Annotated in this window: 45 protein-coding genes (1 of these 45 running past the window's edge); 35 read left to right on the plus strand and 10 right to left on the minus strand. The window is 50.6% G+C overall.

What is annotated here, in order from left to right:
• Nucleotides 1-752: 752 nt before the first annotated feature.
• Together PGL02S_RS03780 and PGL02S_RS03785 are read right to left on the minus strand one after the other, a co-directional pair.
• Nucleotides 753-2,114 carry a dipeptidase gene (locus PGL02S_RS03780; protein WP_036641502.1) on the minus strand — a complete coding sequence of 454 codons (1,362 nt, stop codon included), beginning with the start codon at nucleotides 2,112-2,114 and terminating at the stop codon, nucleotides 753-755.
• A 99-nt stretch (nucleotides 2,115-2,213) separates the two neighbouring features.
• A complete protein-coding gene (locus PGL02S_RS03785; RefSeq protein WP_036641442.1) occupies nucleotides 2,214-3,137 on the minus strand; it encodes a LysR family transcriptional regulator in 924 nt (307 codons plus the stop codon).
• Between the two features lie 165 nt (nucleotides 3,138-3,302).
• On the opposite strand from PGL02S_RS03785, the gene PGL02S_RS03790 reads away from it, so the two are divergent.
• The 4 genes from PGL02S_RS03790 to PGL02S_RS03805 are packed head-to-tail and all read left to right on the plus strand — an operon-like array spanning nucleotide 3,303 to nucleotide 7,975.
• Nucleotides 3,303-4,424, plus strand: a complete 1,122-nt coding sequence (locus PGL02S_RS03790; protein WP_036641443.1) for an extracellular solute-binding protein — start codon at nucleotides 3,303-3,305, stop codon at nucleotides 4,422-4,424.
• Nucleotides 4,425-4,433: 9 nt separating this feature from the next.
• Nucleotides 4,434-6,146, plus strand: coding sequence for an ABC transporter permease (locus PGL02S_RS03795; RefSeq protein WP_036641444.1), 1,713 nt, complete (start codon nucleotides 4,434-4,436; stop codon nucleotides 6,144-6,146).
• A 54-nt stretch (nucleotides 6,147-6,200) separates the two neighbouring features.
• Complete coding sequence (locus PGL02S_RS03800; RefSeq protein WP_036641503.1) at nucleotides 6,201-7,280, plus strand: ABC transporter ATP-binding protein; 1,080 nt, start codon at nucleotides 6,201-6,203, stop codon at nucleotides 7,278-7,280.
• Entirely contained in the window at nucleotides 7,277-7,975 is a 699-nt protein-coding gene (locus tag PGL02S_RS03805) for a metallophosphoesterase (RefSeq protein WP_006211893.1), read from the plus strand. Before PGL02S_RS03800 ends, PGL02S_RS03805 begins: the two co-directional genes overlap by 4 nt.
• 46 nt (nucleotides 7,976-8,021) lie before the next feature.
• On the opposite strand, the gene PGL02S_RS03810 is transcribed toward PGL02S_RS03805, so the two are convergent.
• Nucleotides 8,022-8,915, minus strand: coding sequence for a cupin domain-containing protein (locus PGL02S_RS03810; RefSeq protein ID WP_036641445.1), 894 nt, complete (start codon nucleotides 8,913-8,915; stop codon nucleotides 8,022-8,024).
• A 161-nt stretch (nucleotides 8,916-9,076) separates the two neighbouring features.
• On the minus strand, nucleotides 9,077-10,246 hold the full coding sequence (locus PGL02S_RS03815) for an MFS transporter (RefSeq protein ID WP_036641447.1): 1,170 nt from the start codon (nucleotides 10,244-10,246) through the stop codon (nucleotides 9,077-9,079).
• A 199-nt stretch (nucleotides 10,247-10,445) separates the two neighbouring features.
• Here PGL02S_RS03815 and PGL02S_RS03820 point away from each other — a divergent pair, with 199 nt between their 5' ends.
• From PGL02S_RS03820 to PGL02S_RS03885, 14 genes are all read left to right on the plus strand, one after another.
• Nucleotides 10,446-10,790 carry a winged helix-turn-helix transcriptional regulator gene (locus PGL02S_RS03820; protein WP_006211889.1) on the plus strand — a complete coding sequence of 115 codons (345 nt, stop codon included), beginning with the start codon at nucleotides 10,446-10,448 and terminating at the stop codon, nucleotides 10,788-10,790.
• 145 nt (nucleotides 10,791-10,935) lie between these two features.
• A complete protein-coding gene (locus PGL02S_RS03825) occupies nucleotides 10,936-13,209 on the plus strand; it encodes a helix-turn-helix domain-containing protein (RefSeq protein ID WP_036641448.1) in 2,274 nt (757 codons plus the stop codon).
• 338 nt (nucleotides 13,210-13,547) lie between these two features.
• Nucleotides 13,548-15,164, plus strand: a complete 1,617-nt coding sequence (locus tag PGL02S_RS03830; RefSeq protein ID WP_036641449.1) for an ABC transporter substrate-binding protein — start codon at nucleotides 13,548-13,550, stop codon at nucleotides 15,162-15,164.
• A 10-nt stretch (nucleotides 15,165-15,174) separates the two neighbouring features.
• Nucleotides 15,175-16,086 carry an ABC transporter permease gene (locus PGL02S_RS03835; protein WP_006211888.1) on the plus strand — a complete coding sequence of 304 codons (912 nt, stop codon included), beginning with the start codon at nucleotides 15,175-15,177 and terminating at the stop codon, nucleotides 16,084-16,086.
• Complete coding sequence (locus tag PGL02S_RS03840) at nucleotides 16,086-17,015, plus strand: carbohydrate ABC transporter permease (RefSeq protein ID WP_036641450.1); 930 nt, start codon at nucleotides 16,086-16,088, stop codon at nucleotides 17,013-17,015. The genes PGL02S_RS03835 and PGL02S_RS03840 overlap by 1 nt, the downstream gene beginning before the upstream one ends.
• 194 nt (nucleotides 17,016-17,209) lie before the next feature.
• Entirely contained in the window at nucleotides 17,210-18,271 is a 1,062-nt protein-coding gene (locus tag PGL02S_RS03845; protein WP_235187413.1) for an autoinducer 2 ABC transporter substrate-binding protein, read from the plus strand.
• A complete protein-coding gene (locus tag PGL02S_RS03850) occupies nucleotides 18,261-20,081 on the plus strand; it encodes a cache domain-containing sensor histidine kinase (protein ID WP_036641451.1) in 1,821 nt (606 codons plus the stop codon). Before PGL02S_RS03845 ends, PGL02S_RS03850 begins: the two co-directional genes overlap by 11 nt.
• Nucleotides 20,082-20,099: 18 nt before the next feature.
• Complete coding sequence (locus PGL02S_RS03855; protein WP_036641453.1) at nucleotides 20,100-21,728, plus strand: response regulator transcription factor; 1,629 nt, start codon at nucleotides 20,100-20,102, stop codon at nucleotides 21,726-21,728.
• A 230-nt stretch (nucleotides 21,729-21,958) separates the two neighbouring features.
• Nucleotides 21,959-22,717, plus strand: coding sequence for a DUF899 domain-containing protein (locus tag PGL02S_RS03860; protein WP_036641455.1), 759 nt, complete (start codon nucleotides 21,959-21,961; stop codon nucleotides 22,715-22,717).
• Nucleotides 22,718-23,037: 320 nt separating this feature from the next.
• Complete coding sequence (locus PGL02S_RS03865) at nucleotides 23,038-24,552, plus strand: sugar ABC transporter ATP-binding protein (RefSeq protein WP_036641457.1); 1,515 nt, start codon at nucleotides 23,038-23,040, stop codon at nucleotides 24,550-24,552.
• A gap of 17 nt (nucleotides 24,553-24,569) precedes the next feature.
• On the plus strand, nucleotides 24,570-25,622 hold the full coding sequence (locus tag PGL02S_RS03870; RefSeq protein WP_036641458.1) for an ABC transporter permease: 1,053 nt from the start codon (nucleotides 24,570-24,572) through the stop codon (nucleotides 25,620-25,622).
• Nucleotides 25,623-25,626: 4 nt separating this feature from the next.
• Nucleotides 25,627-26,616 (plus strand): ABC transporter permease, encoded by a 990-nt coding sequence (locus PGL02S_RS03875; RefSeq protein WP_006211879.1) that lies wholly within the window; start codon nucleotides 25,627-25,629, stop codon nucleotides 26,614-26,616.
• An 85-nt stretch (nucleotides 26,617-26,701) separates the two neighbouring features.
• Nucleotides 26,702-27,751 carry a rhamnose ABC transporter substrate-binding protein gene (gene rhaS / locus PGL02S_RS03880; protein WP_036641460.1) on the plus strand — a complete coding sequence of 350 codons (1,050 nt, stop codon included), beginning with the start codon at nucleotides 26,702-26,704 and terminating at the stop codon, nucleotides 27,749-27,751.
• A gap of 759 nt (nucleotides 27,752-28,510) precedes the next feature.
• A complete protein-coding gene (locus PGL02S_RS03885) occupies nucleotides 28,511-29,764 on the plus strand; it encodes a right-handed parallel beta-helix repeat-containing protein (protein ID WP_036641462.1) in 1,254 nt (417 codons plus the stop codon).
• Between the two features lie 318 nt (nucleotides 29,765-30,082).
• Here the strand turns inward: PGL02S_RS03885 and PGL02S_RS03890 are convergent, their stop codons facing one another.
• Complete coding sequence (locus tag PGL02S_RS03890; protein WP_036641464.1) at nucleotides 30,083-30,970, minus strand: LysR family transcriptional regulator; 888 nt, start codon at nucleotides 30,968-30,970, stop codon at nucleotides 30,083-30,085.
• A 132-nt stretch (nucleotides 30,971-31,102) separates the two neighbouring features.
• Between PGL02S_RS03890 and PGL02S_RS03895 the strand changes: the two genes are divergently transcribed.
• A complete protein-coding gene (locus PGL02S_RS03895; protein WP_086936502.1) occupies nucleotides 31,103-31,777 on the plus strand; it encodes an O-methyltransferase in 675 nt (224 codons plus the stop codon).
• A gap of 272 nt (nucleotides 31,778-32,049) precedes the next feature.
• Here PGL02S_RS03895 and PGL02S_RS03900 read toward each other — a convergent pair whose 3' ends face one another.
• From PGL02S_RS03900 to PGL02S_RS03910, 3 genes are all read right to left on the minus strand, one after another.
• The gene (locus tag PGL02S_RS03900; protein ID WP_036641465.1) at nucleotides 32,050-35,217 is read right to left on the minus strand and encodes an MMPL family transporter; all 3,168 of its coding nucleotides are present in this window, start codon (nucleotides 35,215-35,217) and stop codon (nucleotides 32,050-32,052) included.
• Nucleotides 35,214-35,666 carry a MarR family winged helix-turn-helix transcriptional regulator gene (locus PGL02S_RS03905; RefSeq protein WP_036641467.1) on the minus strand — a complete coding sequence of 151 codons (453 nt, stop codon included), beginning with the start codon at nucleotides 35,664-35,666 and terminating at the stop codon, nucleotides 35,214-35,216. Before PGL02S_RS03905 ends, PGL02S_RS03900 begins: the two co-directional genes overlap by 4 nt.
• A gap of 183 nt (nucleotides 35,667-35,849) precedes the next feature.
• The gene (locus PGL02S_RS03910) at nucleotides 35,850-37,043 is read right to left on the minus strand and encodes an oxalate decarboxylase family bicupin (RefSeq protein WP_036641468.1); all 1,194 of its coding nucleotides are present in this window, start codon (nucleotides 37,041-37,043) and stop codon (nucleotides 35,850-35,852) included.
• A 243-nt stretch (nucleotides 37,044-37,286) separates the two neighbouring features.
• On the opposite strand from PGL02S_RS03910, the gene PGL02S_RS03915 reads away from it, so the two are divergent.
• The 7 genes from PGL02S_RS03915 to PGL02S_RS03945 all read left to right on the plus strand — a co-directional run bounded on the left by PGL02S_RS03915 (nucleotide 37,287) and on the right by PGL02S_RS03945 (nucleotide 44,067).
• Entirely contained in the window at nucleotides 37,287-38,678 is a 1,392-nt protein-coding gene (locus PGL02S_RS03915; RefSeq protein ID WP_036641470.1) for a four-carbon acid sugar kinase family protein, read from the plus strand.
• Nucleotides 38,679-38,699: 21 nt separating this feature from the next.
• On the plus strand, nucleotides 38,700-39,353 hold the full coding sequence (locus PGL02S_RS03920; protein ID WP_036641472.1) for a GntR family transcriptional regulator: 654 nt from the start codon (nucleotides 38,700-38,702) through the stop codon (nucleotides 39,351-39,353).
• A 51-nt stretch (nucleotides 39,354-39,404) separates the two neighbouring features.
• Nucleotides 39,405-40,430 (plus strand): zinc-dependent alcohol dehydrogenase, encoded by a 1,026-nt coding sequence (locus PGL02S_RS03925; RefSeq protein ID WP_036641475.1) that lies wholly within the window; start codon nucleotides 39,405-39,407, stop codon nucleotides 40,428-40,430.
• Between the two features lie 76 nt (nucleotides 40,431-40,506).
• Nucleotides 40,507-41,493: a TRAP transporter substrate-binding protein gene (locus PGL02S_RS03930; protein WP_036641478.1), complete on the plus strand. Its 987-nt coding sequence runs from the start codon at nucleotides 40,507-40,509 to the stop codon at nucleotides 41,491-41,493.
• Nucleotides 41,494-41,522: 29 nt separating this feature from the next.
• Nucleotides 41,523-42,023, plus strand: a complete 501-nt coding sequence (locus PGL02S_RS03935) for a TRAP transporter small permease (RefSeq protein WP_006211866.1) — start codon at nucleotides 41,523-41,525, stop codon at nucleotides 42,021-42,023.
• Nucleotides 42,023-43,303: a TRAP transporter large permease gene (locus tag PGL02S_RS03940; protein WP_006211865.1), complete on the plus strand. Its 1,281-nt coding sequence runs from the start codon at nucleotides 42,023-42,025 to the stop codon at nucleotides 43,301-43,303. The genes PGL02S_RS03935 and PGL02S_RS03940 overlap by 1 nt, the downstream gene beginning before the upstream one ends.
• 104 nt (nucleotides 43,304-43,407) lie before the next feature.
• Nucleotides 43,408-44,067, plus strand: coding sequence for a class II aldolase/adducin family protein (locus PGL02S_RS03945; protein WP_036641482.1), 660 nt, complete (start codon nucleotides 43,408-43,410; stop codon nucleotides 44,065-44,067).
• Between the two features lie 108 nt (nucleotides 44,068-44,175).
• Here PGL02S_RS03945 and PGL02S_RS03950 read toward each other — a convergent pair whose 3' ends face one another.
• On the minus strand, nucleotides 44,176-44,484 hold the full coding sequence (locus PGL02S_RS03950) for an HXXEE domain-containing protein (protein WP_228029957.1): 309 nt from the start codon (nucleotides 44,482-44,484) through the stop codon (nucleotides 44,176-44,178).
• Nucleotides 44,485-44,797: 313 nt separating this feature from the next.
• Between PGL02S_RS03950 and PGL02S_RS03955 the strand changes: the two genes are divergently transcribed.
• From PGL02S_RS03955 to PGL02S_RS03970, 4 genes are all read left to right on the plus strand, one after another.
• On the plus strand, nucleotides 44,798-45,724 hold the full coding sequence (locus PGL02S_RS03955) for a carbohydrate ABC transporter permease (protein WP_036641486.1): 927 nt from the start codon (nucleotides 44,798-44,800) through the stop codon (nucleotides 45,722-45,724).
• Nucleotides 45,721-46,545, plus strand: a complete 825-nt coding sequence (locus PGL02S_RS03960) for a carbohydrate ABC transporter permease (protein ID WP_006211861.1) — start codon at nucleotides 45,721-45,723, stop codon at nucleotides 46,543-46,545. Before PGL02S_RS03955 ends, PGL02S_RS03960 begins: the two co-directional genes overlap by 4 nt.
• A 94-nt stretch (nucleotides 46,546-46,639) precedes the next feature.
• Nucleotides 46,640-47,983, plus strand: a complete 1,344-nt coding sequence (locus tag PGL02S_RS03965; RefSeq protein ID WP_036641488.1) for an ABC transporter substrate-binding protein — start codon at nucleotides 46,640-46,642, stop codon at nucleotides 47,981-47,983.
• A 125-nt stretch (nucleotides 47,984-48,108) separates the two neighbouring features.
• The gene (locus tag PGL02S_RS03970; protein ID WP_036641489.1) at nucleotides 48,109-49,002 is read left to right on the plus strand and encodes a DUF4097 family beta strand repeat-containing protein; all 894 of its coding nucleotides are present in this window, start codon (nucleotides 48,109-48,111) and stop codon (nucleotides 49,000-49,002) included.
• Between the two features lie 125 nt (nucleotides 49,003-49,127).
• Here the strand turns inward: PGL02S_RS03970 and PGL02S_RS03975 are convergent, their stop codons facing one another.
• Nucleotides 49,128-49,829: a MerR family transcriptional regulator gene (locus PGL02S_RS03975; protein WP_036641491.1), complete on the minus strand. Its 702-nt coding sequence runs from the start codon at nucleotides 49,827-49,829 to the stop codon at nucleotides 49,128-49,130.
• A gap of 303 nt (nucleotides 49,830-50,132) precedes the next feature.
• On the opposite strand from PGL02S_RS03975, the gene uvrA reads away from it, so the two are divergent.
• The 5 genes from uvrA to PGL02S_RS04000 all read left to right on the plus strand — a co-directional run.
• Nucleotides 50,133-52,634: an excinuclease ABC subunit UvrA gene (gene uvrA / locus PGL02S_RS03980; protein WP_036641493.1), complete on the plus strand. Its 2,502-nt coding sequence runs from the start codon at nucleotides 50,133-50,135 to the stop codon at nucleotides 52,632-52,634.
• Between the two features lie 30 nt (nucleotides 52,635-52,664).
• Nucleotides 52,665-54,431 carry an ABC transporter ATP-binding protein gene (locus tag PGL02S_RS03985; RefSeq protein ID WP_036641494.1) on the plus strand — a complete coding sequence of 589 codons (1,767 nt, stop codon included), beginning with the start codon at nucleotides 52,665-52,667 and terminating at the stop codon, nucleotides 54,429-54,431.
• 164 nt (nucleotides 54,432-54,595) lie between these two features.
• Nucleotides 54,596-54,985, plus strand: a complete 390-nt coding sequence (locus tag PGL02S_RS03990; RefSeq protein WP_036641508.1) for a tautomerase family protein — start codon at nucleotides 54,596-54,598, stop codon at nucleotides 54,983-54,985.
• Between the two features lie 426 nt (nucleotides 54,986-55,411).
• On the plus strand, nucleotides 55,412-56,314 hold the full coding sequence (locus PGL02S_RS03995; protein WP_036641496.1) for a LysR family transcriptional regulator: 903 nt from the start codon (nucleotides 55,412-55,414) through the stop codon (nucleotides 56,312-56,314).
• A 373-nt stretch (nucleotides 56,315-56,687) separates the two neighbouring features.
• Nucleotides 56,688-57,671 carry the 5' portion of a glycine C-acetyltransferase gene (locus PGL02S_RS04000; protein ID WP_036641498.1) on the plus strand. 207 nt of this gene lie beyond the right edge of the window, so the window shows 984 of its 1,191 coding nt (coding positions 1-984); the start codon lies at nucleotides 56,688-56,690; its stop codon lies off the right edge, out of view.

Raw genomic sequence — 57,671 nt, forward strand, 5'->3', positions numbered from 1 at the left:
GCAGTAACGGACTTGAGAGCCGCTATTTTATATAAAATAGCCTGATTTTGAGACTAACGGACCGAGAGGCCGTTATATGTCTAAAAAACGGGTGAAGTTACCTCTAAATCTGGGAATAGCGATCCTTAGGTCCATTAGAATTGTGAATTGGACCTTTCTAAGCCAATAAGGTCCTGTCGGTCCGTTAACCAAATAGAGGAGGAGGGGAGAGTCGGGAGGGAGTAAGCAGTAGAAAGGTAGAGAGTAGGGAGTGGAGGTAGAGGTAGAGGTAGAGAGTAGAGGTAGAGAGTAGAGGTAGAGAGTAGAGGTAGAGAGTAGAGGTAGAGAGTAGAGAGTAGAGTGTAGAGTGTAGAGTGTAGAGTGTAGAGAGTAGAGTGTAGAGAGTAGAGAGTAGAGAGTAGAGAGTAGGGAAGCGGGGGCAACGAACGGATGGTTCAACACAAAAAGAGGCTAATAGGCCCACGGCGCACAGCCCAGCCCCAAACGTTAGCGAGTGCGCCCCCCCCCACAGCCCAGCCCCAAACGTTAGCGTGTGCAGATCCGCAGCACTGCGCACTACCGCCCACGCTGCGAGTGCAGAATCACAGCACTCGCAGCGTTTTCCATGCAAAAACAAAGCAAGAGGGCTGAAGTGTACACCTCAGCCCTCTTGCCTGTGCAAACGATGGAGTCTCCCGAAGGGAGACAAAATCTTAGTTGACTCTATCAGTCATGAACCGCCGACGGGCGGTAACTGCACTGCAGAAGCCTTCTTATACCAGCTTCAAATACTCCACTGCTGTCAGCAGCCCCTTATCGAAATTCTCCAGATTAAAATGCTCATTCGGAGCATGCAGATTCTCATCCGGCAAGCCGTAGCCCATCATGACCGCAGGGGCGTTCAATGTGCTGGACAGCTTCTCCACGATTGGAATGGAGCCGCCGTCCTTCGTGAACAGGGCACGTGTGCCGTACACATTCTCGAAGGCATCCGCCGCTTTTTGCAGCATCGGATGGGATGGATCGATGTTGAAGGCAAACGCTTTTTCCTTCGGTTTGAACGTAAGCTTCGAACCGACCGGAGTGTGAGCATGCAAGTGTGCTTCAATTGCGTCAAGAACTGCTTGCGGATCCTGGTTCGCCACCAGGCGGCACGTGATTTTGGCGTGGGCTTCCTTCGGAATGACGGTCTTGCTGCCCTCGCCCTGGAATCCGCCGTACACCCCGTTCAGCTCTAACGTAGGACGTGCACCTACCCGTTCCACGAAGGAGAAGCCTTCTTCACCATACAGGGAATCGAGGCCGAGATCCCGCTTCAGCTTCTCCTCGTCAAATTCCTGCTTGGCAAATTCCTCGCGCATTTCCGGGGACAGCTCAAGTACGCCGTCATAGAAGTCTTTGACAGCGACACGGCCTTGCTCATCATGGAGCGAGGAGAGCAGGGAGACGAGGGCATGCAGCGCGTTAGGCACCCCGCCGCCATATGTACCGGAATGCAGGTCGGTATTGGCTGTTTCGAGTGACAGCTCCAGGGAGCATAATCCGCGGAGGCCCGTAGAAATAGCCGGTTTACCAGGTGCGAGCAGGGACGTATCCGAGATCACAATGGCATCCGCCGCAAGCTTGTCCTTATTGTTGTCGAGATAGAGCGGCAGGTTTGGACTGGATACCTCTTCCTCGCCTTCGATACAAAACTTGATGTTGACCGGAAGCTCCTTCTCCTGTTTCAAAATAGCTTCGACAGCTTTGACATGCAGGAAGAGCTGTCCTTTGTCGTCCGTAGCGCCGCGCGCGTACAGCTTGCCGTTTCGAATATCCGGCTCAAACGGCGGAGTTTCCCACAGATGCAGCGGGTCTACCGGCTGCACATCGTAATGGCCGTATACGAGTATGGTCGGCTTGCCTTCCGCATGCAGATGGTCCGCCGTAATAATAGGGTGTCCTGCCGTCTGATGAACCTCGACATGCTCAAGCCCAGCCTCTCTAAGCTTGCCAGCAAGCCATTCTGCTGCCTTGGCAACGTCGCCTTTGTGCTCGGACAGGGCGGAAATGCTCGGAATGGACAACCATTCCTTCAATTCGTTCAGATGGGCTTCGCGGTGTTCAGCGAAATACGCTTTATAATCAACACTCATCATTTAGGATCCTCCTTGGATTAACATTGGCATACAAGAATGCCGCACCTTACTATTCTACCCCTTTTTAGAAGAATACGAAATATGGCGGAATGAAACTTAAGACTGATCGCGAACATGATTGGGCTGTTGAGATGAAAAATTGTCCAGGAGATTTCTCCAGAACATTCGCAGTGCCGGACTAATCAGTTTATTGCGGTGCCGAACGGCATAGATCTGGCGTTCAGGCAGCCAGGACGGGATGGGCCGCGAACGAAGTTTGCCCTCTGCCAGGTCCTCCTGAATGGCGGCTTCTGCAATCATGCCATACCCGAGACGGTGCCGCACCGCTGATTTCAGTGCCTCGGTACCCGAGATCTCCATCGAAACCTGAAGCTGCAACCGATGTTTGTCCGCCCAGCGGTCAATAAGCTGCCGGCTAATGGAGCCCGGTTCATGGGATACGAAGGGATGTCCGGCCAGATCTTCCGGAAACAAATCTTCTGAACTCCCAAAGGGATGGTCCGGCGCGAATATAAGCACGAGATCATCATGAATCAGCGGCTGGGCGATGAATTCAGGGTCCTCCACTTGCGTGTTCGAGATGATGCCGACATCGAGCTCGTATTTTTTGATTTTTTCGAGAATATAGGCTGCCGGACGGACATCCAGCATGATGGACAGCCCTGGATAATTGAGCTTCAGCTGCTGCAAGAGCGGCGGCAACAAATAGGTGGCTGGCGTATGGGTGCTGCCAATGGCGAGAACCCCCGCGGCCGTTCCCCGGTATACGTCCATTGTCGATTCAGCTTGCTCGGACAGGGAATGGATCTGTGATGCGTAATGATAGAAGGCGTGGCCGGCTTCCGTAAGCTTGATGACATGATAGGACTTGGTATGAAACAGAGCGATGCCAAGCTCTTCCTGCAGCTTGTTCAGATGGAAGGTGACGGTTGGCTGGGTGATGCCAAGCTCTTGAGCTACAAGGTACAGCTTCTTCAGTTCCACGGTGAGAACAAACACTTTTAATTGCTGTAAGTTCATGGATTACATCCCTTTCTTCCAGTTTCATCATCGATCCTATTAATCTTATCCTTCATTTGATAGATATTATTTAACTCTTTGTTAACGCAGCGATAATTTTTAATTGAATCTGGGGCGTTATGCTGAAATGGAATCAAGAAGGCCAATTCAAAACAGGAGGGTGACATGAATAAAAAGACAGGTTTCAAATATGGGATGTTGTTTGCATTAACCGCGCTCATGTGGCTATTGTCGGCATGCGCGCAATCCGATGGACAGCAAACGGTCCGATCGGGAGAAACCACCGTACCCATCGCCAGCGGAAGTGGGGCTTCGGGGCAATCGGAGGTGTCCTCAGGTAACGACAAGGTTGAAGACACCGGGGAAACGATCTATTTATACGGAAATGATTTTGTGGATTTCATTGCTCCGAAGTTTATGGAAGAGACAGGCTTCAAGATTGAAGCCGTGCATTATGGCGGGGGAGAAGCATTGGCCAAAATAGAGGCCGAGCAGGGGAACCCGCAGTGGGACGTGCTGATGATGGACGGTCATGGATCGGTGCGAAATTTAGCTGACCGCGATTTTCTGATGACAGGCTGGCAGCCTGAGAATCTGGGGAATCTGTCTGAGAACGGGAAGGCTTATGTGCCGGAGGATTTCGCCTATTTCCCGGTCGGCATTCATGCAGCTGGCGTGATTGCTTATAACACGGATCGGGTATCGCCAGAGAAGGCTCCGACCACATGGGAACAATTTTTCAAGTATGACGGTCCAGTCGGTCATGCAGATCCTGCTGTAGCAGCGCCTGCCTATCCACTCGTATCTGCGTTTTTTGAACAGTGGGGCGTAGCGGAGGCGGAGCAGAAATATGCGCAGCGTTTTGAGAAGGGACTCCATGTCTATCCCAAGAACGGCCCGGTAGGCAAAGCCTTGTTAAGCGGAGAGATCGAGGTTGCGGCACTTCAGGAGCACAATGCTTATGAACTGAAACTTGCAGGTGAGCCCATTGAGGTGATTTGGCCGGAGGAGGGGGCACCCGGGAGCCTTCGTGTGGTAGCGATCAGCAAACAGGCCAAGAATCCGGCTGCGGCCAAGGCGTTTGTTGAATATATGCTGAAACCCGAGACACAGCAGATGTTAACGGCGCTGGATTCAACGGACAGCTTCTTCACGCCGCTGGTTGAAGGTGTGCCGGCACGAAGTGAACGTGAACCAAACGGTGCCTTTATGCTGCCTTCTGCAAAGTGGGCCTCCGAGCATGAAGTTGAGATCAAAACCTGGTTTGCGGATCAGAACGTAAGGTAGGCAGATTACATGAATACTTCGGAAGCTCGCTATGGAGGCGGGGTAACCCTCCTCCTGTTTGTTTTTATTTTTTTGCCGCTGCTCGCCGTTCTGATCAACGTGATATTTCCCGGACTCTTTTTCGGGCAGATTCAGTCCAGCAGCCTGGGCTTGATCGGAGAAATATTTCATCGTCCGCTGTGGAAACAATCCCTCCTGAATTCAGTCACATTAGCGCTGGGAACGGCCAGCTTTGGTACGATCATCGGAGGCGTTCTGGCTACTATACGGGCAAGATGGAATTTTGCCGCAGCGAGGTTGCTGGATATGACAGCTTGGGTGCTGCTGATCGCTCCCTCCTTCATGATTGCACAGGGCTGGGTATTGTTTGCGAGTGCGGATGGACTGGTTCATCAGTGGCTGGGTCTGACGTGGGTTACCTCGTTCATTTTTCAACCGGCCGGACTAGTGTTTGTCATGTCGCTTAGTAAGTTTCCGCTGGCTTATCTGGCTATCATGGCCGCATCGGAATGGAATATCCGGCAGTTTGGTTACGCGGCCAGACTGAACGGCGCCAAGCCGTTCACCGTGTGGAGAACCGTCGAGCTGCCATTGGCGCTGCCTTCATATGCAGCGGGCTGGACCTTGGTTTTTATGGATTCAATCGGCGATTTCGGGCTGCCTGCCGCATTGGCAACGGTGTATAAATTCCCCACGCTGACCTACTCCATTTACTCGGCTATTTACCAGTCGCCTGTACGTTTTGATATGGCGGGAGTGCTGGCCTTTTACCTGGTCTTGATCCTGGCACTGGCGATGACTCTGCTTATGGTGACCCTTCGCAAATCCAGATTTGACTTTCTGAATGCGAGAGCCGTCAAGCTGGAGAAGGTGAAGCCGCGTTTTGCGTGGATTTACAATCTGTCGATTACGGTTTTTCTTGTTGTGAGCCTCGGGATTCCGATTGGGACGAGTGCTGCGGTATCTCTGCTGAAACAGGCAGGCGGCGGCCTGAATGCGGGTAATTTTACGCTCGATCATTATCGTGAATTATTTGCAGGGCAGGCTGGGGACCACCGGCTGCTGGGTTATCTGGAAGGAATGTATCATTCACTTGCCATTGCTGCCGCTGCCGCATTGTTTAGCATGCTGATCGGGTTTGTTGTTGCCTATATGCTGACCTTCACGGAGTCGAGGCTAAAACCGCTGCTTCAGCTGTTCTCTATCGTTTCATTGGCAGTGCCCGGTGTTGTTCTGGGAATTGGCTATATCTTTATATGGAATCAAAAATGGCTGGAACCGCTTGGTTTGCACTTGTACGGAAAGCCTTCGCTGCTCGTGATTGCGGGCATAGCCGGTGCCATCCCCTACGCGGTCAGGGTCCAGCTTGGAGCGTTCGGCAATTTGTCCAGCACGATGCTGAAGGCAGCCGCTATCCAAGGGGCAAGTGTATTCGAGCGGATGCGGGATATCGTACTGCCCATGGTGCGTCAGTCGTTGCTTATTGCAATTCTGGCTTCGTTTGGAACCAGCGTGTTTGATTTGGCCCTGGCCTCGATGCTGAAACCGGCTAATTATTCGTTGATGCCGCTGGTTATCGACAGAGCTTTTGAATTCTCGCGCTATGGCTATGCTACGGCTGCTACCGTGGTAAGCTGCGGTACCGTGGTGCTGATCATCGTATTGCTTCAAGCAGTGGGGCGTCTTGTATTTCGATGGCTGGATGGCAAGAAATCGCGGTAGATGGAATTGGTTGTCGATAGAGTGTGATCAGACTTGGAAGGGATGGAGAGCGGAATGATCTTAAGGGTAAAAGGCGTATCGAAATCATTCGGCTCACAGCAAGTATTGGAGCCGATCACGTTTGAAGTGGGGGAAGGAGAACGCATCTGCATTCTCGGTCCATCGGGCTGCGGGAAATCGACGCTGCTGCAGATGGTTGCCGGACTTCAGCGCATAGATTCAGGCGAGGTGGAGATGGCGGGTGTCACCGTGGAACGGGGAAGGCACTATGTTCCCCCGGAGAATCGGCCTATCAATATGGTGTTTCAGGATTATGCCCTATGGCCGCATATGACGGTGAAACAGAATATGGAGTACGGGATGAAGCGCCGGAAGCTGGACACTAAAGACAGGGCGGATAAATTGGAACGACTCCAGTCGCTTCTGAAGCTGGAGGGCTTATTGGACCGCCTTCCCGCCCAGCTGTCGGGTGGACAGCAGCAGCGCGTCGGCATCGCAAGGGCCCTGGCAACAGAGCCCAAGCTGCTGTTGATGGACGAACCGTTGTCTAATCTGGACGTTAAGCTTAGAACGGACATGCGCGGTGAACTGGCGAGACTGCTGGGGGAGTTATCCATCGCTTCCTTGTATGTGACGCATGATCGTATGGAGGCATTCACGGTGGCGGATCGGATTCTGATTTTGCGGGATGGACGAATTGATCAATTCGGGGAGCCGAGGGTGTTGTTTGAGAGACCGGCAAGCCCTTGGGTTGCGCAGCTCATGGGATATCACAACCGGCTGGAAGCCGAGCTGGCCCGGAATGGGCAGCCTGAAGCCATACTTGCCGGGCGTCCCATTGCCGGACTTCGCTCAGGCGGGGATATGGGAGACGGCAGAGCCGTGATAATGATCCATCCTGAATCCATCCGGATATGCAGCGAAGAAACTTCGGCAGCAGGAAGCCTGCTGAAGGTGACGGTGGTACAGACGGTGTACGAAGGGACAAGATGGAGAGTCATTGTGGAAACGGCAGATCGGCAGCCCATTCATTTATTCCATGATTGCACGGTGGATGCCGGAAGCGAATTGTGGATACGACTGTCTCCGGATCAAACCATGATATATGCAGACAGCAGCATGCTAGCCCCATGAGCCAGGTGTACGCTGTTTCGGATGTTCATGGTTACGGTCATCTGCTGCAAGCTCTTCTGCTGCATGTGCATTATGATCCGAAGGTGGACCGCTTGTTCCTGCTTGGGGATTATGTAAACAAGGGACCGGATTCAGCAGGGACACTGGATTATGTGAAGGAGCTGTGTGATTCCGGTGCCGTTGCGCTTCAGGGAAACAACGAACGCAAATGGCTGCATCAACGGCCGGAACAAGCTGGGCTTGCGGCTTCCCGTTTCATGAAGTATCAGCAATTCATTGGAACCATGCCGTTATGGACCGAGTATAAACAATATGTGTTTGTGCATGCAGGGATTCGGCCGGGCATTCCGCTTCATGCACAGAGCCCGGTAGAATTAACGGAGATTCGTGAGCCGTTTCTTCTGTCCCCCCGATGCATGGACAAAGTTATTGTGTTTGGTCATACTTCTACGTTTCGTTTGGGTGTACCGCCAGAGGAGCTCTGGCATGGAGACGGTAAGCTGGGAATCGATACAGGTGCAGGCCACGGATACTATTTAAGCCTGGTGAATCTGACCTCTGGCTTACAGTGGTCCATATCGGTTAAACAACCTGGGAGCATTACGTGCCGGAAGATGAAAATAACGGGAGCATTCGGCCTTCCTGAATATATTACTCCATTTCAAGAAGAAAAACGCAGCATCACGGACGAATAGTGATGCTGCGTTTGACAATGGAAGACCTAGATCACTGCAGCATGGATCAGAATTGATCCCAGCCGTTTCCGATCAGTTGACGCTGCAAGAAGGGCAACTGCTGCTGCTGTTGGATGAATTGTTGCCGCTCCTGTTCTCGTAATTGCTGCTGCGAGCGAAGCTGCTCTTGCTCTTGAGCCTGCGTTCGCTGTGGATCAGCAGCATACGCTCCATGCTGCGGTTGTTCCTGTGCCTGAAATTGCTGCTGGAACAACTGCTGCTGTTGCTGCTGTTGATATTGCTGCTGCTGTTGCTGCAGCAGCTCATAGTCACGGTTCACAGGGCTTCCTTGATGGTAGTAGTGCTGGTTGTGATGTGACGGGTGCTGCTGCTGATGCATCGTCTGGCCCTGCACCTCCCCTTGGTGCATGCAGTTCTTAGGCGGCCCGATTACAATCGTATCGGTAATAGGAGCGAAAGTCTCTTTCACTTTGGCTTCATCCAGGCAATACGTATGGGCGAAGACATTGGCCGGGGTTAATCTGAAGAGGTCGGAGCCAGGAATGAATTCAGGCACAGGCGCATCAAAGATGGCTAACAGATGGGTATTGTCAGCCGTCGCCATTTCATAATGCCACCAGCCTTGAGGCACAAGCGCGACCTGACCCGGCAAGACCGGGAAGTTCAGCAGCTCCTTGGTGAACGGATTAATGATGGAGACGATGGCCGCTCCGGAAATGACATACACCAACTCGGATGCATTCTGATGAGTATGCGGTTCGACCACATTTCCGGTGCTGAGATGAATATCCAGCAGAGAAGCGTTGCCGAGCGTGTTCAATTCTTTTACCGAGAGTGAATTAATATAGTTTTGATTGTCTTTTTTGAAAATTTGGTTATTGTTCAGATCATAAGTATAACGAACAGATGGAGAGGTGAAATCCATATAAGAGACTGCCACGGTGATTCCTGCCCTTCATAATGTAATAGGCGTTGACCCATAGGATACGTTATTCGGATGGGCAAACATCCGTGAGCCCATTTTCGACAAGGCGGCAGCAAGCCACCCGTTAGCCGGGTGGCTTGCAATAATGTAATAGGAAGGGGGAAGCACCTTACCTGTCAGGTCGATTGTGGCAGCAGCGCTCTTTTACCGGCAGCGAAACTGATAAGTCCGGCTGCGAGACCAAGAGCGAGCACAACTCCTCCGAGCCATGGATGGTATTGAAGCGTGGATGTCGTGTTTAACATGAAGCCCCCTGCACCCGCTCCTGCAGCTAACCCGAAGTGAACAACAGAGGTGTTCAGGCTGAGAATCAAATTGGAAGAGCCCGGTGCCCGCTGGATAAAATAACTCTGGACAGCGGGACCTGCCGCAAACATGGACAGTACCATGATGCTTATCAGCATGAGTCCAATGAGCGACTTGCCCGAGAGCAGCGGGAGAAGAGCAAATACCCCAATATGAATGAGTGTACTGAGAGTGATCACCCTGGGTGGCCCAAACCGGTCGATAGCATACCCACCCAGCTTGGAGCCGATAGCCCCAAAGAGACCGAATACCAGCATCATGAGACTGATGCTTGAGGGCTTGATATGAAAAATATCCTGGATAAACGGGGTAATGTACGTGAACAGCACCGAATTGCCGGATTCCCGGAAGAAGGTGAGAAACAGGGCGCTCAGGATCACTATACTTCCCAGCACTTTGAACTGCTGATGAAAGGGAACGGCCGCGTCCCCTTCGACATCCGGCAGGAGCTTGGCAAGGACAAAGGCAACCAACAGAGTGAGCAGAGCCAGCAGCAGGAAGATGGATTGCCAGTTCAGCATATTGGTTATCGTGATGCCAATCGGAACTCCAAGCACCATGGCGCTGCTGAACCCGAGAACGATGGTACCGATCGCACGGCCCAATTTATCCGGGGGTACCAATTTGGCTGCGGTTCCCATTGCGGCAACGAGATACACCCCTGAGCTAATCCCCAGGATGATGCGGGAACCCATAAGCAGCCATACATGGCTGCTGGCATAGGATGCGAGACTGCCGACAATGAACAACAGAAGCGAGCCGAGCAGCACCTTTTTACGGTTGATTTGCGATGTGAGCGAAACCAGAAACGGTGTCCCGATGGCAAAGGCAAGTGAATACGCGGTGATTAACTGACCGGCAAGCGCCAGTGAAATATGGAGATCGTCTGCGATTGCATACAGGATACCCGAGACGACCAGTTCAGAGGTGGCGGTAAGAAAGACACCAAGCGCTAATAAATATATCGTGAATGGTTTCATGTAAATTCATCCCTTCGGTTATGGCATCCGGTCTTGCGAATCATGGCTAGCACATGCTGCAGCCGGTTTAGGAAATGCTCGAGATCTCGTTGTGTTTGTATTATAAGCAGAGCACATATATTATGTAAGAAGGCAAAGCAATTGGACATTATCCAAACATTTTGATTAACTTACTATTCGTAAGCGGTGGGGTGAGGCTGTGGAACCCGTTAGGGAAGAGTTTCAGGAAAAGCCAGCGTTCAATCATATCTGTTCGGTGCTGCAAATTCTTGGTGCCAAATGGGCGTTTCTTGTCATCGCGCAGTTATCCCAAGGACCGAAACGCTTTAACCAGCTTCATCGGGATGCAGCTATCATCAAGACACAATCCTTAACGGATGTGCTTCGACATTTGGAAGGCAGCGGTATCGTAAGGCGCGAGGTTTTCCCTACGGTGCCCGTGTCCGTGGAGTATTCCTTGACGGAGAAGGGGATGGATTTTCTGGACTCTTTGAAGGAAATGGAGAAGTGGGCGGAAAAATGGGGCGTGGAGCAATCCTCATAAGGTTGATAAGTGAAACGATACGGAGTTTAAGAACTCATTTCTTGTTGTTGATGACAGGAAATGAGTTTTCTTTTTTTTGAGAATTTCGTATTCTTATAGATAACATTTTCAGATCTGGAATGAAGTGATGGGGAGGGGCTGCCGCTTGCGAATCCATAAGATTAACCTGCTGACCAAGCTGTTGATTTCCTATTTGCTTGTCCTGATGTTTCCCGTGATTGTCATCCTGTGTTATTACTATCCCTATTCGGCAGACGTAGTGAAAGAGAAGGAGATGGACTGGAATGCGCATATTACGGAACAGTTCATGACATCAATGGATACCTTTACCCGGTATGTGTACAATCTGCCGTTTGAGCTGGTACAGAATCGGGAGTTCAAGATGTACAAAGCGGAGGAAAGTGACTACCAGCGGGTCATCATCGCCAATGAGATGAAAAAATACAATGCAACCGATGCGTTTATTTACAACACCTTGCTGTATGTGAAGAACATCGGTTATTTGTTTTCTAAAACTGGAAGCGCATACAGCATGGAGGATCTCTCCATTCCTGGGGTCGGCTATTATTATGAAAACTGGGAGCACCAAGATATGATACAGACCCTGAATGATCTCAAAGCCCCTATCGTCCGGCCGGTTGAGAATGTGGTTGTGCCTGGCAACAATCGTGTCAGAATGCTGACCTTTGTGCAGCCGCTTCCGGTAGGAGGCACCCATTCGCCCGGAGTCGTTATGATTATGGTTAAGGAAGATACGATTGTCCGCATGATGAAGTCTGTTTCGGAGATTTATAGCGGCGATTTCTTTGTGTTTGACGGCCAGGGAAGGAGATTGGTTTCTTCCAATGAGACGTCCTACCAGTCTTCCGATGATTTCCGGGCGCTTGTGCAGGGCATAGGGGAGGAGCGTTCTCCCACCTCCGGCATCTACGCGATCAGTGGATCGGACTATCTGGTATCCCACTCGGTTTCAGACAAGAACGGCTGGAAATATGTCAGTCTGCTGCCTGTATCCCAATCTCTGAAGGGCATTCGAACGATACAGCTGAACACGGTTGTTCTTGTCGGGCTGATTCTGCTGCTCGAAGTGTTCATCATCTATGTATCCATCCGTAAAAATTATCAGCCGATTCGGCGTCTGGTTGATCTCGCTGTTCATGTCTTCGAGCCGCAGGAGCGAAGGCCGATGAATGAAATCGATACGATCAAGTACACGCTGGAGGAGCTTTCACAAGCGAATAGCAAGCTGGACGAGCATGTGAAGGGATCCTTGCCGATCATGCGGGACAACCTGCTGTTCGAGCTGGTGAGCGGGCAATATGCAGACTGGGAGGAATGGGAACAGGAAGCCGGAAGGATAGGCATTAGGTTTAAATATGAACACTTTACGGTTGCCGTGGTATGCTGTGAATCGGATGCCGGAGCAACCGAGAAGATCTTGGCGTGCTGCCGCAAATACGAAGAGCTGCTGCCGGACGGGGTGCAGACCTTCTTCTTCAAGAGCATCTATCAGCATGAGCTGATTCTGGCAAGCTCCCATGAGAGTGATTTCCCCCTCGAATCCTGTCTTGAAAGCATGCAAGAGTCATTGTTGAAGCACAATGGACTGCGAACGGTGATTGGCATCGGCAAACCTGTACGAGCACGATCACCGGTGGATATTCATGTGTCGTACCTGCAGGCGCTTCGGACGGCGGAGTTTCTGCGGATACGCAAAACCGGTTCGGTGCTGATATTTGATGACATGGAAATTCCCCAATCTGGCGCCGTATCCTATTTTGCCGAATTTCTGCAGTCGCTTGAGCTCTCGATTCTGAAGAATGATGCCGTGATGCTGGCTTCCTTGTCGGAGCGTATGATCGGGTATTTAAGCAATGACAGTTTACCGCCGCATATGATCCGAAGTGTATACCTGAACACGGTTACCGTTATCTTCAACGGGCTCCAGCGGTTCCGTCATGATGATCAGAGCCTCTTGCGGCTGACCGATGCCGCGTTCAAACATCGCTATACGCTGGAGCAGATGATCGGAATCATCCGGGAAAGCTGTACCAAGCTGTGCGATATGATCAGCGAGACGCTGCCGCTTGCCCGTCCGGCTACCCAAGAGGCGATTCTATCCATCATTGCGGAAAAAGGAATGGATCCGAACTGCTCGCTGCAGATGATGGCCGATTATTTTGATATGTCGGTCTCCAACTTCAGCCATCATTTTAAGAAAACGATGGGGCAAAATTTTAAAGAGTACATTGATCAGCTTCGGATTCAAAAATCCATTCAGCTTCTGCGAGACAGCGAAGAGACGCTTGAAGCTATATCTCAACAGGTGGGGTACACCAGCACCTCGAGTTTTATCCGCTCCTTCAAGAAGATGGTGGGTACAACGCCCGGACAATATCGGAATACACATAAAGCCTGAACGAAAGACCGTTGATGCCGAGATCCACGGCAGCCTCCAAGCGGTCTTTTTGTAAACTTATGCCCTTATATTCCGCCTCGCACGATTTCTTTTCGAAGATGAAAGAGCTTCAATTTTTGAATATATGCAATATTTGAATCCTTCTGGCCGACAGGCAACGGGTGCGGTTGTTGATCCGATAAATATAAGCGCTTTCAAAAAATGAAGATCCTTAAAAAACTGTGCGTTTACGCAGCTCGTCACCTCCAATTAGAGTGAAATGTGTCCGCAGGCAAGGCGAAATTCAAGGCTGCAATCCCTATGGATCAGACCCACAAACTAAACCAGGAGGTAATGAAATGAAGAAAAAGGTAAACGTTTTCATCTCTTTTATCGTCATCACTGCACTGCTGTTAACGGGATGCAGCGGAGCCGGAGACGACCATAACGAATCGGCGGAATCGCCCGGAGACGCATCAGGCAAGAAAGTGAAGTTGACAGCTCTTATTACCAAGCATCCCCTTACGAAACCTCTTGCTGAAATGGAATGGCTGCAGAAGGTTGAGGAAGCGGCAGGCGTGGAGATCGAATGGCAGGAAATCACGGCCGACTGGGGACAGAAAAAAGGAACGATGCTTGCCAGCGGCGATACCCCCGATCTGTTCATCGGGCCGAACGTCATTACAGATGCCGATTTCGCCCAGTTCCAGGGACTGTTCCAGGATCTGTCCAGTATGCTGGATCAGGCACCCAACGTACAGACTATGTTTAATGAAAAACCGGATACCAAAGTGATTGCAACGCAGTCTGACGGCAAAATATACGGTCTCCCGAAATATCAGCGGTTCTGGCCGGCCTCGGCCAGCAGGCAATTCATTAACCAGCAGTGGCTGGATAACCTCGGACTTGGCATGCCGACAACGTGGGATGAATTGTATGAAGTGCTCGTGGCATTCAAAGAGAAGGATGCCAACGGCAATGGCAACCCGAATGACGAGATCCCGATGGATTGGCCGGGAGGCATCGGCGGATACTTTAATCCTGCTGTTCTTCTCGGAAGCATGGGCATCACGCTGACGGACGGCAGCGGGCAGGGCTATTTTGTGGAAGATGGGCAAGTGAAGAATTTTCTGACCGATGATCGGTACAAAACGATGGTTTTGTTCCTGAACAAGCTGTACAAGGCAGGGCTGATCAATCCGGAAGTGTTCACCCATGATTATACAAAATATCAATCTATCGCCCGCGGTGAAGGAGACACGGCCAAGGTTGGCTTCACCTGGGGATGGGTTGCCTCCGACCGTTTCGGTGAGCAGCTGGCACCGCAGTATGCCTCCATGCCGCAGCTCAAAGCATTCGCGGATTACAACGGGAAGCTGTCATGGAGCTATGACTATTACTCCCTGAATTATGGGCCGAACCATATCGTCATGTCCGCCAAGACCAAGAACAAGGAAGCGGCCATGAGATTCATTAATGAGTTATATGCGCCTGAGGTGGGAATGCAGGTGCTGTTTGGCTCCATCGGTCCCAATATTAAAGATAACGGTGACGGTACATATGCCGTTCTGCCTCCAGCTGATGCCAAGATGGACCCGGGCACATGGAAATGGACCTCGACGATGGCGGATAACGGTGCTTTCTATATACCGGATTCCTTAAAGCTGACACTCGGTACCGATATGCAGGAGGTGCTGGGACAATCGGAGCCACTGGAGCCTGCATTAGAGGTTGACCCTGACAAGGATGTATTCCCCGGCATGTTCATCAAATATTCCACCATCGACAACAACACCATGAGCCTGAACAACACCAACGTGATGAACCTGGCAGAATCCAGCTTTGCGAAATGGGTAACCAAGGGCGGCGTGGAAGCGGAGTGGGATTCGTATATCAAGGAGAGCCAGAAGGCTGGCCTGAAGCAGAATCTTGAGATTATGCAGAAATATTATGATGATTACATGAATCAAAACTAGGAGGGAGGATATGGAATCCCGAAAAAGACGGAACACCTTCAGACGTGATTATCAGCTGTGGATCATGATTTTTCCGGCTATCATCGTCATCCTGCTGTTCAATTATATTCCCATGTACGGAATCCAGCTTGCATTCCGAGATTATGACTTCAGCCAAGGCTTGACCGGAGGCGAGTGGAGGGGGTTTGCCTATTTTCAGCAATTCATCGACAGCTACTTGTTCACGGATCTGATGCGAAATACGTTTCTAATCAGTCTGGCAACGATCGTGCTTGGTTTTCCGGCACCGATCCTGCTGGCATTGATCCTTAATCAGATTCGCAGAAAAAGAATGAAACAGCTGATGCAGACAACAGTCTATTTGCCCCATTTCATATCCATCATCGTGCTGGTCGGCATGCTGAATGTGCTGTTATCCTCTGAGACCGGGGTTGTCGGCCATTTCATGAAGGCGCTGGGACTCGGTCATATTAATCTGCTGGCCTCCACCTCGACCTTTATCCCGGTGTATGTGCTCTCCGACATATGGCAGCACTGCGGATGGAACAGCATTATCTATCTCGCAGCCCTGTCCACCGTGGACCCCCAGCTGTATGATGCCGCCAAAATCGATGGAGCCAGCCGGTGGCAGACGATCCGGTATGTCGACATACCTGCGCTCATACCAACCATCATCATCCTGTTTATTCTCAGCATGGGGAATATCCTTGGCACCGGCTTCGAGAAAATATTCCTGATGCAGAATCCGCTGAACCTTCCTGTCTCTGAGGTCATTGCAACATACGTTTATAAAATTGGGATCATATCGAATCAATTCAGTTTGGCCTCGGCCATCGGCTTGTTTAATACACTCATCAATTTTGTATTCCTGTATGCGATGAACACCATCTCGAAGAGAATGTCCGAAACGAGCCTATTCTAATGCTTGGGAAAGGAGAAACGGTTGTGGAACATGAATATACCAGAAAGCGCGTCAATGGCAAGGAATTGATGTTCAGAATAACATTGGCATTTCTGTGTGCTTTTATTTTTCTTCTGGTCGCGTACCCGCTCTATTTTATCGTGATTGCTTCCTTCAGCGATTCCACGCTGGTGTCGACGGGGAAGGTCATGTTTATCCCCAAAAATATAAGTTTTTTCGGTTATCAGGAAATCTTCAAGGATATGCGGATCTGGACCGGCTATCGAAATACGTTGTTTTATACGGTCTTCGGCACCCTGATTAATATGCTGTTTACGCTTCCGGCAGCGTATGTGCTGTCCAGAAAAGAGTTTCGTGCAAGGCGGATTATCATGTTGATTTTTGTCATTACGATGTTTTTCAACGGAGGGCTGATCCCCACATACCTGCTGATGAAGGGGCTTGGTCTGACCAATACGATATGGGTGTTTATTCTCCCGTTTTCCGTGAATGTGTTCTATTTGATCATTGCCCGGACGTTTTTTGAGAACTCGCTGCCGCAGGAGCTGCACGAAGCGGCCGTCATGGACGGCTGCTCGCACTTCACCTTTTTTTTCAAAGTGGCGTTGCCGCTGTCCAAAGCCTTGGTATCCGTCATCGGGCTCTATTATTTGGTTGGGCACTGGAATGATTTCTTCACGGCCCTGATCTACATTCGGGATACGAAACTGCAGCCGCTGCAAATTGTTCTGCGGGACATTCTGCTATCGAATCAAGTATTCTCGAGCGGTGCGGGAACTGGGGGAGATGCAGGAGGATACGCTCAAAGATATGCTGACCAGATTAAGTATGGCGTCATTATTGTATCCACGCTTCCGATCCTGCTTATATATCCGTTTATGCAAAAATACTTCGAGAAAGGTGTTATGATCGGCTCTATCAAAGGGTAACTGGTTACGAATACTTGCAGCTGCTGATAAGGACAGAGATCCCCTTCGGGGGATCTTTGTCGTTCATGAGAATCACGGAAATTGCGAACAAGGGACGTACAGGTAACGATTAGCACCCTCGATATAACAAATGTCACCTTCAAAACAGCAGAAACATTTGTTACAATCTATCCAAATTGATGACGCTATAAGGAGTGGGAAGTTTGACCCGCAAAACGATGACGATGGTGCTGATGTTTTTACTCTTTTTTGTAAGCGCTTGCTACAATCAAAAGCAGGACCGTTATGATGTCATCTATCGAATGGAACCGGTAAAAGCGAGCTCATCTTCTTCCATTGAGGATAAAGAGCCCCGTCCCTTTACGATCGGCATCGTTCCCAAGGTGACGGGCATTCCTTACTTTAACGTGGTGGAAGACGGTGCTGTGGAAGCGGCCAAGGATTTGAACGTGAACGTAATCTACGATGGTCCGCTGATTGCCGATGCCGAGCAGCAGATCAAAGTTATCGAAGACATGATCAAGCGAAAGGTCGATCTGCTTGCGATATCGGCTAATGATCCTAAGCGGCTTGTGCCCGTGCTGACCCAGGCCAAGGAACAGGGAATCCGGGTTATCACCTGGGATGCCGATACCCTGCCTGAGGCCAGGGAGCTGTTCGTGAATATGGTGGATCCCGAGACACTCGGCCGCCATCTGCTGGATACGCTCGCCTGGACGATGGGAGAAGAAGGGGAATATGCCATCATGACCGGCGCTCTTTCCGCTTCAAACTTGAACGAATGGATCAAATGGATTCGTTATCAGCAGACGCATTATTATCCTGGCATGGAGCTGGTGGAGATTGCGGCAACGGATGATAATCCGCAACAAGCATACGAGGTCGCCCGGGAGCTGCTTAACAAGCATCCTGATCTGAAGGGGATCATCGGCAATTCCTCGGTAGGACCGCCGGCGGCCGCACAGGTGGTCAGCGAGACGGGCAAGAAGGGCGATATCAAGGTGGTTGGCCTGTCGACACCCAATCTGATGAAATCCTATCTTCAGGACGGCTCCGCCCAGATGGCGACACTATGGAGTCCGAAGAAACTGGGGTATCTGACGGTGGTAATTGCCAAGAATTTGCTGGAAGGCAATCTCCCTGTCCATGGCCAGGAAATCGAGAATGTAGGCAGCATCCGGTTCAACGGGGATGTAGTCATTATGGGCGAGCCGCTTGATTTCACAAGAGAGAACGTGAGCCAATATGACTTCTGAGAGACGGCGGCGGTTAAGGTTTAACCATTACAGGCTGAGCACGAAGCTGATTCTGACCTATATCGTGTTAACCGTGATTCCGATGGCTGTGCTCGGAATCTTCTCCTTTATCCAATATAAGGAATCCATCGAGGAACAGATCGGGGAATACATGCCGCGATTTTTGAGACAGGCGAACGCCAATATCGACAATCATATTGCGGATGTGATGGCGATGCCCAAGCTGCTGCTGAATTCGGAGAATACACTGGCGATCCTGCGCAAGGATTCCTACCAGAGCCAGGCGGATCAGAACAAAGACCAGTATGCGGTGAATAATTATTTGACGCGGACGTACCTGAACGGGAGCAATAGCGACATTCTAGGCGTATTTGTATTATCCAGGAACCGGCTGTTCCACACCTCAAGGATCCCGTTTACCGGTCTGGATTGGGAGAGCATGCTTACGCCGTATGGTCAGGACATGGATTTGAGAGGGAAGGAAAAAATCATTCTTCCCAGCGAGATCAAACTCCGGTTTGACGGGGATATCCCTTATGTCATGATCATGAAGCAGATTCAGGACACGGACAACCGCAAGGACCTGGGTACCATGTTTATAGCGGTGCAGCTCACATTCATCGATCGGATCCTGCTGGACTTTGAGCAGAATGAGGATGCCGAGATTGCCATGGTCAGTCTCAAAGGCGAGGTCATCTACCACACCCGTCATGAGCTTATCGGATCGATGGATATGGCGGTTCATGAGTATCCGATCTGGAACGGGAGCTTCAGGGAAAGCCGGAGCGAGAAGCTGATCAGTGTAACGGAATCGCAGACATTTGAAGGAATTCTGGTTCACAGCATTCCCCTTGAGGATCTGACAGCCCGAACGGATTGGACAAGAACACTCAGTATTATGATTTTTAGCGGATTTGTGATCGTGACGACTTGCTTGACGGTTGTGTTTGTGCTGCGTGTGATGAGCCCGATCAAGAAGCTGATTCATCTGATGAAGGAGGTCGAGCGCGGGAAATTCCAGGTTGGCTTGAACATGCAGCGACAGGATGAGGTAGGCATTCTGGTCCGCAGCTTTAATTCGATGATTGCGACCATTCGGGAGCTGATTGAGAAGAACTATGATATCAAAATCCGGCAGAAAGAGGCAGAGCTGTATGCGCTGCAATCGCAGATTGATCCCCACTTTATGTACAACACGCTGGAGACGATCAGCATGGCCGCAGAGGAGGGAGAGAAGGAAGCTGTTGTGGGCATGGTGACACAGCTTGGACGAATGCTGCGGTTCTCGGTAGGCAACAAATCGAGGTTTGTCCCTGTTCGGGAGGAGCTGCAGCATGTCATGGACTATTTGACGATCCAGAAGTTTCGTTTTGAACAGCGGCTGTCGTTTGATATCCTGGAGCCTCACGATTTGGAGTTGTATTATACGCCGAAATTCATCGTGCAGCCGATTGTGGAGAATGCCGTCAAGTATGGACTCGAGTCCCGTGACAAGCTGATTGTCGAAATCCTTGTAAGCAGGGAGCTTGGTCTGCGAAGCGGTATGGAGGATATCGTGATCAAGGTCAGGGATAACGGGCCCGGGATTCCCTCCAGGCGGCTGTTGGAGGTGGAAGAGTCGCTCAGGCAGCAGACCCTTACAGGCAAAGATTCAGAGTTCGGACTGGGGAACGTCAACACCCGGATTGTGATGATGCATGGGCCTCATTATGGCATGCAGCTGCACAGCGTTGAAGGGAAGGGGACCGAGGTCACCCTTCGAATTCCAATGATCCGTTTAGAGGATGTATCTGATCTTGAACAAGATTGAGCAGGGAGGGACAAGGGGATGGAAGCCATACGCACGATCATCGTAGATGATGAGGCACGGATCCGCAGAGGCATTGGACGGTTATTGTCTACTTGCGAAGGAAATTGGGAAGTCGTTGCTGTGCTCTCAAGCGGCTTGGAGGCGCTGGAGTATATGGATCAAAGCCATGGCGACATCGATCTGTTGATTACAGATATCAGAATGCCGGATATGGACGGGCTGACTCTCGTGAAGGAGGCGAAGCGCCGATACACCTTCTACCCGGTTATGATCAGCGGGTACAACGATTTTGAATATATGCAGACCGCCATCCGTGAAGGAGCGGTGGATTATATTATGAAGCCGGTTGACCGGGAGCAGTTCCGGCGACGGATGAAGGAGATCAGTGCGATCATTCTCCAGAACAAGCGAAACCGCCTGCATCTCCATAAGATGGAGCGGGAATTGAAATTAACGCGGCAAACGCAAATGCTGAGTTACGTCACTTCCGCGGGACTGGATATGGGAAGGCTCGGTTACTGGGTGGAGGATTTTCCGAAGGGCTTGTATGTGCTGTTATATATAAGTCTTGATCCGGTACCGGTCAAGTCCAGAAGCTATACCTCCAAGGATTGGGAGGCCTTTGATTATGCGATGGAAAATATCATCATCGAGGTAGCGGACCGTATGCAGGAGCAATACGAGGGGCGGATGGAAAAATGGTGCTGGAAGGGCGGCGATTCCGACTACTGGGTGATGCTTCACAGTAATGGAAACCCGGAAGCCACTGAAATCGAGCAATCGGCCAGTGATTTATCTGCAAGCATTCGTACAGCTATCGCGCTGCATACGCCATTTAGTGTGTCGGTGTCCTACGGCAATCGAATGGAGGATCTGTATATGCTTCCAGAGGCGCGGCAGCGATCCCTGTCGCTGATGAATTACCGCTTGCTCTACGGCAGTAACCGGACCTTTCACGATGATATGGCCGATTGGGCGGTGGAACGGATGGATAGTGAGCTTGCCCATTTCGCCCACCGGCTGCGGGCGGTGGCGGAGCAAGCCAATACGGAGGAAGCCGCTGCCTTGTCGCAGCAATTCTTCCAGCGGCTCAGTCAGATCAACTCCCCGATGACGATTCAATATGCGGTACAGAACGCCTATATTCAAATCCATTCCGTAGGCATTGAATATGTCAGCGGTGATACCGTACCGGTATCGCTCGAGAAGGGGATTCAGTCGTTATCCCGGGCGGCACATTTACATGTGTTGAAAAAGGAGCTGGACACGCTGATTCTTGATGTCATATCCCTGGTGCGCGACTCCCGCCAGAGCGGCAGCCTTAAGCCGGTGGAGCAGGCGAAAGCCTGGATCGTTGCCCATTTGGGGAGCGATCTTAGCATAAAATCCATTGCCGATCGAGTGTACATGAATCCTTCCTATTTCAGCAGAACCTTCAAGATGCAAACCGGTGTCACGGTGCTGGATTACATTACAAATCTGCGTATGGAGAGAGCCAAAGAGCTGCTGACTGACGCTAAACATAAGGTTTCGGATGTATGCAGTTTAGTCGGATATCAGGATGTGAAGTACTTCAGCCGGCAGTTTAAGCAGCGGTACGGGGAGACGCCTTCGAAGTACAGGGAGCGGCTGGAAGGAGCAGATTAAGAATGAATATCGTGCAGAAGCGAGACGGCCCCTGTCATTAGTGATGGAGGCTGTTGTAGTACCGACATGTGTGGTGCGCTTGTCGATTAAAATATTCATGAAGTGGATACCGGCATAATAGCAATTGATAAGAAATGACGACATGTTGTAATTGGTAGACTAAGGTTAGTCTAATCTCATTCTCATCCATTAAAGGAAACTACTTTATTCACCTAGGAAGGGGAAGCATTATGAACAGGATCAAAGGAGAATTACCGAAAATCGTGACACGAGACGAGTGGCTAGCGGCCCGCAAAGAGCTGCTGACCAAGGAGAAGGAAGCTACCCGCGCGCGGGATGCACTGAACGCCGAACGCCGCCGACTGCCGATGGTCGAGATTGACAAGGAATACGTTTTTGAGGGGCCGGACGGCAAGGCAAGTTTGCGCGACCTGTTTGACGGCCGAAGTCAGCTTATTGTCGGCCATTTCATGTTCGCTCCTGACTGGGAGCAGGGATGCTCGAGCTGCTCGGCCGGAGCTGATGAAATGTCAAGCGGCCACCTCCGGCATCTGCACGCCCGTGATACGTCTTTTGTGTATGTCTCCCTTGCCCCGCTAGCGAAGATTGAACGGTACAAAGAACGCAAGGGATGGACGTTCCCTTGGTATTCCTCGTACGGCAGCGACTTCAACTACGATTTCCATGTCACGCTGGACGAATCCGTCACTCCGCTCGTGTACAATTACCGCAGCAAAATCGAACACGCTCAGGTCGGAGAATCCATATTTGAGGGTAAGCAGCCGATAGAAATGCCCGGTCGCAGCTCCTTCCTGCGGGACGGTGACAGAATCTTTCACACCTACTCGGTCTATGCCCGCGGACTCGAGCAAGCTGGCGGCTCGTACTACTTTCTCGATGAGACGGCGCTGGGTCGGCAAGAGTTTTGGGAGGAGCCCAAGGGCCGTACGGTCGCCCCAAGAGGCGCAGTCCCTAACTTCTTGGATTGACTTTGCGGCGTGGTTATTCCCAACTAGCAAGCCTCGGTGCTGAAAACCGACCTTTTTGAACACGCACTGATTTTATTCAATGCTCCAGTTATGTTTGATCCAAAAAAGCTTCCCGTCAATGATGAATTGATGAGGGGCTTTTTTTTATGGGGAGTGAATGCAAACAACGCAAAGAGAATGAAGAAAACGCAAATGTAGTCAGAAATGACCCCCTTCATAACCGGTTTGTCTACTACAAGGAAAGCGCTTTAATTAGTAACCTAGGATCAGTACAGTAAACTGCGAAACAGCCAACAAAACAGGATTCGGAGGGGTGAGCGATGGCTGGGTACATTCTGGAATTGAAAGGAATCACCAAAATTTTTCCCGGCATCAAGGCGCTGGATAACGTTTATTTCAAGCTCAAGCCAGGCGAGATTCACGCATTGATGGGAGAGAACGGCGCGGGTAAATCCACCTTCATTAAAGTCATTACCGGCGTATATCAGCCTGACGAAGGCGAGGTTTTGTTGAATGGAGAGCATGTAGAGTTTAAGACACCCAATGCTGCCAAGGATCAGGGCATCGCTGCCATATATCAACACGTTACCTGTTATCCGGATCTGTCGGTGACGGAGAATATCTTCATGGGCCATGAAAAAGTTCAGCGGGGAACGAAGCGGATTCTCTGGCAAGAGATGCATGAGGAGGCGCAGCGGCTGCTATCCGAGCTCGGGGCAACCTTCAGTGCCAAGACGCTGATGGGGGAGCTCAGCATTGCAGAACAGCAGATCGTAGAGATTGCCAAGGCGCTGTCCTCCAATGCCAAGATCATCATCATGGATGAGCCGACCGCAGCGCTGACCAACCGCGAAAGCGAGGAGTTGTACCGGATAACCGAACAACTGCGGGATAAGGGAGCTGCCATCATCTTCATTTCCCACCGGTTTGAGGACATGTACCGGCTTGCCAGCAAAGTTACCGTGTTCCGCGACTCCAAATATATCGGAACCTGGAATGTGAATGAGATCTCCAATTCGGATCTGATTGTAGCAATGGTTGGACGGGAGATTACCCAGCTATTCCCCAAAAAAGAAGCAGCTCTAGGGGAAGAATTGCTGCGGGTAGAAGGGCTGTCGAAGACGGGGTATTTTGCGGACATCAGCTTTATGCTCCATCGGGGCGAAATATTAGGCTTGACCGGTCTCGTAGGAGCGGGAAGGACGGAGGTATGCCAGGCGTTGTTTGGAATCGAACCCTATGATGAGGGCAGCGTTTTCTTCAAAGGGCAGCCTGTTCGAATTCGGAGTCCGCTTGATGCGATGCGCAAGGGAATCGGATACCTGCCGGAGGATCGGCAGAAGCAAGGGCTGGTGCTGGACTGGAGCATTGCCCGCAATATTACCTTGTCCTCGCTGGAGCATGTGAGCAAGCGGGGGACGATCGATACGGCCGCGGAAGCGGATATAGCCAAGCGAATTGCCGAGAAGGTCGGTGTGAAAGCCAAGAGTATATTCGATCTGGCAAGCTCGCTCTCCGGCGGCAATCAGCAGAAGGTGGTATTCGCCAAGCTGCTCACCAGTGAGCTGGACGTCATCATTCTGGATGAACCGACCAAGGGGGTCGATGTCGGCGCCAAATCATCTATCTATGAGATGATCAGCGATCTGGCTGCGCAAGGTTACGGCATTATCATGGTTTCTTCTGAAATGCCGGAGATTATTGGCATGTGCGACAGAGTTGCTGTCATGCGCGAGGGACGAATCACGGCATTTCTGGATCGTCCTTCAATTTCGCAAGAGGCGATTTTACAACATGCGATGGCGGATGAAGCTCCCCTGAATAAACGAGCATAGAAGGTGGGAGAGAACCTATGGAAGACAAGGGCACAGGTGCAACAATCGCAGCTTCACAGCCCGCTACGGGAGGGACAGTCAAGACACGATCTTTTGCATCGAATATTTCGAAGTTCAGGGAAGTGGGGTTGCTCGGTTTCATCGTGCTGTTATCGATTGCGGTGCAGATCAGGAACCCGAGCTTTCTGACCCTTGAGAACATCAGCGATATGGCAACCAATACGGCTATATTAAGCATTTTGGCAGTAGGGATGATGCTGGTTATTGTCACTCGGGGCATTGATCTGTCCATTGGTGCCATTTTAGCGCTGTCCGGTATGACTGCAGCACTCACAGTCGGGGCATTCCCGGACCTGCACCCGGCACTGGTCATTATGCTGGGAACGGCGGTAGGTTGGATCAGCGGGTTGGTCGTAGGTTTCCTGGTGGCGAAGGTGGGCATTCTGCCGATTATTGCGACACTCGGGATGATGAATGTGTTCCGAGGGTTGACATATATGATCAGCGGGGGAAAATGGGTCAGCGCCCATCAAATGCCGAGCAGCTTCAAAGGTATTGCCACCGGCAGCTTCCTCGGCGTGAACAACCTGATTCTCATTGCCATTGTTATTTATCTGGTTGCGTATTATTTCATTCAGCATACTCGTACAGGTCGACAAATTTATGCGGTGGGCAGTAACCCCGATTCCGCCCAGATCAGCGGGATCAAGTCGAAACGCATTATCTGGCTGGTCTATGCCATTATGGGCTCCTTGGCCGGTCTGGCAGGGGTGCTGTGGGTATCCAAATTCGCGTCCGCCCAAGGGGACACGGCATCCGGGTACGAACTAAGCGTGATCGCAGCCTGCGTGCTTGGCGGTGTCAGCATCGCTGGCGGCTCGGGCAAAATATCCGGCATTCTCTTAGGCTCCATCCTGTTTGGTATCTTGAATAATGCTCTGCCGCTAATCAACGTATCGCCATTCTGGCAGATGGGCATTCAGGGAGGCGTCATTCTGATTGCCATTTTGGTGAATGCGTTTGTGAAGCGCGGGGTAGACCGAAGTCATTTGATGAGGAGGAGAATTTAAGACGATGGAAACAAGAGTGCTCATCCATAAACAGGATTTTTCCTGGAAACGCTTCTTTCTCCAATGGGAATGGATGCTGGTTCTTCTGTTTATCGCAATCCATGTCATGAACATGAATTTGTCCGAGTATTACTGGGATTCGGCAAATCTGCGTGATGCCACCATGGGGTTTTTGGATAAAGCGTTCATTGTACTCCCGATGGTGTTCATCATGATTCTGGGGGATATCGATATTTCGGTAGCTTCGATCATCGCTCTGTCATCGACGGTGATGGCTGATCTGTATAACCATGGTGTGCCCATGAGTTTTGCCATGCTGGTCTGTCTTGGTGTCGGTATCCTCTGCGGCTTCATTAACGGTCTGCTGATCGTGAAGTTTAAAGAGCTGTCAGCGGTCATTGTGACCTTGTCCACCATGATCATTTATCGGGGCATTGCTTACATTATGCTGGAGGATCAGGCTGCAGGCTCGTTCCCGGAATGGTTCAGCTTCCTCGGCTGGGGTTACGTGGGCCCGATTCCCTTCATTCTGATTGTATTTGCTATCTTTGCCGCAGGGTTCGGCTGGCTGCTCCACAAAACGAAGTTCGGGCGCAGCGTGTATGCGATGGGCAGCAATTCGACGGCAAGCCGCTTCTCCGGTATTCAGGTGAATAAGATCAAGATGATGGTATTTACCTTGACCGGGCTCATGTCGGCAATTGCGGCCTTGTTCCTTGCCTCCAGAATGGGCAGCACCAGACCGAATGTAGCGACAGGCTACGAGTTGGACGTCATTGCCATGGTAGTACTTGGCGGTATCAGTACAGCAGGCGGGAAGGGGCGCATGATCGGTGCGATTTTGGCGATATTCCTGATCGGCTTCCTTCGCTACGGACTCGGACTTGTTAACGTACAGGCCCAGGTGCTGCTCGTCATTATCGGACTGCTGCTTATCGTTGCCGTAGCTGTTCCCAAGCTGAAATTTGGCAAAGGGTTATCACGTAAGGGCTAGTACAGATTTACATGTTGGTAGCTGCTGGCGTGTCAAGCGTCGGTGATACGCATAGAACATGATATATAAAAGGGAGGAACGACGGATGAAGAAGTGGGTATCCACCTTGCTGACAGCGGTTATGGTCATGAGCTTGCTGGCGGCATGCAGCACGAAAGCGCCTGGAGAGAGCAGTGCTTCTGCGGGAGATGGTAACAAGGACGGTAAGAAGAAACACGCCATTATTTTCAAAAACACAGGAAATCCATACGGTGAGAAAATGATGGAGGGTTTCAAGAATGCGGTGGAGGAGCAAGGGAATGAAGCTATTCTGAAGGCTCCGGATCAACCGACAGCTGAAGCGCAGATTCAGATGATCGAAGAACTGATCTCACAGAAAGTCGACAGCATTTCCGTGGCTGCCAACGACGAGGATGCCTTGCAGCCAGCGCTGAAAAAAGCGATGAACGCGGGAATTCAAGTGCTGTCTCTGGATTCGGCACTGAATCCGGCCAGTCGAAAAGTCCATGTCAACCAAGCCGACCCTGAGCGTATCGGTCGTACCTTGATTCAAGGGGTAGCCGAAATGATTGGCAATGAGGGACAGATTGCCATTCTGAGTGCGACATCCCAAGCATCAAACCAGAACATCTGGATCGAATGGATGAAGAAGGAACTGGAAGATCCGAAATACAGCAGCATTGAGCTTGTCAAAGTGGCTTACGGGGATGACCTGCGTGATAAGAGTGTGTCCGAGACGGAGGCTCTGTTGAAATCGTATCCGGATCTCAAGGGGATCATCGCTCCCACCACCGTCGGTATCGCTGCGGCAGGCAAAGTGCTGACTGATAAAGGCCTCAAAGGCAAGGTGCAGCTGACCGGTCTCGGGCTTCCAAGCGAGATGGCCGAGTACATTCAGAGTGGTGTCAGCCAGTGGATGTATTTATGGAACCCGATTGATGTTGGTTATATGACGGGTTACACGGCGGATGCTTTGGTCAAAGGCGATATTACCGGGGCCGTAGGCAACAAGTTTACGGCCGGCGAATTGGGTGAGAAGGAGATTGTCGCCGACGGTGAGGGTACGCAGATCATGCTGGGCGACCCGTTCAAATTCGACGCCTCGAATATTGCCGAGTGGAAAGACGTGTACTAATAGCACGCCGCGTAAAGCTGATAAGTTAAGGCGCTCTGTGCATTAGGGGCGCAACTTGAGCATGTAAAGTGATGGGCGAGTAAAGTAGAGAGCAAGTAAAGTAATAAGTAAGTGAAGTAGTGAGCAAGTAAAGTAGAGAGCAAGTAAAGTAATAAGTAAGTGAAGTAGTGAGCAAGAAAAGTGATGAGCGAGTAAAATAGTGAGCAAGTAAAATGATGAGCATGTAAGTAATGAGCGAGGAAGCCGATCCAGCCGGATCGGCTTTTTAAAGTTGAACAGATCGTCAGGCTGTATGAAGCGCCGATTGATCGGATTTCAGAATGTGTTCACCGGCGAGGACATGGAGTGATTTCTAACGGACACAGCAGGCGTATTATCGAAAAGCTCCTATCACAATTGTAACGGACAAGAGGCGTTATAGTCGTGAGAACCTCTTTTGCAAATATAACGGACACAAGAGGCGTTATTTTCGAAAATAAGCATCTTTTCCAAATGTAACGGACACAGCAGGCGTTATGAAGTCGTTTCATCGCTTGTTTGCCTCTTTTTTGTGTAAATAACGCTCTTCAGGTCCGTTATCTTTTTCAAATGGAGCATTTCTTTCGAATAGCGCCTTCTCAGTCCGCTAGGGATTCAGATTTGGATCATAACATTTGTTTCGACATCCATAGAATATTTTGGTTCTCGATCTCATTAATATGATAATGTCGCTGATCGGTTACGATGGCGAACGAATTCATAAAGGGGATGATGAGATTTATGAAGAAGGCACGCTCACGTTCGCGCAGGCTGAAGAAAACGACCATGACTGTCATGGCACTGCTGCTGTTGCTGGGCACGTTTGTTACATGGGGCATCGTGAGCGCCGAACCGCAAACCTCGCCCGGTGAGGCGTCAGCCGGTGAAGTTGCGGTGCTTGCCGAGTGTGCGGCCGTACCATGGAGTACAGGAAGCGCCTATAGCAGCGGGGCCGAGGTATCACATGCAGGCAAGCTATGGAGGGCCAAGTGGTGGACGACAGGCGAGGAGCCAGGTACAACCGGACAATGGGGAGTATGGGAAGACAAGGGGCCATGCGGACCGGGTGAAGGGGATGGCGGAGGAAGCGCTCCGCCGGAGGTGCCTTCTGATGCGATTGCATGTTCCACAACATCCTGTCTACAGAGTGCATTGAAGAATGTGGTTCCTGGTAAACGCATCGTTCTGGCGCCGGGTACATACGCAGGGAGCTTCTCGTCCACGGTTAAAGGGACTGCACAGCAACCGGTTGTCATTGAGAGCCAGGATCCGGCGAATCCGGCCATTATTTCTGGTTACTCTACGGGCTCGGGGTATAGCTTACGGGTTCAAGGTGACTATTGGATCATCCGAAACTTGAAGTTTACCAATGCACAGAAGGGCATTCTGCTGGATAATTCCAATTACAGCCGCATAACGAATGTGGAGGTTTACAATATCGGTTATGAAGCTGTGCATTTTCGGGACGGCACCTCGTACAGCACGATTGAGAATTCCCGTATTCACAATACCGGCAAGACAGGCGCGGGCTTCGGAGAAGGCGTATACGTAGGTTCCGCAGAGGGAGCGAGCTACAACCAGAACACCCACTACAATACGATTCGTAATGTCACTTTCGGTCCAAATATTACGGCAGAGCACATCGATATCAAGGAGAGATCCATCGGGACATTGGTGGAGAATTGCACCTTCCATGGCGAGGGAATTAGCGGCGCCAATTATGCCGACAGCTTCATCGATGTGAAGGGGAATAACGCGATTATTCGGAATAATGCGGCTTATCAGAATGGCAACAGTGTCATTGTAGATGCGTTTCAGCTGCATGAGATCGTTCCAGGATGGGGGATCAATAATACCTTTACGGGCAATACCGTTTACTTGAGCGATCCAGCTGTGTACGTAATCGGTGCGTATAATAATACCTCAGCTACGGCCTCTCAGAATACGAGAAGTCCGGCAGGGAACATGTACAAGGGGAACGTAACGGTCCAGTAGCCGTGGAGGAAGCACCCGAGGTAACGACAAAAACAATGGTCTGTATCTGTGTAGCGGCATACGCAGAGTTTAGTAGCCGTTGGAGGAAGCACCCGAGTAACGACAAAAACAATGGTCTGTATCTGTGAAACGGCATACGCAGAGTCTAGTAAACTGGGGAAAAAGCACCCGAGGTAACGACAACAATGACAGACCCGTATGCCATGAATCGGCATGCGGGTCTATCGTTGCCGTAACATACTGGTTACCATCGCAGATGAATTTCGTGGGTAATTTATCAGGCTGAGAGGCAACCAGACCATTCTCGCGCATCAGGCGTCAGGACTGATCCCGAATCATATCCACGAAGTTCATGGCTGCGGCGGATAAAGGCTCTTGTTTGCGGGTGCAGACCGCGATGATATTTTGCAGCTGGATTCCTTCGACATACACCCGGCTAAGCTCTCCGCGCTCCACGTATTCGTGCACAACAAGCGAAGATACGAAGTTGGCACCGTATCCGGCAATGACGGCGGTGATCGCTTCATGCAGACCATTGAATTGCAGCGCGATGCGCGGCGAAGGGGCGCTATGGGTACGGCATAAGGCCAGTAACCGTTCACGGGTTGAGCTTCCCTCCTCCCGCATCACAAAAGGCTCCCTCATCATCTCATCAAGCGAGATATGCAGATTGGCAAAACGGTGATCCGGTGATACCACGAACCACAGCTCATCCCGAAACAATTCTTCGGTCTGAATCTCATCTGGAGATTCTTCAGGCAGCCCTCCATAGATGGCAATGTCGACTTCCATATTCAGCAGCTGCTTAAGCGCATCGCTGGAGTTGGTCGTTGTGATACTCATCTCCACGCCTTCATACTGCTGTTTATATCTCGCTAACCAGGCCGGCAGCAGGAAGTGGGAAGGGAGATAAGTGGCGGCCAACCGGATATGTCCTCTCGAACCGCTTCGAAAATCCTGACAGAACTGCTCGATCTGCAACTCAACGGAGAAGAGTCTTTTGGCAAGCGGGACAAGCTCCTTTCCGGCTTCCGTCAGAGCGATGCCTCTACCTTTCGGTTGAAGCAGGGTAAGGGAAAGTTCTCTCTCAAATTTCTTGACTTGGGCGGTAATGGCGGGCTGGCTTATATTTAACAGTTCGGCAGCGCGGGTAACACTGCCTGTCGTTGCTATGACATGGAATAATCTTAGCGCGTGTAAGTTCATGTGAAGCGCTCTCCCTCCATTTATATATTTAAGTTATATAAACAAATAAAAGATATATTATATCTATAATAATAAATCACATACAATGAATTTGTAAGCACTATGATTAATGAACAAGAGGAGGAAATCAAAATGAAAACGAATGATGTCACGACGTGGGGAAAAGTGGACGATTACGTTACGGAGCGCTTGATCCCTTACGATAAGGTGCTGGAGCAGGTGCTGCTCGCAAACCGGGAGGCTGGCTTGCCCGAAATCGACGTATCCCCGGCTCAGGGAAAGCTGTTGAATGTCATCGCCCGAATCAAGGGAGCCAAGCGCGTTCTGGAGATCGGAACACTTGGCGGATACAGTACGATCTGGATGGCTAGAGCGATCGGACCGGAGGGAAAACTGATTTCACTGGAGCTCGATCCGTTTCATGCTCAGGTTGCCAAATCCAATGTGACATTGGCAGGGCTTGAGGATAGAGTCGAAATCCGGGTAGGCGATGCGTTGGTGCAGTTGGAGCAGTTGGCCAAGGAGAAGGCGGAGCCGTTCGATCTGATCTTCATTGACGCCGATAAACCGAACAATCCGAATTATATGAAATGGGCGTTGCAGTTCTCGCGTCCGGGTACCGTTGTCATAAGCGATAATGTCATTCGGGATGGAGAAGTGATTGACCATCACAGCACGGATCCACGGGTGCAGGGTATCCGTAAGTTCATGGATATGCTCTCCGGCGAGCCGGCCATCTCCGGGACCGCGATTCAAACCGTGGGAAGCAAAGGGTATGACGGATTCTACATCGGTATTGTACAGTAGGCAGCAATATGAGATCACACTAAGCCCTTAAACGGAATGAGACATACGCTGAAAAGGCAAACCAGGAGAAGCCATGTATCGGAACGCAGGAAAAAAAGAGCTGCACCCAAGGTAAGTTATACCCTGGTGCAGCCCTTTGTTGTGTTTAACCAGCATGCACGGTCCGTGTGAAGCACCGGATAAGCCTGGAGAAAGAGAAACTGCCGCTCACATGCAAGGCGCTTCTTTTTCATAAAAGAAGGCAGATCAGCATGCATGTTCGTGCGCTGGAATTACATTTTCAGATCATGTCCCTTACTGGAGGATTCGCTCCGCTCTTTGGGAGTGAAGGGCCACCAGTTGGCCCGGCCGAAGATGCGTACCATGACCGGTACGAAGAATGGCAGGAATACCAGTGCATAGAGCACAAGGCCAACCAGAACCACCGTTGCGATCTGCATCATCGACAGTACGCCGGATGGATACATTGCTGCAAATGTACCGCCAAGGATGACCATGGCAGACAGGATCACCGTACCCATATTGCGCATGGCATGAAGAATGGCGTCCTGAACATCCCAGCTCTTATTCTCGTTGAAGCGTGCCATCAGGAAGATGCTGTAGTCCACCCCGAGCGCGATCAGCATGACAAAGCTGAAGAACGGCGTGGCCCAGGTGATGCCGGAATATCCGAAGCCGTGGACAAAGATCATCTCCGTAACACCGACTGCGGTAAAGTACGTAATGACCAATGAAACAATCAGATAGATCGGCATCACGATGGAGCGCAGCAGCACGACCAGAATGATGAAGATCCCGCTCAGCATGAGAATCACGGTCCGCGTGTAGTCTTCATTCGAAATATTCTGCAGGTCGTTGTTGGTGCTGGTGATGCCGCTGATGGCAACTTCGGCGTTCTCCAGCTTCGTATCCTTCACGGCACGATCGACTGCAGTTTGGATCTGCTCGACGCTGCCTAGCGCTTCTTCGCTGTATGGATTGGTAGCCAAGACAACATCCAGCGTCATCACTTTGCGGTTATCGGTCAAGTAGGTATCAAATACGGTCTGAAATTCTTCATTCTCAAGCGCTTCCTGCGGAATGAAGAATCCGCTGAGCTCTTCATCCTGAACATCCTGAATCTGCTGCAGATAATCCTGGGCGGAATGCAGTCCGTCCGAGATTTGTTTCAGCCCGTCGGCACTGGAATTCAGGCCTTCGGTCAGCTCTCCGATCTGCCCGGTCAGATCGCCAAATCCGTCGGCAAGCTGCTTCTGACCGCCCTGAAGCTGATCCAGCCCACCTGTAATGGAAGGGATTTGACCTATGATCTGGCCTTGCCCGCTAGCTGCCTGGGAGAGGCCGGATTGAAGCTCATCGATACCGGACACCAGCTGCTGGAGTCCGTCGGCAAGCGCCTTTTGCCCGGCGGCCGCTTTAGCGTATCCGGTGTTCGCTTCCGATAAGCCGGCGGATGCGCCCTTGAGCTGCTCGGAGATCTGTCCAAGACCCGCAGCCAACTCGGCAGTACCTGCTGCTGTTTGTGTTACGGTTCCCTTAATGGTTTGGTAGTCGGTATCTTGAATTAGCTCCGGATAGTTGCTCTCAAGGCTTGTGAAGGAACCGTCAAGTCCGCCCAGTGCAGCAGCTACGCCACCTAGCTGCTCCTGAAGTCCGGCAACGCCGCCGTCAAGAGCTGTTAATCCGGTATCAAGCTGTTTATAGCCCTGGAGCAGCTGGGCATTTGCGGCAGCTAACTCTTTAGCGCTCTGCGCAGCTTGCGCAAGTCCGGATTTAAGTTCGCCGGCGCCCGCACTTCCGCTCTGAATACCTTTTTGAATGGCGCTGAGACCTTGACCAAGTTCGGTAATGCCGTCCTTAAGATCGGCGGTTCCCTTGGTCAGTTCTTTGGCCCCCGCTGCGGCTTCATTCAGTTTAGGCGTATTTTCGCTGAGCTGTTTGCCCGCTTCGGATAATCCATTCTGAATTTGAGTCAGTCCGTCTTTGGACTCTCCCAACCCTTCATTTAACGTTTTGACCTGCGTTGGGATGAGGAAATCATTAATTTGCTCGCCGGTTGGACGGGAGAGACTGCGGACGCTGGATACGCCATCAACCTTTTCCACCTCACGGCTGATTTTCTCCGCGAGTCCCATATATTCCGCCGTATCCATTCGATCATCATTCTTGATTACGATCGTGGAGGGCAGCGATTGCCCTGGACCGAAGCTGTCCGAGATAATGTTAAAGCCCTTGACCGAAGCGTAACTTGGACCGATCTCCTCCAGACTGTTAAACGACAGCTTGCCGCTGTACGTAACAAGGAAAGGGGCTACGATGACAGCCACGACCAGCAGTGCAGCCCAAGGACGCTTGAGAGAGAAGGAGCCTGCTGCTCCCCATAGTTTGTTCTCGCTGTGCTCAAGCTTGCCGCGTGACGGCCAGAACAGTTTCTTGCCAAGCACCGCCATGAAGAACGGTACGACCGTAACCAACGCTAGAAGCATAACCGCGATGCCGATCGCAACCGCAACCGCGGATTTGTAGAGAATGAATTTCGATAAACCGATGGCGGCAAAACCGACAAATACGGCAAGCCCGGAATAAAGCACGGTCCCTCCGGCTTTCCGATAGGTCTCGATGATAGCCGATTGCGTATCTTCTGATGCCGTCAGTTCTTCCTTGAACCGGCTGATCAGCAGGATGCAGTAGTCGGTTCCGATCCCGAACATGACGGCGACCATGAAGATCTGGGTGAAGCTCGATATCGGGAAGTTAAACTGGTCCACGAGAAAAGATACAACCGATTGTGACACAATGTAACTGAGTCCTACGGTCAACAGTGGAACGAATGGCGCTACAAAGGAACGGAATACCACGAATAGAATGAGGAGAATAAAGACAACCGTAATATATTCCGTTTTCTTCAGGCCTTCTTCGGAGCTGACGATGGTATCTTCATTAATGAGGCCTTCACTTGTCAGGTAATGATCGGCTTGAACGCCCTCCAGCACCTCATTGACCTTATCGGGAAGTGCCTTTACAGCCTCTTGGCCTCCGCTGACCTGCAGTGCGACCATGATGGTCTTGCCGTCCTTTGCAATCAGGGTGTCTTCCAGCTCCGTCTGCGTGAACGGTTCATTGATGGAATCGATGTGGAGGCTTTCTTTATTGTCGTTTAAGGCTTGAACGCCTTGCCGGATACTATCCTTGTCCGCGGTGCTTAGCCCGTCGGGCTTGTTGAAGACAAGTGCAACCTGATGCAGGGTTTCTCCGCCTTCTCCGCCGGATGCTTCCTTGAGAATTTCTGTGGCCCGCGACGAGCTGTATCCGTCAGGTACGGATAGCTGACCCTTCTCCCGAACCAGGTCTGACATGGAAGGCGCGAGCATAAACAGCACAACAGCCGCTGCCAGCCATAGAACGATGATTGCCCATCTTGCTTTCAGTATGGCTTTCAATTTTTTCTCCCTCCTGATTCAAACATCAACTGCCCCAGCTTCTCGAACATCGAGATGAACATTTCAATATCTTTTTCTTCAAAATGCTGCAAGTAAGGGGAGATGATCTCCCGCACCTGCTCCTGGGCTGACTCAAAAATGGAATTGCCGTATTCCGTTAACGACAAATACACCAGCCTTCGGTCCGCTTCGTCCCGGGTTCGGTCAATAATGCCTGCATCCACCAGACGATTGACGATGGCGGTGATCGAGCTCTTACCAACGGCAAGCGTCTCAGCCAAATGGGATGAAGTACAGTGATCGATGCTGTTGATCAAACGCACAACCTGAAACTGGTCATGGGTCAGATCCTCTCCGAGATGCTCCCGAATCTGGGCGTTGATCCGGCGGGTTACCAGCAGGTAGACGTCCACATACCGGTCGATCCATTGCTTTGCCTTATCGTTCAAGAATAGTTCTCCTTTCGAATAGTTCACGTGTGAAATAGTTTCATTAATGAACTATATGGCAGAAGGAAAGAAAAGTCAAATGTCAGAATGGGAGCAAACAGACCGCCATGAAGGAGTCTCCTTGGCAGGTCTGTATTATGTAACTGTTGAAGAACCGACCCCGTTCAAACAGGAGTTAGAACTTTACCTTGGGTAATACGAGAATCCCGGATATTTTACAACAGGCCATTTTTCTTTACGTAAAGCATCGGTTACATCGGGTCCGACTCTTAGGTTATCCTGGACCAAGTCCCGAGGAGTCAATGCCATCCATTGATTCAAGGATACATCCTCGAACCGGTCGCTTCTGAACATTTCCAGAAACCATAGCGATTCCGTGCCTGTGTTCTGGATGTAGTGGCCAAAAGCAAATGGAACATATCCCACATCACCGGCTCTGTAATCAAAGGTCCGTGCCGTGCCGTGGCCCGCGAATACGGTCATGCGTCCCTGTCCGGACAGGTAATACTGCCATTCATCCTGATTCGGGTGCCAATGGAGCTCCCGCATGGCGCCTGGTTTAATCTCGACGAGGGCGGCAGCAATGGTTTTGGAGATCGGGAAATTACTGGAGTCCGCGATTCTTACACTTCCGCCAGGGGTTACGATCGGTTCTTGCGCCAGCAGCCGGTGCTTGAAGCTGAGCGGCACGTTCCCGTAAGGCGACTGGACCTCCTGGCTTTCGAGCGAGCCCGGAACCTGATCCTGAAAAATGTAGACCTGTTTGTCCGGGATATGGTCAAATGCGTACTCTGGTACGCCGAAGTTGGCAGACAATACATCCTTGGGGGTATGGGCAAACCAATCGGAAATCGACAGGGTATTGAGATCCGAGAAGTGGCCGTCGTCAAACACAAGCAGGAATTCACAGCCCTCCTCAAGTCCCTGGATGGAGTGGGGGAGACCGGCGGGAAAATACCACAGATCGCCTGGACCCACGTCTGCGATGAAATTTCTTCCGTTTTGATCCACTGACGTAATTCTGGCGCTGCCCCAGATCATGTAGGCCCATTCCGCCTGCTGATGCCAATGCAGCTCCCGCACGCCGCCGGGCGTAAGGCTCATATTGACGCCGGCAAGTGTGGTGGCAATCGGCAGGTCCCGCACCGTAATTTCCCGCGACCAGCCACCATGATTGAGCTGCATATGCGTGTCGGAGAAGGACATTTTCAGATTGGGCATTAAGCCCGCATCCGTAGCTGGAGGCACAAGCAAGTCGGGATTCTCGATATCCCTCATCACGTCCCGCGGGCCATAGTCAGGCCCGCCGGCTCCGTCACTGCGTATTGGCTGAGGCACATGGCGCTGATTCTTTTGGTTATGGCTCTGATTCCCCATGAATTTTGTTTCTCCCTCCACGTGTTCATTTATCTACGAACATCCGATTAAAACTGCTATCTTTTATGATTATGAGGGGGTGCTTGACTAATATGAGGGTTAAATGCGGCACACGATAAACCCCTATGCCATGATGTTTATCACTTGCAAACGAAAAGATTGTTGACTTTTGAAAGCGCTGCACATACAATAGGTCTCAAATAGATCTATGATAGATCTATCATAGATTCGGGAGGGACAAGCATGAACAACAATGAGCTGCTGCTTGCTTTCTATGGCGATGACTTCACCGGTTCGACGGATGCGATGGAGGCACTGGCCCGAAGCGGTTTCCGCACGGTATTGTTTCTGGAAGCACCTTCGCTTGAGCGGCTGAAGAAGTTTGAAGGCATTCGCTGTGTAGGTGTAGCAGGTACAAGCAGAGCCAAATCTCCAGAGGATATGGAGGCCGAGCTTCGGCCTGTATTCGAGAAGCTGTCCATGAGCGGCGCACCGCTCGTCCACTATAAGACATGTTCAACCTTCGATTCTTCTCCAGAGGTTGGCAGCATAGGCCATGCGATTAGGGTGGCAAGAGACTATTTTCCTGACCAGGTTACGGTTCCGCTGCTGGTCGGCGCGCCCCGTCTCGGACGTTATACGCTGTTTGGCCAGCATTTTGCGAAAATGCATGATACGGTGTACCGTTTGGATCGGCACCCCGTGATGTCGAAGCATCCTTCCACTCCGATGCATGAGGCGGATTTGCGTCTTCACCTTGCCGGGCAGACCTCGGAAGTGATCGCTTTGATGGATATCGTAGAGCTTGACGGAGACCAGGATACGGTTCATCACCGATATCATGATAAACTGGTAGAGAAACCGGGAATTCTGTTATTTGATGCTCTGGATGAATACAGGCTCAAGCGATGTGGGGAGCTCATTCAGGATAAGCCGGAAGGGACGGGAACGTTTGTTGTCGGTTCCTCTGGCGTTGAATATGCTCTTGCTGCTCATTGGGATGAGCTTGGACTTAGCTCGCACTCATCGGAGAACAACGGACCTGATGCCCGTATTCAGCCAACCGATACAATTCTGGTTATGTCAGGGAGTGCATCGCCTGTCACTCAGCTTCAGATTGAGCGGGCGATAGCCGAAGGTTTTCATGGAATACGCATAACGCCGGACATGATGCAGAATACGGATGAAACGACCCTGTCGGAATGGATCCATCAAGCAGCGGACAAGCTCGCTGAAGGACAGAGCGTGGTGCTGTACACTGCACTTGGTCCTGAGGATGAAGCCATCGGAGAGACACGCAGCAGGTTGAATTCGCTTGGGCTGTCCGGAGCGGAAACCGGTGAGTTTATCGGGAGACGGCTTGGCAAGCTGACCAAACGGATCATGGATCAGAACCCGGGCCTTCGCCGTGTTGTCATTGCTGGAGGAGATACCTCCGGTTTTGTCACCAGTGAAATGGGTGTATACGGGCTGGAGATGATATGGGATGTTTCACCGGGCGCTCCACTGTGCAGGGTATATTCAGACGATGCCAGACTTGCCGGTCTGGAACTGGCGCTTAAGGGTGGGCAGCTGGGATCACCGGATTATTTTATTAACGTGCGGGATGCCGGTTCGCTTGAACCGAATGAATAGCCAAGATAGGAGAATACACGAATGACGATGGATAAAAGCAAAGGGGCATCTTCTCTTCTGTTAAAGGATGTGGCCTACAATGAAATCAAGGAAAGCATTCTGAATGAGAAATTTGAGCCGGGAAGATTTTTGTCCGAGAGGGAATTGATTGAGCTGCTTGGGATGAGCAAGACGCCGATTAAAGCGGCACTGACACGGCTGGAGACCGAGGGGTTTGTCACCGTTTCCTCGAAGCAGGGCATCATCATTAATGATCTGTCCGTGAACCGGATTGTGGATATATATGATTTGCGGATTGCGCTTGAGACGTTCAACTGCCAGCAGATCGAAACCAGACTCACGCCTGAACAGGAGAAGGAGCTGGAAGGCAATCTGGAAGAAACGGCAGAAATCGTCAGCCGACTTGATGTGAAGAATTTTGCCCAGGCCGACCATGACTTCCACCTGATTATCTGCGAATGCACGGGCAATCAGGAGATTCACCGGGTGCTGCTGAACTACCATGATCATCTGCAGCGGATCACGCGCCGACATTTGCGTAAGGATCCGCATCGGATGGAGAAGTTCCTGGAGGATCATTGGAAGATTTACGAAGCGCTGAAGACTGGCAAGGAGAGCAGTGCGGACGTGATGCGCCGTCATTTGCAGGAATCGAAGCAAGCGCTTTTTATATAACAGAGAGATACGAATACCGTGAAGCTTGAATTACAACAAGGGGGAGAGACAATGAAGGCTGTATATGTGGAGGATGCATACAAAGTTGTCGTTAAAGACGTGGATATACCGGAGATCGGGACGGGGGAAGTATTGATACAGGTAAAAGCCGCCGGTATTTGCGGTTCGGATATTCATACTTACAAGGGATTGCATCTGTTTCGGAAGCCGCCGGTCATTATCGGACATGAATTGTCCGGTGAAGTCGTGAAGGTCGGCAAGGACGTCACCTCCTTCAAGCCGGGGGACCGGGTAACCGTTGAGCCGCAGGTGGGCTGCGGCAAATGCGATTATTGCCTTACCGGCAGAACGAATTATTGCGCGGAGCGGGGAGCGCCTGGCCTGAAGGGCTGGTATGGCTCGATGGCTGAATATTTTGCCGCCCCGGAGACGTGTGTGTTCAAACTGCCGGATCATCTGGACCATGAGCTGGGTGTGCTCGTTGAACCGTTTGCGGTAGGGGTTCATGCGGTAAGGAAAGCCGGAATTGAAATTGGAGACAAAGTTGCCATTCTTGGAGCTGGTCCGATCGGGCTGCTCGCCATGACGGCAGCCAAGGCGGCAGGGGCTACAACACTGATGGTTACCGATGTGATGGATTACGCGCTTGAATCCGCGAAGGAGATGGGAGCGACTCACACCTTAAATATTCACGGCAAGGATCATTGGACAGAGGAAGCCAAGGCAGACATTGCAGGCGAATTTGATAAGGTGCTGATTGCGGCCGGCGTTCCGGGAATCGTGGATGATGCCCTTTCCTTGCTTCGCAAAGGCGGCCGCTGCGTAACGATTGCGATGTTCCATGGCACGCAAACCTTCGATATCGTAAATTTGCAGCAAACAGAGAAAGAAATTGTGGGCTGCATGACCTATACGCGTGAAGATACCATTTCGGCCATTGATTTGTTGTCCAGCGGGGCGGTGAATGTCAAATCAATCATTTCCCATCGTCTGCCTTATGAAGAGGCGGCGGAAGGCTTCCGCCTGGTGGACAAGAAAGAAGATTCATCTCTGAAAGTCATTATCACCTTTGAATAATCAGCATATTCCCCGCGGCTTCTGCTTCTAGGGACGGAAGCCGCAGGAACTTCATATCAGATTGGGGGAACGGCAAATGTGGAAAAGAATCACAGTTGTCATGGTGGTTGCACTGCTCATTGTAAGCGCTTTATTTATAACCAGGCCCAATACGAGCGATGGTCCGATCAAGCTGAGGCTCGGCCATATTACGGGCGAATCCGATCCATGGCATCTCGGTGCGCTTAAATTTGCGGAACTGGTCAAGGAGAAAACGAACGGAGAGATTGAGGTCGAGGTTTATGCCAGCTCCATGCTTGGGAATGACCGAGACCTGATCGAAGGCATGCAGATAGGGTCGGTGGATTTTGCACTGCCGGCCGGCGTATTATCCAATTTCTATAGTCCTTATGCCATTCTGGAGCTGCCATATTTGTTCCGCGACAAGCAGCATCTGGAGAATGTGCTCTATGGTGATGTCGGAGATGAACTGAAGCAGAGCTTGCTTGATAATGCCGAGGTCCGTGGCTTGGAGTTCTGGATGAGAACCCCGCGCGAGTTGACCGCGAACAAGAAAATTGAAACGCCAAGCGATCTGCGCGGTTTGAAAATCCGCGTGCCCGAGATTCCGGCTTCCATTGCAGCTTGGGAAGCGATGGGCGCTACGCCGACGCCAATGGCCTTCGGAGAAGTGTACTCCTCGCTTCAAACCGGAGTCATCGATGCACAGGAGAACCCGGTTGCTTTTACGGCAAGCTCCAAAATTCAGGAAGTCCAGAAATATATGATGATGACGGATCATGTATACGGCTACGTGATGCTTGCTATGAGTGAAGTGACGTACCAACGCTTGAATGAGTTCCAGCGGCAAGCGGTTGAAGAGGCTGCCAAGGAAGCCACCGAATATGAGAATCAGTTGGTGTTTGAGCAGGAAGAGCAGATCATCAATCAACTGAAGGAGTTTGGAACCGAGTTCGTTGAGGTTGAAAAAGGTCCATTCGAGGCCGCTGCCAAATCCGTGCATGAACGCTTTGCCAACATGTACGGAAGAGAGCTTTACGACAAAATTATTAATACGCCATAACCATTTTTTCTCAATAGGGGGGATAAGCCATGCGGCAGACATTAAAAGCGATCGACGCGCTCAACAAACTCGTGGGCATCGCAGTGGCCATGATCCTGGGTGTAATGTCCATCCTGATTATCATGCAGATTATTTACCGGATTATCGGTTATCCACTTCACTGGTCCGAGGAACTTGCGAGATATTTGATGGTTTACCTCGTATTCCTGGGTTCCTCGCTTGCACTGCGGCATCACCGTTTGGTTGCGATCGAGCTGCTGCCGGAGCTGGTGAGTGAAGTAAACAAGAAGGTTATCCGCATTACCGTGATGGTGATATGCATTGTGTTTTTTGTTCTTTTGCTGGTCCAGGGCATTGATATTCTGAATCGGGTATCCGTGCAGTCGTCGGCAGCCATGGGACTCAGCATGTCGATCCCTTATGCGGCGATTCCTGTCGGGGCGATGCTGCTCATTATCAATGCGGTAGCGGTCATTCTGGAAACGATTGTTTCCGAGAAACTACCGCCAGCGAAGGAGGAAGGATTATAATGCCTATCATACTATTCGGATGTCTAATCCTTTTCTTCGCTATCAGCGTACCGATAGCCGTCTCAATGGGAATGGCTTCGGCGGTGGCGATCTGGTGGGAAGGCGGCACGCCGCTGCTTGTTCTGGTTCAGCGTTCATTCACGTCAACGGATTCATTCCCCTTAATGGCGATTCCATTCTTCGTATTTGCAGGGACATTAATGGAATTTGGCGGAATTTCAAGAAGGCTCGTGAATCTGGCCAATGCACTGACAGGTCATTTACCCGGCGGACTTGGACTTGTAACGATTGTAACGTCGATGTTCTTTGCTGCGATATCAGGCTCTTCCGCTGCTGCAACGGCAGCACTTGGCAGCATTCTGATTCCTGCGATGATCTCCCGAGGATATCATAAGAACTTCACGGGCGCCCTTCAGGCAACATCGGGTGAGCTGGGGGTTATCATTCCGCCAAGTATTCCATTGATTCTATATGGGGTAGCGGCGGAGACTTCAATCGGTGATCTGTTTATGGCGGGACTTATTCCGGGACTGATGATTGGATTGTCGCTGATGATAGCCGTTTACATGATTGCTAAGCGCAAAGGCTACGCACGGGAAAAAAGAAAGACGCGCGCAGAGGTATGGCAGGCTTTCAAGGAGTCGTTCTGGGCAGTTCTTATGCCAATCATTATCCTTGGCGGAATCTATGGCGGTATCTTCACGCCAACAGAGGCCGCGGGCGTTGCTGTAGCCTATGCCTTCATCGTTGGCGTATTCGTTTACAAAGAGATTAAATTCTCCAAGCTGATTAACATTCTGACGCAATCTACGATTACGACCTCTGTCATTATGTTCATCATTGCAAGCGCCGGATTGTTCAGCTGGATTATGACGCGCGAAGGAATTCCACAGGCAGTTGCTGGCTTCTTCGTGAACATATCCGATAATCCAATCGTATTCCTGCTGTTGGTTAACGTATTCCTGCTCATCGTAGGAATGTTCATGGAGTCCAATGCATCGATTATTATATTAGCGCCGCTGCTGGCTCCTGTAGCTGCCGAGTTCGGTATTGATCCAACCCATTTTGGGATTATCATGATCGTCAACCTGGCGATTGGGATGTGTACACCGCCGCTTGGCATCAACCTGTTTATATCCGCGCAGATTGCAAAAATCCGGCTGGATCAGATCAGCAAAGGCATGGTGCCGTTCTATATTGTGCTGATTATAGACTTACTGTTGATTACGTTTCTTCCGCAATTGTCGATGTTCCTGCCAAACTTGTTGGGCGGCAAATAAGGGACTCACGAAGTCAACGTGTAGAAGTCAACGTGTAGAAGTCAACGTGTACTAGTAAGGGAATCTCAAGTGAAAAATATAAACTGATTCAGGAGGTCGATCTCATGGCTAACGTGGAGACGATTAGAAAAGAACTGCAGCATACCGGTAAATATATGATGCAATACGATCTGGCTTGGGGAAATGCAGGCAACATCTCTGCTAGGAGCGAAGGTGATCGTTACGTGGTCACGGCCAGCGGTACCTTCCTCGGAGAACTGGAGGAGGCGGACTTGATCGAATGCGATCTGTCCGGGAACGTGTATGGAGCCGAGGGACGTAAACCGTCCAAAGAAACCCCCATGCATCGAGCGATTTACGAAAGCCGTCCGGAGATCGGAGCCGTGCTCCATGCTTCCCCGTTCTATACGACGCTTATTGCGTGTTCAGATCTGGAAATTCCTTCGAACATGTTCGTTGAGACGATGTATTACCTGGAGCGAATAGAAAGAGTGCCGTATTGTCATCCAGGAAGTGATGCGCTGGGTGAAGGCGTTCGGAAAAAGGCCAAGCTTGCCAATGTGCTGCTGCTTGAGAACCATGGCGTGGTTGTTTATGATACCACCATCCGCGAAGCCCGGATGGCACTGCAGACGCTGGAGGTTGCCAGCCGTATGTTGATTACTTCGATGAGCGCGAAGGTGGGCATACAAGGACTTGGCCCGGAGACGGAGCTGGAATTCCTGGAGAAAGCCGGGTACAAGCCTAGACGTAACTGGAGCTAAACACAGAGCTTTGGATAACATGATGAATAAGTAATGTAATGCTGCCGGATGATGAGATCCGGCGGCATTTTTTTTAAAAAAACACGAGTAGGCATCAACTTCGAACGTTTAACAATCTCTGCGAATGGGCGCAATCTGCTTCCCAAGCGTTAGACCAAACCATACCAAACAAAGTACGACGGGTAAGGAAATCATAGTTCCAATTGGGAGTGCAGCAGGTTCAACGAAATCTTCGTTCAGGAAGCGATAAAGGGTGTAAATGCCATATGGGATTTCCAGAAGCGCTGCCGTAATGACACCGGGCGTATACGCTTTAAGCGCGATAGAAGCTCCTACATGCTTTATGCCGTCCAGCAGGAATACCGCAACGAAGCCGGTAAACAGGGCATTGAGGCCGCTGCCGGGTTCAAAGTGCAAGGCAGTCACGAAGGTAATGCTGGTGAGTCAGAGCCGATCAGAAGTACAGCCCGTGTAAATTGCAGGGTGATGTTCTTGTCCCACCGGAAATTACAATACATGGGTTATATGCATATGTGAATATTCGTTGACAATATTTGAGAGTCGATTGTAATATAGGAGCAGCTACATATGTGATGGAGAACAGGAGAATCACATCATTGCTTGTCTGTTTAGGCATGCAGTTTTGTGACTTTTTTTGTTCTCTTTTTTTGCGGAATTTTGCTTTCCATTTCGGTTTGAGGGGAATATCCCAAAGAAAGGGGAATGGCAATTGCCTAATTATGAAAGCGTTTTAAATGACAGAAAATCTAAGGAGGTAAGAAAAAGAGTTTGGAAAGAGCATGCTTTAGCCTATGGATTTTTGGCACCCTCCATCATCGTATTTGTGATGTTTCTGTTCTATCCGATGTTGAAATCAGTTTATCTTAGCATGACCATTACCGATCCCCGAGGTCAAGTGGTCGAATTTGTGTGGCTGGAGAACTTTATCCGGCTCTTATCGACAGGACAATTTTATAAAAATTTGGGTGTCACCTTGATGTTTATACTGTTCACGGTCCCTACCTCCTTAATCTGGTCGCTATTCCTGGCTGCCATTACCCACAACAAGCTGCGCGGCATGAAGGTGTTTCAGTTTATCTTCTCCTTGCCCATCGTGATTTCGGTCGGAACCGGCTCGATTATTTGGTTTCTGTTGTTTCATCCTACGGCAGGGATGCTGAATTATTTTCTAAGTCTCGTTCATGTCGGGCCGATTCCCTGGTTAACCGATCCTTCGTGGGCGCTTATCTCCATTTCCATCATGACCATCTGGATGAACATGGGATTCCTGTATATTCTGCTGTCAAGCGGATTACAAGGGGTGCCGGAAGAGATTTACGAAAGCGCTAGAATGGACGGCTCCGGGCCGATTCGGACATTTCTGCAAATCGTGCTGCCACTGCTGTCACCGACCATCTTCTTCGCCTTGATCGTTTCGGTTATCAGTGCATTTCAGGCGTTTGGGCAAATTCACATTTTGACGAAGGGCGGTCCGATCAATTCCACCAATGTGATGGTTTACTCCATCTATCAGGATGCGTTCGTTAATTTCCGATTTGGCATTGGCAGCGCGCAGGCTTTGATTCTGTTTGCGATTATTCTGCTCTTGACTCTGCTGCAGTTCAAAGTACTGGAGAAGAAGGTGCATTATCAATGATCCTGCGAAGAGCTGCGTCCGCATTCACGTATCTGCTGCTTTTGCTCTTGTCTTTGGTCGTGTTGTATCCGCTTATCTTTACCGTGTTCTCTTCCTTTATGACGGAGAAGGAGGTAGCTAATTTTCCGCCGCCGTTGTTCCCGTCGAGCTTCTACCTGGGCAATTTCGCGGAAGCCATTTCAGGGTTTCCCATCGTCCGCTTTATTCTGAACAGCTTTATTGTTTCTACCGCTATCATGCTCTGTCAAGTTATTACTTCGAGTCTGGCGGCTTACGCATTCGCATTTTTGAATTTTAAGGGGAAGGCCGTGCTGTTCGGACTCTTCCTGTCCACGATGATGATTCCATGGGAAGTGACGATTATTCCTAACTATCTGACAATTAAGGATTGGGGATGGATGGACAGCTACCAAGGGTTGATCGTACCTTTCATGGCGGGTGCTTTTGGGGTGTTTCTGCTCCGTCAGTTCTTCCTGCAGCTTCCGCGCGAGCTGTTTGATGCGGCCAAGATCGACGGATGCGGTCATATTCGTTGTTATTTCTCCATGGTGCTCCCGTTGTCCCGGTCGTCCATTGCCACGCTGGCAGTGTATACATTCCTTACCCATTGGAATCACTTCCTGTGGCCGCTGCTCATTACGAACAAGGCGTCGATGCGCACGGTGCAGATCGGGGTCGCCATGCTCCAGCATGCCGAAGTGATGTCATGGAATCTGATTTTGGCGGGCGTGACGATTGTACTGATCCCGTCGTTTGTGCTGCTCGCTTTTGGCGTAAAACAACTGGTTCGCGGAATTACGGCAGGTGCGTTGAAGGGCTAATGAAGTGGTGCGCTTGCACTTATGCAGGCTTATCATAGGTTGTTATTTTGAATAGAAAAGGGAGGGCATTGGTGTGAGGAAGAGAAGAATCAGGATGATTGGTGTGGTGCTGGCTGCGGTCATGGTGCTGCTGAGTGCATGCAACGTTAATATGGGGGAGGAGCCGGCGAAGGGGACGGATACTGGCAGCAAGACAGAAGCTGGCGTGCAAAAGGTTGTGTTCTGGCATGCGATGGGTGGAGCGACAACCAAGGTGGTTGACCAGCTTGTCGCCAACTTTAACGAGTCCCAGGATAAGGTACAGGTTGAAGCGGTGTATCAGGGGACTTATGATGATTTGTTAAGCAAATTAAAGGCGTCGATGGGTACAAACGAGGGGCCGTCCGTTGTGCAGATGTACGAGATTGGCAGCCGTTTTATGATTGATTCCAAACTGATTACCCCCATGCAGGACTTCATTGATGCGGACCAATGGGATGCGGCTCAACTTGAACCGAATATCAGCGGCTATTATACATTCGAGAACAAACTGTACTCGATGCCGTTCAACTCATCCAATCCTATATTGTATTATAACAAGGACTTGTTCAAGGATGCCGGACTAGACCCGGAGAATCCTCCGAAGACGTTTGAAGAGTTGACGATTGCGGCCGAAACGATATCGAAAAAGGGGAAAGCCGTGGGCGCTAATTTCGCGATTTACGGCTGGTTCATGGAGCAGCTATTCGCGAGCCAAGGTGCTGAATACGTGAATCATGGGAATGGCCGTGATGATCTGGCAACGGAATCACTAGTAAACACGGAACCTGGAGTAAAGGTATTAACCTGGTGGAAGGAATTGATTGATTCGAAGGCTGCCAACAATCTGGGACGCAAGACCGACGATTCCAAAAAGGCTTTCTCGGCAGGCCAAGTTGCCATGATTCTGGATTCGACTGCGGCATTGAAAGGACTGGTTGACAGTGCGGAGGGGAAATTCGAGGTGGGAACGGGGTTCCTTCCCAAGCCTGCAGGCTCGGCTGAAGGAGGAGTAATCGTTGGCGGAGCAAGCTTGTGGATGATGAACAGTCGTCCTGACACAGAGCAAAAGGCCGCATGGGAATTTATTAAATTTCTGACTTCTCCATCACAGCAAGCATACTGGCATATCAATACCGGGTATTTTCCGATCACAACGAAGGCGTATGAGGAGGACAGTGTGAAGGAAAATCTGGAGAAATTCCCGCAGTTCCAAACCGCGATTGATCAGCTGCATCAGACGAAACTGGTCAAGGCGACACAAGGTGCGGTGATGGGGGTTTTTCCGGAAGCGAGGCAGATCGTGGAAGGCGCAATCGAAGAAGTGCTTAACAACAAAAAGTCTCCGCAGCAGGCACTAGATGATGCCGCCAAAGAAATCACGGCTAAAATTCAGGACTATAATCGAACCGTGAAGTAGCACTTTCAATCATTTGCCCCCGACTAAAGTCCAGGAAGCAACCAGTCCAGGGAAGCGTGTTAAATCCTGCCATCCAGTTATAATGGATTTATACATAAACAGGAATGGACTGGGAGGATCATAACATGAAAAAGCAAAGAACGATGGCGGTTAAAATCGCATCGCTAATGGTTTTTGCCGTGCTGGTCGGGTGTGATGCAGCCAACAACGCAGATGAAGCCGTCATTCAGGAGCTTGATAAATTAGCACAGGTTGGGAATATTGCAGGAGATTCCGCGGTGGCAATCAGCGATCATGTCAAGCGGGAGGGGAAAGAGTTCGAATTGACGGCGGCCCAGGAAATCGGCACAGCCGAGGGATTAGTTGTTGACCATGCCGTGGGCAATATCGAGCTCATCGCAGCATCCGACAGCGAGATCAAAGTAAAAACAACCGTGTGGTTTAACGAAGCTTTCTTTAAGAACGATAACATCCGTACCCAGGTTACAGAGCAGGCGGCCAGCTCCTTTACACTCAAGGACGGCATGCTGGAATTAAGAACCCATCCTAAAGAGGACTCAAGCACGAGTCTGTGGGATTGGTCGCAGAAGCAGTTTGGCGATTCCGGGTTCATGATTGATTATGTGATCGAAGTGCCGGAAGCCCTTCAAGAGGTTCGCATGAATAATGATGTCGGAAAGGTCCTTGTGAACGATTTGAAGGGGGCTTTTGATCTTCGATTAGGGACCGGGGAGATTCAGCTCAACAAAACGGAAATTACGGGGAATTCCAAAATCGTAACCGAAGCCGGCAGCGTCAAGATGTTGCTTGAGGAGATCGATAAGGACAGCACCCTGGCGGTTAACACGTCGGCAGGGAGCATCACGACCACGTTTGCGCCGCAGATGAAGTATACGCTGGATACCCAAACCGAGCTTGGGCAGATTACAGGCGCAAGCCGGGGGCAGAGCGACGTGAACGGTGGCGGAGCTGCGATATCCCTATCGACCTCGGTGGGCTCCATTAAGGTTAATCCATAGAAATCGTGTGCATACGGTCACAGGAATCATAAGGTCATAGAATGCAAGAAACAAACCAGCACGGATGTGTTCCATCCGTGCTGGTTTGTTGTATGTGTACACCACAATATGAAAGGGAACTGGAATTACACTAATTTCAATACTCGGCATAACTGGTATAGGTAGTGTACGCCGCGCATTTGGTTGTGGTTGCGGTAATTCAGATACACCAGCGTGTCCTTCAGTACCCGCCTGGCGTTATGGACATGATGGTGCTCGAGTTCTTGCAATACATCCTTGATGACCTCCAGCGGGTAATTGGCCGAGCGGAGAATACGAATGATCATAATCTGCCGGATCTGAGCATCATCGAATTTCCGGTAACCGTTGTCCTGATCTCGAGGCAGGTTAAGAATGCCTTCCTTCTCCCAGTGGCGGATGGCCGAGGTGGGAACGCCGGTTTCAGCGGCAACATCACCGATCGTCAGCTCTTTTTTCCGGCCACGGGCATCTACAATATCAAGCTGCTCGGTATCCAGAATGCGGATCGTCCGCTCTGCAAGGATTTTATCCTGTTGAAGGCGGGCTTGTACCTCGCTTACGATCCAAAGCGCTTCATCCACTTCTCGTTCCTGCAGTTTGACCATCACTTTCTTAGTAACATCTACACCGAAACCGGGAAACATGGCCCTGATGCATTCAAAATAAGCGGCATGCTCCTCGGTATATACCCGGTATCCGTTCGGGGCACGTTCAGCAGGAGGGACGATTCCCCATTTCTCATAGTGCTTGAGTGCACTTGTGGTAATCCCCAGCTTTTTTGCTATATCAATCGGTCTGATGCCCATAATGGTCCCCCTTGCCTTACGCGGATCTGCCATAATCCTTTTTTCTGGGGGATTGTATCATGAAGTAAGGGTCAAAGAAAAGAAGCCTGATGGGAAAATAACGAAACGAACTATTTATAGCCCATTATCTAGTCCGTGCGATGGTACACGGATAAACCGCCAACAAACATTGTACATAAACCTTAAAGTGATGTGACGGATTACGCCTTTGAAAACGGTGATGGATCAACCTTTTTAATTGTGGAATTTTAGACTTGCATCAATGTTGTAAGATGGGTTTGTAAATCGAAGGAGGTTGGAATTATGAATGGAACGATTAAGATTCGCGGTGCGCGGGAGAACAATCTGAAGAATGTCTCGCTTGAAATCCCGAAGTACAAACTGGTTGTCATGACGGGCCCCTCAGGATCGGGTAAGTCCACACTCGCAATGGACACTCTTCAGCGTGAATGCCAGCGGCAGTACATGGAATCCATGGGCATGGTGTCGGACTCGGTCAGCAAGCCGAAGGTGGATTCGATTGAAGGTCTCTCCCCGTCGATCAGCGTGGGTCAGCACATTACGAACCGGAACCCGAGGTCGACCATCGGAACGGTGACGGATATCTACACGCTGCTGCGGATTTTATTTGCCAAGCTTGGTGAGCGTACCTGTCCTTCCTGCGGGGACACGGTCACGCCGAATGTGGAGGGGGAAACGTATCGCGGTCCGTCGGACGCGGAAGAGATCAGCGACTCCCACGAGACGGTTCATTGTAGGCGATGCGGTCACAGTCTTGATAAGTTAACGATGTCGCATTTTTCCTTTAACAAGCCGGAAGGCGCCTGCGAAACCTGCAGCGGACTCGGCCAAACGGTCAGCCTGAATATGGATGCCGTGTTCAATCAGGAACTGAGTATAAGAGACGGTGCGGTCAAGCCATGGTTCAACGCTTTAGTTGAGTATCACACGAGTACGATGAAAGCAGCCGCGCAACATTATGGCTTCACGTTCGATGATCATTTGCCGCTGCGGGACTATAACGAAGTTCAGCGTGATCTTCTGTATTACGGCGTTGAGAGTGAGCAGTTCATTCGGCATTTTCCGGAAGTGAAGCCGCCGAAGTCCGTAGGGCAAGGCAAATACGAAGGTGTTGTAACCGGAATATGGAGAAGGTACCGGGAGAAGGGGAGCGAATCCGGTGAGGCGGTTCTGTTTCAGGAGCAGCAATGTCCGGATTGTCATGGAACGAAACTGAAAGAAGGCAGCCGCCGGGTCCTTGTTGCCGGGGCGGCTATCCATGAGGTCAATGCCTGGTCGATTGGGGATGCACTCGCTTGGATGGAAGCATTACTTGGAAAGCTATCCTTGGATCAGTTAATGATCGTGGAACCACTCATCTATGATTCCGTAGTGAGACTGAAACGCATTATGGATGTCGGCCTTGGCTATATGTCCATGGATAGACAAGTAGTGACGATGTCGGGCGGAGAAGCCCAGAGGCTTAGACTGGCATCGATTCTGGGATCGGGGCTTACGGGGGTCCTGTATATTTTGGACGAACCGACAACCGGGCTTCATCCCAAAGATACTCGTGGACTCATTCAGGTTCTGAAACAACTGAGGGATCTGGGCAATACGGTGCTTGTGATCGAACATGACGAAGAAGTCATGCGTGCCGCAGATCATATCATCGACATCGGACCGGGTGCGGGAACGATGGGCGGTACGGTGGTGGGTCAGGGAACACTGGAGGAATTAATCCACAGCTCCGACTCCGTTACCGGATCGTATTTCCGAGAGAATGGAATGCTTGCGGCACCGAGCCGGCGCAGGACAGGCAACGGCAGCCTGCTTACGATCGAGGAGGCGCATTTAAGGAATTTGAAGAACATAACCGCATCGTTCCCGCTCGGCTGTCTCATATCGGTGACAGGCGTGTCGGGATCAGGCAAATCCACGCTCTTGTTTGACCTTCTGGCGGAATCCGGAAGCGATCAATCAACTCCAACCGGCTGCAAAGCGATTACGGGCTGGGATTCCGTGGGACAACTCATTACAGTTGACCAATCTCCGGTATCCCGCATGCAGCGCTCCAACATTGCCACTTACACGGATGTGTATACCCATATTAGAAACTGGTATGCCGCTATGCCGGAAGCCAAACAAAGCCAGCTGACAGCGAAGCATTTTTCATTCAATACACCAGGCGGCCGATGTGAGACCTGCCAAGGTCTTGGCGTGGTCTCGGTGCATATGCATTTTCTGCCGGAGCTGGAAGTGCGCTGCCCGGATTGCAGAGGGAGGCGCTTCAAGGAAGAGGTTCTGCGCGTGACTTACAACGGTTATACGATCTCCGATATTCTGGATATGACAATTGAAGAGAGCCTGACGCTGCTGGAGGAGCGGCCGAAAATCATGGAGTTGACCAAGCTGCTCTGCGATGTCGGACTTGGTTATTTGAAGTGGGGTCAATCGGTTCGAACGTTGTCCGGCGGCGAGGGTCAGCGGATTAAGCTGGCGAAGGAACTGAGCAAGAAGACGAGGAACCACACGCTATATTTGCTGGATGAACCTTCAACCGGCTTGCACCCAGGAGATGTGTTGCAATTGCTGCTTCTGTTGAACCGCTTGGTGGATGCGGGAAACACCGTCATTCTGGTTGAACACAATCTGGACCTGATCTGGAACTCCGACTGGATTCTTGATATTGGTCCTGGCGGGGGAGCCTCCGGCGGATCGGTGGTTGCAGCGGGAACGCCTGAGGAAGTGGCGGCAGTGGAAGCATCGTTTACCGGCCGTTTCATCCAAGAAATCTATATGTGATCATAGCGAAAGAGATAGGAGGGATTCGATATGGAGCAAACCGTAGAAGAAGAGAAAGGCAAGGTAACGAAGACCACGATTCGCTATTTTATCCAACTGCTGCGTTCCGCGGGTATTCCGAAGCTGGTGCTCTTTCTTGCCATTCTGCTAAGTATGGTCGGGGCGGTGACCGGACTGGTCGTCCCGCTCATCACCGGCCAATTGATCGATAATTTTGCAGCGGATTCGTTTAATGTCCGCACGGTCGGATTTCTGGCGATTCTGTTCCTGCTGGAAGCCGTAGCAAGCGGACTCTCGTATTATATGCTTGCCTTTGTCGGAAACCAGACGGTGAACAAGATTCGCAAACGGCTCTGGAGCAAAGTGCTGGCGTTACCGGTTCCGTTCTTTGACAAGCATCGCTCGGCGGATACGATGAGCCGGGTGGCCAACGATACGAATGAAGTGAAGACGCTGATCACGGATCATCTGATCGCTTTTTGTTCGAATCTGTTGACCGTGATCGGTGCCGTTGCGATCCTGTTTTATCTGGATTGGCGGATGACCCTCATTATCCTCATCGCAGTCCCGGTAGGGTTCGGAATCTTAATGCCCATCGGCGGTAAAATGTACAAAATCTCCATCAGCATGTATGGACAGCTTGCCCAGTTGTCGGCCATGCTGACCCAGGTGATCGGCGAGATCCGACTGGTGAAGGCATCCAATGCCGAGCGGAAGGAGGAGAAAAGCGGCTACGACGACATGGACAGCCTGTATCGCTTCGGTATGAAGGAAGCCAAAATCAACTCGGTCCTGATCCCGTTGATGTCCATGGTCATGGTCGTGCTGCTGGTCGTTATTATCGGGTACGGCGGCGTTCGCGTCTCTTCCGGTGCGCTCAGCGCAGGTGAACTGGTGTCGTTTATCCTGCTGCTGTTCCAGATCATGTTTCCGTTCAGCCAATTCGCTACGTTCTATTCCCAGCTGCAGAAGGTAATGGCAGCTACTGAGAGATTGCGGCTTATTCTCGAATTCAAGCCGGAAACCGATGATCGAGCCATACGTCTTGCACCGCAAGGGCATCGGAACATTGAATTTAAAAAGGTTGGGTTTGCCTATCATGAAGGGGAGACGATCCTGTCCGACGTATCGTTCGCGATACCTGCCAAGAAGGTAACCGCCCTGGTTGGGCCGAGCGGCAGCGGAAAAACGACGGTTTTTTCCCTGATTGAACGTTTTTATACGCCTTCCGGCGGGGAGATTTGGTTTGGTTCGGACGAGATTCGCGATTATACGCTGGACTCCTGGCGGCGAAAACTCGGGTATGTCTCCCAGGACAGCCCGCTGATGACCGGAACGATTCGGGACAATATCGTTTATGGAAGGGAGGAGCCAGTCTCCGAGGAAGAAATAGCTGAGGCGGCAAGACTGGCTTATGCCGAGGGATTTATCGAAGCTTTGCCAAGAGGGTATGACACGGAGGTTGGCGAGAGAGGCATCCAGTTGTCGGGAGGCCAGCGTCAACGGATTGCAATTGCCAGGGCGCTCTTGCGGAAGCCGGATATTTTGCTTCTGGACGAGGCAACGGCAAGTCTGGACAGTGATTCCGAGCATGAAGTGCAGAAGGCCTTGAATAATCTGATGGTGGAGCGCACGACCGTGGTCATCGCCCACCGGTTATCTACCGTTGTTGAGGCCGATCAGATTATCGTCCTTGAGAAGGGTCATATTACGGGGAGCGGTACGCACGAGGAATTAATCGAGAGCCACCCATCCTATGTGGAATGGGCGAAGAAGCAGTTCCAGACCGGTGAATAGAGGTAGTAATAGAAATCGGGGAACAACCGGATTGGGGAGAATGATCAGTATACCGTATTCAACATATTCACCGATATAAGAAGGGCTTTCGGACAGCCCGAACGAATAGAAATAATAGGTAACATAGCTTGAGCTTAGATGAGAACAGAGGAGATGAGATGAGCGTGGCACAGATTAAGATTTATGGCGTCAGGGAGCGCCTGAACCCTGTGAAGGAAGAATTATCGGAAGTGATCCATTCGTGTGTGGTTGAAGCGTTTGGACTTCCCGTTGATAAAAAATTCCATCGCTTTTTCCCCATGAACCGGGAGGATTTCTACTTTCCTGAGGGGAGGACGGATCGTTACACCGTGATCGAGATTAGCATATTTGAAGGCAGGACCGTGGAAGCCAAGAAACAGTTGATTCGACTGTTGTTCGAACGAATTCAACACCAGCTGCACATCTCTCCCCAGGATGTGGAGATTACGATATTCGAAACGCCGCAGCACAATTGGGGAATCCGTGGCCTTCCCGGCGATGAACTGACATTAGGGTATCAGGTGAATATTTAAGAGTGCAGCTATTTCTGATACGCAAGAATGAAAGACGTGTGAGTGTTTTTTAAGACACGGAATAGCATGGAATACATGGATTAAACGGAATAAATGGAAGATAGGTAAGACAAATAAGACAAGTAAGACACGATAAGACACGTAAGATACGTAAGGCATAGAAAACTTGGAAGACACGGAAGACACTTAAAGGTCAGTCAATACGGCTGTCCTTTTTTTTGTGTACAGTTCCATTTTAAAAGGGAGACCGGAGCAGCTTGAAATTTGAGTAATCTGATCTTGGCTTGTTCCTAATGGGCTTGTATAAGGTGAGCGATTCAGGTAATGAATCAGATTCCTTCATGCTGTAGACTGTATAATAGAGATATAGAAACATGAACGACCAGCTTCATAGAGAAGCGTGAAGTTTTGATGAGGGGGATCACATTGACCTTACAACAATTAAAATACGCCATCGAGGTAGCCAACCGTGGTTCCATGAATGAGGCGGCCAAACGATTATTTATTTCCCAGCCCAGCCTGTCCAATGCGATAAAGGATCTGGAAGAGGAACTGCGCATCACGATCTTCGAGCGAACCAATAAAGGCATCTCACTGTCCAAAGAGGGAGCCGAGTTTCTGGGTTATGCACGGCAAGTAGTAGAACAGGCGGAGCTTCTGGAAGGGCGTTACCTGAACGCCAAGCCGTCCCCGCAGCATTTTTCCGTATCGACCCAGCACTATGCATTCGCGGTGAACGCCTTTGTAAACCTCGTTCAGGAATACGGTCAGGATGAATACGAATTGGCTCTGCGGGAGACGAAGACCTACGAAATCATTCAGGACGTCAAAACGCTGCGCAGTGAAATCGGCATTCTCTATCTCAATGAATTCAACGCGAAGGTAATCAATAAGCTGCTGAAGGACGCGGGCTTGCAGTTCACCAGCTTGTTTACCGCGAAGCCGCATATTTTTATCAGCATCAACAATCCGCTCGCCAAGCAGTCCATCGTCACGATTGATGAGCTGCAGAATTATCCGTATTTGTCCTTCGAGCAGGGGGAGTATAATTCGTTTCATTTCTCCGAGGAGATCCTCAGCACACTGTCGCACAAAAAGAGCATCCGGGTCAATGACCGCGCGACGCTGTTCAATCTGCTGATCGGGCTGAACGGTTATACCATCTCCACCGGGGTGCTAAGTGCAGACCTGAACGGGAATGAGATTATTCCGGTTCCGCTCGATTGTGATGAGACGATCAAGGTGGGCTGGATCAGCCATAAAAATGCATCGCTGTCCAAGCTGGCAACAGCTTATGTGGAGGCGCTCCATCAAGCGATAACAACTTGATTTTGTACGATATAGCTTCTTACTATAACTGGCTATAGTTTATTGGATTTACTATAGAGCAGCATCCATATGGTATACCTATCTTAACAGAGAGATTATTTTCAGGTGAGGTAGAGAAACCATAGAGGCAGAAAAAACTGAGTTTTAATTAAAGAAATAGCAGACCAGATCTGAAAATCGTAATGATTTATTGCCCCTTCAAGTTAATCATAGGCAGATGTTTTCCTATGAATGCTGAAGGGATTTTTTTTACCGAAAAATCTAATATAGCATATTTATGTGCGGGATATTGCATGCGTGTGACTTTTTGCATACAATGGAATGGTAAATGTTATGTACGTTTTAGAACTTCGGATCCACGGGAGGAATTTATATGGCCAGCAACTCGTTAAGCGCTTTCTTACAGGATAATCTAACAGAACTCAAGCAGCAAGGACTTTATAATACCATCCAGCCTCTTGAAAGTCCGAATGGTCCGATTATTACTATTCAGGGCCGTGAATTTGTGAATTTATCTTCCAATAACTATCTTGGTCTAGCAAATGATGAGCGACTGAAGGAAGCTGCAATTCAGGCAACAACCGATTTCGGAACCGGAAGCGGGGCAGTTCGCTCCATCAACGGAACGCTTGCGCTTCATATTGAACTTGAAGAGAAGCTTGCTCAATTCAAAGGAACGGAAGCGGTGCTTACGTATCAATCCGGTTTCAATTGTAATATGGCGGCGATCTCAGCGGTGATGGGAGCAGGAGATGCTATCCTGTCGGATGAATTGAACCATGCCTCCATCATTGACGGCTGTCGCTTGACCAAGGCGAAGGTGATTCGTTTTAACCACTCGGATATGGACGATTTGCGTTCAAAAGCAAAAGAAGCGAGAGAGTCCGGGTTATACAGCAAAATTATGGTTATTACGGATGGTGTATTCTCGATGGATGGCGACATTGCAAAGCTTCCTGAAATCGTGGAAATCGCCGAAAGCTATGATCTGATCACTTATGTGGATGATGCGCACGGCTCGGGCGTTCTTGGCGGCGGTGCAGGTACAGTGAAGCATTTTGGGTTGTCGGATAGAGTGGATTTTCAGATTGGAACCTTGTCCAAGGCAGTTGGTGTTGTCGGAGGGTATGTTGCAGGATCCCGTGATTTGGTGGATTGGCTCAAGGTCCGCAGTCGGCCGTTCTTGTTTTCAACAGCGCTGCCCCCAGGCAGCATAGCGGCCTGCATTACGGCCATCGACATCCTGCAGAACAGCAAAGAGCTTCAAATGAAGCTTTGGGAGAATACCCGGTATCTGCAAGAAGGACTCAAGAATCTTGGCTACTCTGTCGGACGGACGGAAACCCCGATTACACCG

The organism is Paenibacillus glucanolyticus NBRC 15330, assembly GCF_004000885.1.
Classification (GTDB): domain Bacteria; phylum Bacillota; class Bacilli; order Paenibacillales; family Paenibacillaceae; genus Paenibacillus_AQ; species Paenibacillus_AQ glucanolyticus.

What these genes read in the sequence shown, in the direction of transcription:
- PGL02S_RS03780 (WP_036641502.1), bottom strand. Translation starts at nt 2,114, where the DNA reads ATGAGTGTTGATTATAAAGCGTATTTCGCTGAACACCGCGAAGCCCAT.
- PGL02S_RS03785 (WP_036641442.1), bottom strand. Translation starts at nt 3,137, where the DNA reads ATGAACTTACAGCAATTAAAAGTGTTTGTTCTCACCGTGGAACTGAAG.
- PGL02S_RS03790 (WP_036641443.1), top strand. Translation starts at nt 3,303, where the DNA reads ATGAATAAAAAGACAGGTTTCAAATATGGGATGTTGTTTGCATTAACC.
- PGL02S_RS03795 (WP_036641444.1), top strand. Translation starts at nt 4,434, where the DNA reads ATGAATACTTCGGAAGCTCGCTATGGAGGCGGGGTAACCCTCCTCCTG.
- PGL02S_RS03800 (WP_036641503.1), top strand. Translation starts at nt 6,201, where the DNA reads ATGATCTTAAGGGTAAAAGGCGTATCGAAATCATTCGGCTCACAGCAA.
- PGL02S_RS03805 (WP_006211893.1), top strand. Translation starts at nt 7,277, where the DNA reads ATGAGCCAGGTGTACGCTGTTTCGGATGTTCATGGTTACGGTCATCTG.
- PGL02S_RS03815 (WP_036641447.1), bottom strand. Translation starts at nt 10,246, where the DNA reads ATGAAACCATTCACGATATATTTATTAGCGCTTGGTGTCTTTCTTACC.
- PGL02S_RS03830 (WP_036641449.1), top strand. Translation starts at nt 13,548, where the DNA reads ATGAAGAAAAAGGTAAACGTTTTCATCTCTTTTATCGTCATCACTGCA.
- PGL02S_RS03835 (WP_006211888.1), top strand. Translation starts at nt 15,175, where the DNA reads ATGGAATCCCGAAAAAGACGGAACACCTTCAGACGTGATTATCAGCTG.
- PGL02S_RS03840 (WP_036641450.1), top strand. Translation starts at nt 16,086, where the DNA reads ATGCTTGGGAAAGGAGAAACGGTTGTGGAACATGAATATACCAGAAAG.
- PGL02S_RS03850 (WP_036641451.1), top strand. Translation starts at nt 18,261, where the DNA reads ATGACTTCTGAGAGACGGCGGCGGTTAAGGTTTAACCATTACAGGCTG.
- PGL02S_RS03855 (WP_036641453.1), top strand. Translation starts at nt 20,100, where the DNA reads ATGGAAGCCATACGCACGATCATCGTAGATGATGAGGCACGGATCCGC.
- PGL02S_RS03860 (WP_036641455.1), top strand. Translation starts at nt 21,959, where the DNA reads ATGAACAGGATCAAAGGAGAATTACCGAAAATCGTGACACGAGACGAG.
- PGL02S_RS03865 (WP_036641457.1), top strand. Translation starts at nt 23,038, where the DNA reads ATGGCTGGGTACATTCTGGAATTGAAAGGAATCACCAAAATTTTTCCC.
- PGL02S_RS03870 (WP_036641458.1), top strand. Translation starts at nt 24,570, where the DNA reads ATGGAAGACAAGGGCACAGGTGCAACAATCGCAGCTTCACAGCCCGCT.
- PGL02S_RS03875 (WP_006211879.1), top strand. Translation starts at nt 25,627, where the DNA reads ATGGAAACAAGAGTGCTCATCCATAAACAGGATTTTTCCTGGAAACGC.
- rhaS (WP_036641460.1), top strand. Translation starts at nt 26,702, where the DNA reads ATGAAGAAGTGGGTATCCACCTTGCTGACAGCGGTTATGGTCATGAGC.
- PGL02S_RS03885 (WP_036641462.1), top strand. Translation starts at nt 28,511, where the DNA reads ATGAAGAAGGCACGCTCACGTTCGCGCAGGCTGAAGAAAACGACCATG.
- PGL02S_RS03890 (WP_036641464.1), bottom strand. Translation starts at nt 30,970, where the DNA reads ATGAACTTACACGCGCTAAGATTATTCCATGTCATAGCAACGACAGGC.
- PGL02S_RS03895 (WP_086936502.1), top strand. Translation starts at nt 31,103, where the DNA reads ATGAAAACGAATGATGTCACGACGTGGGGAAAAGTGGACGATTACGTT.
- PGL02S_RS03910 (WP_036641468.1), bottom strand. Translation starts at nt 37,043, where the DNA reads ATGGGGAATCAGAGCCATAACCAAAAGAATCAGCGCCATGTGCCTCAG.
- PGL02S_RS03915 (WP_036641470.1), top strand. Translation starts at nt 37,287, where the DNA reads ATGAACAACAATGAGCTGCTGCTTGCTTTCTATGGCGATGACTTCACC.
- PGL02S_RS03920 (WP_036641472.1), top strand. Translation starts at nt 38,700, where the DNA reads ATGACGATGGATAAAAGCAAAGGGGCATCTTCTCTTCTGTTAAAGGAT.
- PGL02S_RS03925 (WP_036641475.1), top strand. Translation starts at nt 39,405, where the DNA reads ATGAAGGCTGTATATGTGGAGGATGCATACAAAGTTGTCGTTAAAGAC.
- PGL02S_RS03930 (WP_036641478.1), top strand. Translation starts at nt 40,507, where the DNA reads ATGTGGAAAAGAATCACAGTTGTCATGGTGGTTGCACTGCTCATTGTA.
- PGL02S_RS03935 (WP_006211866.1), top strand. Translation starts at nt 41,523, where the DNA reads ATGCGGCAGACATTAAAAGCGATCGACGCGCTCAACAAACTCGTGGGC.
- PGL02S_RS03940 (WP_006211865.1), top strand. Translation starts at nt 42,023, where the DNA reads ATGCCTATCATACTATTCGGATGTCTAATCCTTTTCTTCGCTATCAGC.
- PGL02S_RS03945 (WP_036641482.1), top strand. Translation starts at nt 43,408, where the DNA reads ATGGCTAACGTGGAGACGATTAGAAAAGAACTGCAGCATACCGGTAAA.
- PGL02S_RS03960 (WP_006211861.1), top strand. Translation starts at nt 45,721, where the DNA reads ATGATCCTGCGAAGAGCTGCGTCCGCATTCACGTATCTGCTGCTTTTG.
- PGL02S_RS03965 (WP_036641488.1), top strand. Translation starts at nt 46,640, where the DNA reads ATGATTGGTGTGGTGCTGGCTGCGGTCATGGTGCTGCTGAGTGCATGC.
- PGL02S_RS03970 (WP_036641489.1), top strand. Translation starts at nt 48,109, where the DNA reads ATGAAAAAGCAAAGAACGATGGCGGTTAAAATCGCATCGCTAATGGTT.
- PGL02S_RS03975 (WP_036641491.1), bottom strand. Translation starts at nt 49,829, where the DNA reads ATGGGCATCAGACCGATTGATATAGCAAAAAAGCTGGGGATTACCACA.
- uvrA (WP_036641493.1), top strand. Translation starts at nt 50,133, where the DNA reads ATGAATGGAACGATTAAGATTCGCGGTGCGCGGGAGAACAATCTGAAG.
- PGL02S_RS03985 (WP_036641494.1), top strand. Translation starts at nt 52,665, where the DNA reads ATGGAGCAAACCGTAGAAGAAGAGAAAGGCAAGGTAACGAAGACCACG.